The following is a 57,062-nucleotide window of genomic DNA, read 5'->3' as shown; positions in this document are numbered from 1 at the left end:
GGAAACTGCGCGTATTGCTGGCCCAGGCGCTGTTCTCTGATCCTGAAGTGCTGTTGCTCGACGAACCGACCAACCACTTGGACATCAACACCATCCGCTGGCTGGAGAACATCCTGACCCAGCGCTCCAGCCTGATGATCATCATCTCTCACGACCGTCACTTCCTGAACAGCGTGTGCACCCACATGGCTGACCTGGACTACGGCGAGCTGCGCCTGTTCCCGGGCAACTACGACGAGTACATGACCGTGGCGACCCAGTCCCGCGAGCAACTGCTGTCGGACAACGCCAAGAAGAAGGCGCAGATCTCCGAGCTGCAATCCTTCGTCAGCCGCTTCTCGGCCAACGCCTCGAAAGCCAAGCAGGCCACTTCCCGTGCCAAGGCGATCGACAAGATCCAACTGGCCGAAGTCAAGCCGTCGAGCCGCGTAAGCCCGTTCATCCGTTTCGAGCAGAACAAAAAGCTGCACCGTCAGGCCGTCATGGTCGAAAAAATGGCCAAAGGCTTCGACGGCAAGCCGCTGTTCAAAGACTTCAGTTTCCAGGTTGAAGCTGGCGAGCGCGTAGCGATCATCGGCCCGAACGGTATCGGCAAGACCACCCTGCTGCGCACCCTGGTCAACGAACTGACCCCGGACGCCGGCAGCATCAAGTGGACCGACGCCGCAGAGCTGGGCTACTACGCCCAGGACCACGCCCACGACTTCGAAGACGACGTGACCCTGTTCGACTGGATGGGCCAGTGGACCCAAGGCGAGCAAATGATCCGTGGCACCCTGGGTCGCATGCTGTTCTCCAACGACGAGATCCAGAAGTCGGTGAAGGTGATTTCCGGTGGTGAGCAAGGCCGTATGCTGTTCGGCAAGCTGATCCTGCAAAAGCCGAACGTGCTGCTCATGGACGAACCGACCAACCACTTGGACATGGAATCCATCGAAGCGCTGAACCTGGCGCTGGAGAACTACCCGGGCACGCTGATCTTCGTCAGCCACGACCGTGAGTTCGTATCGTCCCTGGCCACCCGCATCATCGAGTTGAGCGCCACCGGCGTGATCGACTTCAGCGGCACCTATGATGATTACCTGCGTAGCCAAGGTGTGGTGTTCTAAAACACTCCGCCAGTAACTGTGGTGAGCGGGCTTGCCCCGCGCTGGGGCGCGAAGCGGCCCTAAAAAAGAACACCGCGTTCTGTCCGACAGAACGCGGTGTTTTCTATTGGGGCCGCTTCGCAGCCCAGCGCGGGGCAAGCCCGCTCACCACAACAAGCCCGCTCACCACAACAGCACCATTTACCCCATTAAAAGCCAGTTCAATCAGACAAAGTAGTTAGCCTGCTTTCTTTTCCCCCAAGCCCTTGCCATGATGCCCTCACCGCCCGCCCGCGAACGAGTGCCCATGTCTGCCGCCGCCCCCAGCTCCCTGTCGATCACCCTGCAGATCGTCTCCATCGTCTTCTACACCTTCATCGCGTTCATCTGCATCGGCCTGCCGATTGCGGTGATTCCTGGCTATGTGCATGAGCAACTGGGCTTCAGCGCCGTGGTCGCCGGAGTCACGATCGGTTCGCAATACCTGGCGACCCTGCTCAGTCGGCCCATGGCCGGGCGCATGTCGGACAACGTCGGCACCAAGCGCGCCATTGTGTTGGGGTTGGCGGGGATTCTGGTCAGCGGCGTGCTGACGTTCTTTGCGACATTGCTACAGAGCATGCCCGCCTTGAGCCTGGGCATTTTGATTGTCGGGCGACTGTTGCTGGGCGTGGCCCAAGGGCTGATCGGCGTGGGCACCATCAGTTGGTGCATGGGCGCCGTCGGTGCCGAACACACGGCGCGCTCGATTTCCTGGAACGGCATCGCGTCCTACGGCGCCATCGCCATTGGTGCGCCGCTGGGCGTGGTGATGGTGGCTGAATACGGCTACAACAGCCTCGGTATTGCACTGGCCGTATTGTCCGCGCTGGGCCTGGTGCTGATCCGCAATAAACCCTCGGTGCCAGTGGTGCGCGGTGAACGTTTGCCGTTCTGGGCAGTGTTCGGGCGTATCGCGCCCTTTGGCGCCAGCCTGTGCCTGGCCTCCATCGGCTACGGCACCCTCACCACCTTTATCACCCTGTACTACCTCAATCGTGGCTGGGCCGGTGCGGCGTACTGCCTGACGGTGTTTGGCGTGTGTTTTATCTTGTCGCGGCTGGTGTTTATCTCTGCGATCAGTCGGTTTGGCGGCTTTCGTGCCGCCATCGCCTGCATGACCATCGAGACCCTGGGCCTAACGCTGTTATGGCTGGCGCCGTCGACGGGCGTGGCATTGATTGGCGCAGGGCTGACCGGCTTTGGCTTGTCGCTGGTGTACCCGGCACTCGGCGTGGAAGCCATCAAGCAGGTGCCCAACAGCAGCCGTGGCGCGGGCCTGAGTGCTTATGCGGTGTTCTTTGACTTGGCCCTGGCGATTGCCGGGCCGTTGATGGGCGCCGTGGCACTGAACCTCGGCTATGGCTGGATCTTCTTCTGCGCCGCGCTGTTGTCGGTGACGGCCTTGGGCGTGACCGTTCTGCTCAAGCGTCGCGCTTACTGATCAGCCGTCTGCATCCCGGCGCGGGTGGCTTGGCCGAGGGTGTGGCTGAAAAAGCGCCCCGCCTCGGAAATCAGATCACGGTGAATGCCCTCGCGGTCGACGCCGTCGGCATCGGTGCAGATCGCCGGCATCGCCGCCAACTGATCACTGTCGCACGGCGCCATGAACACAAAGTGCCCTGCCCCGGCCAACAGCTTGAAGTCCGGCGGTTCCGGCAACTTGCGCGCCAGCGCCGCAGCGTTCTTGTCCACCGCCACCAGCTTGTCGCCGTCGCCGCTGTAGAGCAGCACTGGCACATGCACGTCGGCCAGGGTGTGACGGCCAAACATCAGGCTCAACGGCGCCATCAGCATCAAGGCATGAATACGCGGATCGGATTGCGGTTGCAGGTCGTCGCGGTCCACCACCAGTTCGCCTTTGGTGGTGCAGGCGTCACGGTCTTCCGGGCGTTCCTGGCAGTAGCGACGCAGGCGGTCGAAATCCGGCTTGGCACCGGCCAGGATCAACGCAGTTTCACCGCCCGCTGAATAACCGATCACGCCGACCTGATCGACGTTGACGAAGGGGGACAGCATCGGGTCGCCCAAGGTGGCGGTGATTGCTTCGGAAATCTGGATCGGCCGGCCATACAGGTTACTCACCGTGCCCAGGCGGCTGTGGTCCTTGTAGTTGTCGCCAGGGTGCAACACCGCCACCACCACGAAGCCTTTACGCGCCAACGAAGTGGCCAGGTCATGCAAGGCCAGCGGCGTGCCGGTGTTGCCGTGGGACAGCATCAGCATCGGGAAACGGCCAATGGCAATCTTGGAATCTTCCGTCGCAGCGACGCGATAGGCCCCCAGCGGCGTGCTGTGCTCAAGCCCGGTGGAGGGATAAAAAGCGATGGCCTTCATCGGCTGCAAATCCAGCGGATCCAGGAAGGTCATGCGATGGAAGCCCACACTCCAATGCGGGTGCGGCGCAGGCGCGGCGTGCACTGAAACCAGGCCACCGAGCAGGGAAAGAACCATAACAGCACAAAGACGCATCATGAGGATGTCCACCTTTGCTGCATAAAGACCGGCATGTCGGGTTGAAAAGTCCATGGTTCAAGGCGCTCGACCGGGTGATAAACCCATGCGTGCATAACCTGGGCCAAAGTAATGACAGCGGGTAAACGAAAAAACTCCGTAGTCCGGTCGTTTTGAGGCGATCAGAATACAGAGTTTAGACGCCCCGTTTCAGAATGAAACGGGGAAAGGCACGGTTTTACCTAAGCTTTACGCAGCCGCGAACAATTGTTCGTTGATGAGTACGTTGGCGTCGCTCAAGGACTTGCTGCGGAACTCATCACCGTACGCCAGGCCATGGGCGCGGACGAATTCGATGTCGGTGATGCCGAGGAAGCCCAGCAGCACTTTCAGATAATCTTCATGGGCCACACCGGTCGCCTGGCCGACATGCAGGCCGCCCGAGGTCGACACAACGATGACTTTCTTGTTGCCGCACAGGCCTTCCGGACCGGCTTCGGTGTAGCGAAACGTCTGACCGGCGACGGCAATGCGGTCGATCCAGGCTTTGAGTTGAGTCGGGATGGTGAAGTTGTACATCGGCGCAGCGATCACCACCGCGTCAGCGGCGAGGAATTCAGCAAGGGTCTTGGCGCTGAGTTCTGCTTCGTGCTGTTGCGCGGCATTGCGCTGATCCGCCGGAGTGCCCAGGGCGCCCAGGGTCGCGCCGGAGAAGTGGTTGAAGCCTTCGGCGGCCACGTCACGGTAGGTCACTTCCACGCCCGGCTCAGCCGCTTGCCAAGCCTTGACCACACCAGCGCTGAGCTGACGGGACGCCGAGTTGTCGCCGAGGATGCTGGAATCGATATGCAACAGTTTCATGCGGGATCTCCAAGTGAGGATCGCGACGGGGCGATCAAGTGGGGTTGATCCTACAGATGATCCGAATAAACGATTAGACGGTTGAAATGCGACTGTTTGTCCTGCTCACAGGACAATGCTCAGTGCGACGACACGTAGATCGACGCTGACGTCGGTGCGGGCAACGCATAGGTGCGCTTCATCCACTGGATTTCTGCCTGGGGCGTGCGCCCAAAGAAGCGTTTGAACTCCCTGCTGAACTGCGAGGCGCTTTCATAACCGACCTGAGCACTGGCCGTCGCGGCGGTGATATCGCTACGCAGCATCAACAAGCGCGCCTGATGCAAACGCGTTGACTTGAGATACTGCATCGGCGAGGTGTCGGTGACAGTGCGAAAATGCGCGTGAAAGCTTGGCACACTCATCATCGCTTCCCGCGCCAGCGCTTCCACGTCCAGATGCTGGTGATAACAGCCATGGATCTTGCGAATCGCCCTCGCCACCTTGCCGAACTGCCCCTGGCGATTCAGGGCTGCGCGCATCGAGCCACCCTGCTCGCCCGTCAGGATTCGATAGTAGATCTCGCGCATCAGCGCCGGCCCCAGAATCTGTGCATCCATCGGCACGCTCATCACTTGCAGGAAGCGCAGCAATGATTCACTGAGCCGGTCATCCATGGGTGACGAATACATGCCCCGTGGCTTGGCCTCGATCAATTCGGGGAAGTCTTCCAACGCCACCATCAGCTGCGCCGCGAGGGTGAAATCCAGGCGCAGGTACACCGCCAGCATCGGCTCGGCTTCACTGGCGTCGGTCTCCATGGTGAAGGGCACCGGCACCGACACCACCAGGTAGTGCTGGGCGTCATACAAATAAACCTCATCCCCCAGGTAACCACGTTTCTGCCCCTGACAGACGATCACGATGCCGGGGTCGTACAGCACCGGGACCCGATGCAATGGGCGATTGGAGCGCAGGAAACGCACGTCATCCAGTGCGCTCAGGTTATAGCCTTCCACAGGCGCCAAGGTGCCCATCAACTCGATGATTCTGCCTGTTCGGTCCATGTTTGCTGGCCTTTGCGTAAAACGCCACGTTAACGCGCAATCCACGACGAGGCTACGGACTTATAGGAATAGGCAATCAGCACATTGGAATGGATATTCGCTCAAATCCCGCATTTGCGTAGCCTGAAACAGCACTTTCAGCCCTCGGAGACTCCCCCATGCTTATCGTCTACAACCCTGCCACCGGTGAAGAAATCGGCCGTGTCGCCAAGCACACCGCAAACGAGGTCAAGGCTGCCGTCGACCGCACCTGCGCCGCCTTCCCTGACTGGTCTTCCAAGCTTGCCAAGGAACGCGGTGACATCCTGCGCCGCTGGCACGACGCGGTAAAAGCCGACAAGGAAGCCTTCGCCGAACTGCTCTGCCGCGAAAACGGCAAATGCCTGAGCGAGGCCCGCGGTGAAATCGACTACGGCCTGGGCTTTATCGAGTGGTACGCCGAAGAGGCCAAGCGCGTGTACGGCGACACCATTCCCACTCACGACCGCAATGCCAACGTGATGGTCACCAAGGAAGCCATCGGCCCGGTCGCCGCCATCACCCCGTGGAACTTCCCGTTCATGATGATCACCCGCAAGGTTGCCACAGCGCTGGCGGCCGGCTGCACCATGGTGATCAAGCCCGCAGAAGACACCCCGCTCACCGCCCTCAAGTTGCTGGAATACGCGCGCAAGGCCGGGATCGAGGCAGGCGCTCTGGAAGTGGTCGTGGGCGACCCGAAAGAAATTGGCCAGATCCTGACCGGCGACCCACGCATCCGCAAAATCTCGTTCACCGGCTCCACCGGCGTCGGTAAATTGCTTGCCGCACAGTGCGCAGCGAGCATCAAGAAAATGACCCTGGAACTGGGCGGCAACGCGCCGTTTATCGTGTTCCAGGACGCCAACCTCGACGAAGCGGTGAAAGGACTGGTCAGTGCAAAACTGCGCAACTCGGGACAGGTGTGCATCTCGCCAAACCGCATCTTCGTGCAACACAGCATCCTCGAAGACTTCATCAAACGTTTGAAGCACGCCGTGGCCGAGATCGAAGTGGACCAGGGCTTGCGCGAAGGCTTTGTGGTCGGCCCCATGGTCAATCAACTGGGCTTCGACAAGGTGGCGCGCCTGGTGGAAGACGCCAAGGCCGCCGGGGCCAAGGTGTTGATGGGCGGTCAGCCCCACGCCAAAGGTGGCCTGTTCTACGAGCCGACGGTGTTGACCGGTTTGCAGGATGATTCTCCCCTGGCGACCGAAGAAATCTTCGGCCCGGTGTTCGCGATCTATTCGTTCAAGGATGAAGCCGAAGTGATTGCCCGCGCCAACCAGACCGAATTCGGCCTGGTGGCCTACGCCTACACCAGCGCACTGGGACGGTCGTTGCGCCTGTCGCGCCAGTTGGAGGCCGGCATGGTGATCCTCAACTCCGGATCGGTGGGCACTGCTTCCGTGCCGTTTGGCGGCATCAAGCAGTCCGGTTATGGCCGTGAAGGCAGCTATTACGGGATCGAGGAGTATGTGCACGTGAAATACGTGTTGATGGCTGGCGCACATTTGTAGTGGATTTGCCCTCGTCAGACGCGGATAGTTCGTCCCACTGACAGGACAATAGGTTGCCCATGCAAGACCTCAACGACCTCTACTATTTCGCCAAAGTCGTGGAAGCCGGTGGCTTCGCCGCCGCCGGCCGGCTGCTGGGGATTCCCAAGTCGCGGCTGTCGCGGCGTATCGCCGAGCTGGAAGAACGCCTCGGCGCGCGATTGCTGCAACGCACTACCCGCCAACTCACCCTCACTGCCGTCGGCGAGCGCTACCTGCGGCACTGCCAGGCGATGCTGCTGGAGGCGGAAATGGCCGATGAGGCGGTGGCCAGCATGTCCAGCGAGCCCCGTGGACGGCTGCGCGTCAGTTGCCCGGTGGGCATGGCCCAGCACATCCTGCCGGAACTGGTGGCTGGATTTCTGGCGGCGCATCCCCAGGTGCAACTGGAGATGACCCTGGTCAACCGCCGTGTCGACCTGGTCGCCGAGGGTATCGATGTCGCCCTGCGCGTACGCGAGCTGGGCGATGAGGACCCGCTGTTGGTGACCAAGCGCCTGCGTCAGGCCCAGACCGTGCTGGTGGCCAGCCCCGCGCTGATGCACGGCCGTCAGGTCGCGACCCTTGAGGATCTCAAGCAGCTACCGATCCTTGGTGCACTGGAGGCTGATCGCCTGGTGCATCAACGCATCCTCGACCCCCAGGGCAACACCCACGACCTGGCGATGGAAGCCCGGTTGGGGATCGACGACTTCATCGTGCGCAAGGCCAGCGCCATCATGGGGCTGGGTTTTACCGTGCTGCCGATGATGTATTGCGAAGAGGAATTGGCCAACGGCCGGTTGGTGCAACTGCTGCCGGAGTGGTCCTTGCCAGGCGGCTGGTTGCAGGCGGTGTACCCGCATCGTCGCGGCGTGTTGCCGGCCATTCGTGCCTGGATCGACTACCTGGAAGAAGGTTTCAAAGGTTGCGGAGACCGCTTGCTATGAAGATGACCGAAGAACAAGTCGCCGCCTTCTGCCTGAGCCTGCCGGGCGCGCGGGAGGATTACAAATGGGGCGGCGTGCGTGTGTTTTCGATTGCGGGCAACAAGATGTTCGCGCTGCAGAACCTCAGGGGTGAGTCGTTGGCGTTCAAGGTCGACAAGGAGTTGTTCCTCGGCCATGTGGACCGCCCAGGCATTCACCCGGCGCCGTATCTGGCGCGGGCGCAGTGGGTGATCATGAATAAGCCCTATCCGTTGGGTGATGAAGAGTTGCGTGGGTTGTTGCGGCGTTCGCACCAGCTTGTCGTCAGCAAGTTGCCCAAGCGCACGCAGGTCGGGTTGCGCCTGGACGCATAGATGTTTGGATGCGGCGCTGGGCGTTTGGGTGGGGCCTGACAGGCGATCGCTTTCCAACTGTTACCCTGAGATCGAAATGTGGGAGCGGGCTTGCCCGCGAAGGCGGCCTTACAGCTGGCCTGGATGATGGATCGGACTGCATACATATCCATTGCTGCGGTAACGGCCGCCTATGGTTCCGCTCTTACAGCGGGTCACTTTTGGAAGAGTCCGAATGCGGCCCAGCCAAAAGTAACCAAAAACGCTTCGCCCCAACACTCGGTACCTCGCCTAGGCTCGGTATGCCCGTAATCCGACAGTGATTTGGGGGGCCGCAGCCACGCGCCATCCATGGCGCGGGGCGGCTAAACCGGCATCCCTGCCGGTTTACCCCCCAAATCCCTGCCGAATTCCGGCCAGCGTGTTTAACGGGGCGCCCAAGATCAAAAGCAAGATCAAGAGCGGCTCGCTTCGCATCGTGGTTAGCGATGGTTGCTACGGAGTAGTTCGGATACCTGCGCCTACTAGAGCAATGACCATAGAGTGCCCCCCAGGAACAGCTGATCCAGCCAGAACACCTCATGCAACAACACAATCACCCAAAACAACACCTGATAAGACACCTTGCGCGTCTTGTGCCGGAACACCTGCTGGGCAATCAACGCCCCCGGCCAGCCGCCCGCCAGTTCCACGGCGTGCAGGATGTTTTCCGGGGTGCGCCAGCTGTCCGTGCGCGCCTTGCGCTTGTCACTCCAGTACAGGAAGAACGCGATCACGCTGACCACGCCATAGCCCGCCAGCGGAATCACAGTCTCGCCGCGCTGCCATACCAGCACCGAACCCAGCAGCGGCGCTGCGCATAACAGCACGAAGATCGCCGCTTTCAGACGGGGATGCTGGATCATCATGCCTTGGCGGCCGCCCAGTCGATCCAGCCGAACTGCCAGGTCGCCAGGATCAGCAAGCCGAATGCAATGCGATACCAGGCAAACACGGCATAGCTGTGGCTGGCGATGAACCTGAGCAGGCCCTTCACGGCGATCATCGCGAAGATGAACGAGGTCACAAAGCCGATGGCGAACACCGGCAAGTCCGCCGGCTGGAACAGGTCACGGTACTTGTAGCCCGAATACACCGCCGCACCGACCATGGTCGGCATCGCCAGGAAGAACGAGAACTCGGTGGCGGTCTTGCGCGACAGCCCGAACAGCAAGCCACCAATAATGGTCGAGCCGGAACGCGAAGTCCCTGGGATCATCGCCAGGCACTGGGCCAGGCCGACCTTGAGCGCGTCTTTCCAGGTGATGTCATCCACGGTTTCAGCGTGCACTTCATGCTCGCGGCGCTCGGCCCACAACATGATGATGCCGCCGATCACCAGCGCCGTGGCCACGGTGATCGGGTTGAACAGGTAGTGGTGAATCAGGTCGGCAAAAATCACCCCCAGCACCACCGCCGGCAGGAAGGCGATCAGCAGGTTGACGGTAAATCGCTGGGCCTTGCGCTGGGTCGGCAGGCCGCTGACCACTTCGAAAATCTTGCCGCGAAACTCCCACACCACCGCCAGGATCGCGCCCAGCTGGATGATGATATTGAACGCGTTGAAGCGGTCGCCGGTAAAGTCGAGCAAATCGGCGACGATGATCTGGTGGCCGGTGCTGGAAATCGGCAGGAACTCGGTCAGCCCCTCCACAACGCCAAGAATCAATGCCTGTATGGCGGTCCAAAAATCCATGCTTCCCCCAAAGGTCTTGCTCTATGGCAAGCCTCGTTAATCTTTTTAATGGTTCACTGACGACAAGACGCGGTGTTGAGTTTCAACCCCGACCTGCAAAAATCTTGTGAAAAATCAGACAGTACTCAGGTTTTCCGAATACAGGCCGAAAGCCTATCAGACAAGTCGGAAAAGTCGATGCAGCACCGACAATTATAAAAAGCACGGAGTGACAGGACGATGAACAGTTTGCGCAATATGTCGATCAGCCGGCGCCTGTGGCTGATCCTGATAGTCGCCGTGCTGATGCTGCTGGCCCTGGGTTTGCTGATGCTCAAGCAGATCCACGACGACCTGTACCAGGCCAAGCGCCAGCAAACCCAACACGTGGTCCAGACCGCCAGCGGGATCCTGACGTTTTATCACGGCCTCGAAACCAGCGGCGTGATGACCCGCGAAGCCGCCCAGAAGCAAGCCTTGAGCGCGGTGCGTGGCTTGCGCTACGACCATGACGACTACTTCTGGATCAATGACCTCACGCCCGTGATGATCATGCACCCGGCCAACCCCAAGCTCGACGGCCAGAACCTTTCGGCCATCCGCGACCCCGACGGTTTTGCCGTGTTCAACGAATTCGTGATCCTGGCCAAGGCCAAGGGCGCCGGCATCGTCAACTATCGCTGGCCGAAACCGGGCGCCGAAGCGCCGGTGGCCAAGACGTCGTATATCCAACTGTTCCAACCCTGGGGCTGGATCATCGGTTCCGGCGTGTACGTGGACGATGTGCAGGCTGAGTTCAGCGGCCAGGTCTGGAAAGCCTCGTTCATCGGCCTGGGTATCGCCGTGGTGATGGCGCTGCTGGTCTCGCTGATCGCCCGCAGCATCGTGCGGCCGTTGCAGGACGCGGTGAACGCCATGGGCAACATCGCCAGCGGCGAAAGCGACCTGACCCGTAGCCTCGACACCCACGGCCAGGACGAAGTCACCCAACTGTCCAGGCATTTCAACAGCTTCACCGCCAAGCTGCGCCAAGTAGTGGGCCAATTGCAGGTGTGCGCCAATGCCCTGGGCCAGTCCTCACAGGAATTGGGCAGCAACGCGACCCAGGCCCATGACCGCAGCCAGCAACAATCCCAGCAGATGGAATTGGTGGCCACCGCCATCAACGAAGTCACCTACGGCGTGCAGGACGTGGCCAAGAACGCCGAACACGCCGCCAGCGAAATGCGCGACGCCCAAGCCCAGGCCCAACAAGGCCAGGTGAATATCGACGGCAGCCTGCAGCAGATTGACCAGCTCTCCGGCACCATCAGCCAGGCGGTGGAAGTGATTCGCACCCTGTCTGCAGAAAGTACCCAGATCGGCAGCGTGCTTGAAGTGATCCGCTCGATTGCCGACCAGACCAACCTGCTGGCGCTTAACGCGGCGATTGAAGCAGCCCGCGCCGGCGAACAAGGGCGTGGCTTCGCCGTGGTGGCCGATGAAGTGCGGCTGCTGGCCCAGCGCACGCAAAAATCCACCGCCGAAATCCAGGGCATGATCGAACGCCTGCAAGGCCACTCGGAAGCGGCGGTCAAGGTGATCAGCGACAGCCACAGCGCCTCGCAACTGACTATTGAACAAGCCGGTCAGGCCGGTGCCAGCCTGACTGCCATCGGCCAGGCGCTGCGCAACCTCAATGGCCTCAACGCCTCGATTGCCAGCGCCACCCTGCAACAGGCCCACGTGGTGGAAGACATCAACCAGAACGTCACCCAGGCCGCCGGCTTGTCCCACAGCACCGCGCTAGCGGCGCAACAGTCGAGTGTGGCGAGTGCGCATTTGCGCGGCCTGAGCGAACAGCTCGACGGCCTGCTGCGCCAATTCAAGGTCTGAGCCTGTGGCGAGCGGGCTTGCCCCGCGTTGGGCTGCGTAGCAGCCCTAAAACCAGGAGCCGCAGTCTGTCAGGCAAAATGCGGCGTCTCTATTGGGGCCGCTTCGCAGCCCAGCGCGGGCGGTGCGACGATTCGACAAGCCCGCTCACCACAACCACAGCAGTTAATTCCTACGCCAATCTTCTTTGGTTACAATCATCGCCCTCTCCCACTCTCCCAAGGAACCTCCATGTCCGGGCTTGAACTGTTCGCCGCCGCCCTCGGGGTGATTGCCGTGTGGCTGACCGTCAAGCAAAACCCCTGGTGCTGGCCCATCGGCCTGGTGATGGTGTTGCTCTATACCTGGGTGTTTTTCGACGTGAAACTCTATTCCGACATGCTGCTGCAGGTGGTCTACGCCGCCTTGCAAGTCTACGGCTGGTGGCAGTGGACCCGTGCCGGCGAGGTCAAACAAGGGCGCCATGTCAGCAGCCTCGGCGTGCCGGCGATCATGGCCAGCCTGGCGGTGGGCGCCGTCGGCAGCCTGTTGCTCGGTGCCGCCATGGCGCACTGGACGGATGCTGCGCAGCCTTGGCTCGATGCCGCCCTCACCGGCTTCAGCCTGGTAGCGCAGATGTGGATGGCGCAGAAACGCGTGCAGTGCTGGCCGTTGTGGATTGCCGTGGATGTGATCTTCGTCGGGCTGTTCCTCTACAAAGGCCTCTACCTCACCGCCGCGCTCTACGCGTTGTTCACCGTGATTGCCGTGCAAGGCTGGCGCGAATGGCGCGCCGACCCGGCGTTGCACGCATGAAGGTGGTGGTACTGGCCGGCCCGGAGTCCAGCGGTAAAAGCTGGCTGGCGGCGCAATTGCAGGCGCATTTCGGCGGGTTGATGGTGGGTGAATACGTGCGTTATTTCATCGATCACCATCAACGCGACACCACCCTCGCCGACATCCCGGCCATTGCCCGTGGCCAACTGGCCTGGGAAGACGCCGCGCGCGCCCAACAGCCTGATCTGTTGATCCTCGATACCCACCTGCTGACCAACAAGCTCTGGAGCCAGACCCTGTTCGGCGACTACCCGGCCTGGCTCGACAGCGAGTTGCTGGCCCGCCATTACGACCTGCACCTGTTGTTGTCGCCGGAGGATGTGGAATGGACCGCCGACGGCCAACGCTGCCAGCCGCAACTGGCGGATCGCCGGGCATTTTTCCAGGGCAGTCTGGAGTGGATCGAGCACCATCAGCAGCCCGCCCTGGTGATTCGTGGCGACTGGGCACAGCGCCGCGCCACCGCATTTGCGGCGGTCGAACAGCTACTCGCCGGCACGCTCCAGGTTGGCGTTCACCCTTAGCAGCAACGCCAGCAAGGTCGCTTCCTCCTCTTCACTGAACCCTTCCAGCGCCTGCGCCGTCCCCTGCTGCATGACCGCGCGGGCGGCGGGCATGCGTTTGCGCGCCGCGTCGGTCAGGGTAATGAGGCGGCTGCGTCTATCCGCCGGGTCGGCCACCCGTTCGATCATGCCGTCGCGCTCCATGCGTCCCAGCAACTGCGCCATGCTCGACTGCTCGACACGGACGATGCGCACCAGCTCGGCCTGGGGCAAGCCTTCGCTGTGCTTGAGCGCCACCAGCACCGGAATCTGCGCGACAGCAAAGCCCAGCTCCTTTAGACGACCTTCGTAGAGACGGACGAAACCCCGGCCGGCCAGGCCGATCTGTTGCATGGGGTTGGGGGCAGGCATTTGAATCTTCATGAGGGCGTTGACTTTCCATAGGATCCTATGAACAGAATGTATAGGATCCTATAAACATCGCCAAGGACAATCTCCATGACGCCCCCATTACGTATCGCCATTATCGGCGCCGGCCCCGGCGGATTGACCTTGGCGCGAATCCTTTATCGCCATGGCATCGCCGCCAGCGTGTTTGAGCGCGAACGCGATCCGCTCGAACGCCCGCAAGGTGGCACGCTGGACCTGCATGTCGAATCTGGCCAGCTCGCCCTGCAGCGTGCCGGCCTGGAAGATGCGTTCACCCGTATCGCCCGCTACGAAGACCAGGGCTCACGCCTGATGGATCATCACGGTGAGTTGCTGTTTGAAGACCCCAATCCGGACGCGGGTGACCGTCCCGAAGTCGACCGCACCGCCCTGCGCCAGGCGCTGCTGGATTCGCTGCCGCTTGGCTGTGTGAACTGGGGCGCAGGTATCCACGAAGTCCGGCCGATCGGTGATGGGCGCTGGACGTTGCATCAAGGCCCTGTCACCTACGGCCCCTTCGATCTGGTGGTCGGTGCCGACGGGGCCTGGTCGAAAGTACGCCCGCTGCTGTCGACCTATCAGCCGCAATACAGCGGGTTGACCTTCATCGAGTTTGGCATCGACGATGTCGACCGCCAGCACCCGCACCTGGCCAAGCTGGTTGGCCGAGGCAAGCTGGAAGTCGCCGGGGAAGCCAAATCGATCATGGTGCAACGCAACGCCAATGCGCATTTGCGTGGCTATGCAATCTTTCGCGTACCGCCCGACTGGGCAGCCGATCACCTCAGCCTGCACGCGCTAAAAGTCCAATTCAAAGGCTGGCACCCGCAGGTGCTGGCGCTGTTTGATGCGGCAAACGAGACGGTACTGGCGAGGCCTATCTACGCCCTGCCCGTGGGCCATCGCTGGTCCCATCGCCAGGGGTTGACGTTGATCGGTGATGCCGCCCACCTGATGTCGCCGTTTGGCGGCGAAGGGGTAAATGCGGCGATGCTGGATGCGGCCGAACTGGCGCAGCACCTGCTGGAGACACCCGACGGCTCATCAGCAGTGCAGGCTTATGAAAACCACCTGTTCGAACGGGTGATACCGGCAGCCCAGAGCAGCGCCGAGGGCGCCGCCATCCAGTTATCCCATGACAGCCTGGCGCTGTCTCTGGCCCACCTGCATCACCACCTCACGCCTCAGTAACCCAAGGACAGGCCCGTGTTGCGCCGCGGGTCATTCGCGCCGTAGAAGCGGTTGTTGCCCACCGGCTTGCCACCCAGCGACGGCGCCCCGACCAGGATCGCCGCCAAGTGGTTGGCATCCTGCGGCCCGGCAAACTTGTGGCCCCAGCTTTCAAGGATCTTCTGGGTATCCGGGCTGACCGCGAAGGTTTCCAGGTTGGTGGTTTCCGGCATCCATTGCTGGTGGAAACGCGGCGCGTCCACCGCTTCCTGGATGTTCATCTTGTAGTCGATGACATTCAGGATCGTCAGCAAGGTCGCGGTAATGATGCGACTGCCACCCGGCGTACCGACCACCATAACGGCCTTGCCATCCTTGGTCACGATGGTCGGGCTCATCGACGACAGCGGCGCCTTGCCCGGCGCGATGGCGTTGGCTTCACCCTGGACCAGGCCGTACATGTTCGGCACGCCGACCTTGACGGTGAAGTCGTCCATTTCATCGTTGAGGATCACCCCAGTCTTGCTCGCCATCACGCCAGCACCGAACCAGTCGTTGAGGGTGTAGGTGACCGACACCGCGTTGCCCCACTTGTCGACGATAGAATAGTGGGTGGTGTTATTGCCTTCATGGGGCGATACGCCCGGCTTGATCGCCTGGGAGTCACCGGCTTTTTGCGGCTCGATGGCGTCGCGCAGTTTCGCCGCGTAGTTTTTGTCCAGCAGGTGCTCAATCGGATTCTTCACGAAGTCCGGGTCGCCCAGATAGCTGTTGCGGTCCACGTAGGCGTGGCGCATGGCTTCGATCTGGTAGTGCAGACCCTGGGCCGAGTGATAGCCGAGGTCGGCCATCGGGTAGCCTTCGAGGATGTTCATGATCTGGCAGATCACCACGCCGCCCGAGCTGGGAGGCGGTGCCGAGACCACGTGGTAGCCACGGTAGTCGCACTCGATGGGCGCCAGTTCGCGGGTCTTGTACTTGTCGAGGTCAGCCTGGGTGATGATGCCCTTGCCGGCCTGACTGGAGTCCACCAGGGCCTTGGCGACCCAGCCTTTATAGAAACCGTCGTTGCCCTTGGCCGAGATTTCCTTGAGGGTCTTGGCCAGGTCTTTCTGCACCAGCTTCTGGCCGACCTGCATCGGCTGGCCGTTGTGCAGGAAGATCCCGCGCATGTCCTTGTCTTTTTCAAACTCGCCGGTGGCGGTGTGCAGCAGGTCGATATCGCCCTGCTCCAGCTCGAAGCCGTTCTCCGCCAGTTTGATCGCCGGGGCGATGACTTGGGCGCGCTTGAGGGTGCCGTATTTGCTCAGGGCCAGCTCCATACCCGAGACGGTGCCAGGCACGCCGACCGCCAGGTGGCCCTTGGCGCTAAGGCCTTCGATGACGTTGCCGTCTTTGTCCAGGTACATGTTGGCGGTGGCCGCCAGCGGGGCTTTTTCGCGGAAGTCGAGGAAGGTCTTGCGCCCGTCCGCCAGTTGCACGGTCATGAAACCGCCGCCGCCCAGGTTACCCGCCGCCGGGTACACCACCGCCAGTGCGTAGCCCACGGCCACGGCCGCGTCGACCGCATTGCCGCCGGCCTTGAGCACATCCACGCCCACGTGAGTTGCCAAATGCTGGGCCGTCACCACCATGCCATTTTCACCGGCCACCGGGGCCTGAGACGCGGCGTGCACACCACTGACCGTTAACACCAGGGCGGTGGCTATCAAGGTACGGCTGAAGGGTTGGTATTTCATCCATGGCTACTCTAGTTATTGAGACGCACCAAAATAGCCCGCCGCGAATTTAATCCCCAGCGCAATGGCGTTTTTATTACAGAACTTGTCGGTCATAGAACGGACGCGAAAAACCCCATGCTATATTTCGCGCCCAGACTGTCTGACCAGGCACTTTCACATGGCGATCAAGAAGACCGGCATCCGCGCCCAACAGGCCGACCAGACCCGTGCGCGCATCCTGCAGGCGGCGGTCAAGGTGTTCACCCGCGACGGTTACTCCGGCGGGCGTGTCGACAGTATCTCCAAGGAGGCGGACTCCAACGACCGCATGCTCTATTACTACTTCGGCAGCAAGGAACACCTGTTCGTCTGCGTGCTGGAACACACCTACGAGCAGTTCAATAAAGCCGAAAGCAAGCTCAAGCTGAACCTCGATGCACCGGAGCAGGCGCTGCGCGACCTGGTGGCGTTCATCTGGCATTACTACGTCAAGCACCCGGAGTTCGTGGCGATCCTGAGCATCGAAAACCTGCACCAGGGCAAGCATGCGCAGCAATCCGGCGAGATGCGCAGGTTGTCCGGGGAAGCGGTCGGCGTGCTGCGCCCGATCATCGAGGCGGGCCAGGCCCAAAGCGTGTTTCGCCGGGATGTGGACCTCAAGCACGTGTACTTGATGATCGCCTCGCTGTGCTACTTCTATAACTCCAACCGCCATACCCTCAGCTCGTTCCTCGGTGAAGACCTGGCAAACAAAGGCCAGCAGCAGGATTGGCTGGGGTTCATCAGTGACCTGGTGCTGCGCGGCGTGACGCCTTAGTGGGTGCCTGGATTGGCGCGCAAATGCGCCACCTTCTGTTCCAGGCCCTTCCACTGCGGCGCGTTTGGCGCGAATTTGCCGCGTAGGTAGGCCGCCAGATCCGCCACCTGGCTATTGGACAAACTGTCCTTGAACCCCGGCATATACCCCAGATCCTTGGTCGCCGGGTTGCTGATGCCCTGCAAAATCACCTTGATCAAATTATCCGGCTGATCGCTGTGTACATTGGTATTGGTCGCCAACGACGGGCTCACTCCAAACAGTTTGGGTCCCAGGCCATCCGCATGGCAGGCCTTGCAGGAACCTTCGAACACCCGTCGACCGTTGGGATTCGGCACGCTGGCCGCCGCAGCCACCTGGGCCTCGGCAGCCGCATCACCGTTGAGCGAGGCCAGGTACACCGCCATCGCGCGGATATCCGCCTTGGGCAGTTTCGACAATTCACTGACCACCGGCGCCATCGGGCCAGCCGCCACGCCGTGCGCATCGGAATAGCCGGTGCTCAGGTAGGTAAACAGTTGGTCCTCGGTCCACGGCGTCGGGGCCTTGGACAAACCATTGAGGGTCGGCGCCTCCCAACCATCGACCCTGCCACCGGCCAGAAAGGACTTGCCGCCCTTCTCCGCGCCCATCAGGTTGCGCGGCGAATGGCAGGCGGCGCAGTGGCCCAGGCCGTTGACCAGGTAATTGCCGCGATTCCATTGCTCGCTGCGCTCAGGCTGCACCGAAATTTCACCGCGCCGCAGGTTCAGGGCATTCCAGCCCGCCATCAACGGCCGCAGATTGAACGGAAAGCTCATCGCATTCGGCGTCGGCGCCTGGCTCACCGGGGCCTGAGACATCAAATAGGCGTACAACGCCTGCATGTCCGCATCGTTGATATTGCGAAACGCCGTATAAGGAAACGCCGGATACAGATTGCGCCCGTCACGACCAATACCGTCGCGCATCGCCCGCTCGAAGGCCGGGTAGGACCAGGCGCCAATGCCGGTCTGCACATCCGGGGTGATATTGCTGCTGTACAGCGTGCCGAACGGCGTCTGCATCGCCAGCCCACCGGCATTGGTCGCGCCGCCAGGCGCCGTGTGGCACACCGCGCAATCGCCCACCGCCGCCAGCAACCGCCCGCGCTCCAAAGTGGCCTTGGACCAGGTGCCGGCGCTGGGCGGTGCAATCGGCGCGATTTCACTGTGGAACGGCCAGGCCGTCGCCAGCACCGCCCCCAACGTGGCGAACAGCGCACCAAACCACCACTTGCGGCGTTTTTCCGGCGACTTGGCCGGCTCGCCCAAGGTGCCCGCATTCAACGCTGCCAACACCCGCTCCGGGGTGATCGGCAGTTCGCGAAAACGAATGCCGGTGGCGTCATAGATCGCATTGGCAATCGCCGCCGCACTGGGCACCGACGCCGACTCTCCGGCGCCCATGGGTGGCTGGTCCTGGCGCGGCATCATCATCACGTCGATCTTTGGCACTTCGGGGAAGGTCAGGATCGGATAACCGCCCCACTCCTTGCTCGCCACCGTCGACTCTTCAAAGGTCACCCGTTCCTTCAACACACGGCTGGTGGACTGGATCACGTTGCCGTGGATCTGATGCTGCACGCCGGCCGGGTTGATCATCATCCCCGAGTCATGCCCGATCACCACGCGGGTCACCGACACATCGCCCGTCTGTTTATCGATGGCCACATCCGCCACCCACGCCGCCCAGGCCGCGCCGAATCCGGGGAATTTGCTGTGGATGTAGCGCGCGTAGGCAAAGCCACGGCCACGCAGCAGATGGTCCTCGTTGGCGGTTTGCATCGGCGCGGTGCGCGGCACCCAGTTGGCGCGTTCGGCGGTGGACTTCACCAGGTCGATGGCGCGCTCGTCCTTGAGGTAACGCAGGCGGTATTCCACCGGGTCGACGCCGGCGGCGAACGCCAGTTCGTCGATGTAGGACTCGTGGGCAAAGGTGTTGGGCAAGGCCGACACGCCGCGCATCCACGACGCACGCACGATGGGCGCCATGTCGTTGATGGTCACGCGCATATTCTCGATGTCGTAAGGCGGGATCGAGGTGCGGTCGCCCATCTCGAACATCGCCGCCACCGGGTCCACACGGCCGGTCAGCAGCAACGCCAGGGTCGGTGCGCCGTTGGACGGATAGCTGGTTTCAAAATCGTAGGCCGCGATGCTACCGTCGGCGTTGAGGCCACCATCGACATCCATCAGTTGCGCGGTGCCCTTGGGCTCCCACAGGTGTTCCTGCTCGCGGGTCAGTTGCACGCGCACCGGCTTGCCGACCGCACGGGACAACAGCAAGGCATCGGCGCACACGTCATCCGCGCAATTGCGCCCGTAGCAGCCGGCGGCTTCCATGCGGATCACATCGATCAGCGCTTCATCGCACTCCAGCAGCCATGCGAGGTCGGCCCTCAGCAGGTGCGGGTTCTGGCTGCCCGACCACACCCGGCTGCCGGCTGGCGAATAATCCGCCACGCCGCAGGACGGGCCGATCGAACCGTGCATCTGGTACGGCCAGAGATAACTGCGCGGCATACGTTGGCTGGCGCCGGCCAGGGCTTCATCGACATGGCCCTGGTCAAGCACGGTGCGGCGTACGCGGGGGTTGTCGCGGATCGCCTGTTCAACATCACTCATGTCCGGTAACGCGTGGTTCCAGGGTTTCCAGTGCACCTGCAATTCGCTGGCGGCCTTGACCGCCTGCTCTTCACGCAGCGCCACCACGCCGACAAAATCGCGAATCACCACCACCGCGACGATGCCAGGGATATGCGCGATGGACGCTTCATCCACGCTCAACAGGCTGTTGCCGACAAAGTCGCCGCAATCGAGCCCGGCATACGGCGGGCGAATCACCCTGCCATGCAGCATGCCCGGCACGCGCATGTCGTGTACGTAGGTCAACTCGCCCGTGGCTTTGCCGGGGATATCAACTCGCGCAGCGCCCTTGCCCACCAGGCGGTAGTCCTCGATGGGCTTGAGCGGCGCGTCACCGCTGATGCGCAGTTGGTCATGCTGGCCGCTGACCAGTTCGGCATACGTGGTGGTGCGCCCGTCGGCTGCGTGGATGACGCCAGCATCGACCGTCAGGCTGGCTGTGCTCACACCCAGGCGCCCCGCCGCCCGCGCCAACAGGAAACGCCGTGCTTCGGCTGCGGCATTGCGCAGGGGCACGGCGGATATCTGCAAGGTCGCACTGGCGATGGTTGCCCCTTGGTTGGGCACGCGCTCGGTGTCGCCGAGCACCATCTTCACCTGCTCCATTGTCAGGTCGAGCTCTTCGGCGACGATCTGCGCCAACGATGTGCGAATGCCGGTGCCCAGGTCCACATGGCCATTGAACGCGTACACCAGGCCGTCACCGTTTACCGCAATGAACAGCCCCAGTTCTTTGGGTTTCACGGTGGGCGTGCCGCCCTTGGCCACCGGCCCCGAAGGCGGCAGCACGTCATCGACGATCAACAAAACGCCGGCCTTGGCCAGCCACTGGTCACGGGAAAGGGGGGTGTCGGTCATGGTCATCAATCCACGGTCATCAGGCGGGCCGCACGCAGCACGGCGCGCAGGATTTCGATATGGGTGCCGCAACGGCAGAGGTTGCCCGACAGCTCGTTGCGCACCTCGGCTTCGCTGGGGTTGGGGTTACGGTCGAGCAAGGCCTTGGTGGTCATGATCATGCCGTTGAGGCAGTAGCCACATTGCGCGGCCTGCTCGTCGATAAAGGCTTGTTGCACCGGGTGCGGATCCTGGCGTGAGCCCAGGCCTTCCAGGGTGACAATCTCGCGGCCCACAGCCCCCGACAACGGAAACACACAGGAACGGGCCGCCACTCCATCAATGATCACGGTGCAGGCACCGCACTCCCCCAGGCCACAGCCGTATTTGGGGCCATTGAGTTCCAGGTCATTGCGCAGCACCAGCAACAGCGGCGTGTCCGCCATGGCGCTGACGTCGCTTTTCTGCCCGTTGACCTCAAGCGTTACCGTGATGTGCTGGCTGATCATTCGCTTCGCCCGTAACAGTTGGTGAAGTATTCACTACATCAAACAGTCAAAAAAAAGCGTCGTGGACCTGGGGTCTCACGACACACTTGACAGATGAAGTGGCTACTACATGAACTCAGAGCAAGATCGATGCCAGCTGCGATTATTCCTGCGGGTCGTCGATCATCTTGCGCAACAGGAACAACACCGCCACCCGTTCGGCCGGGTTGAGATTGCTCAAGGTCAATTCGCTGATCTGCGCAGCGCGCGGCGCGGTCTGGGCGACCAGTTCGGCGCCTGCCGGGGACAGGTCCACCACCACTTTGCGCTTGTCCTGCGGGTCCGGTTCCAGGCTGATCAGCGCCTTGGCCTTGAGCCGCTCGACGATGCCGCGAATAGTCGCCTGGTCCACGGCCGTGGCCTTGACCAGTTCGGTCAGGGAGCTTGCACCGTGATCGCGCAGGGCACACAGGGTGACGAACTGCACGGCGGTGAGCTGGGAATCGCCAACATTCTGCTGAAAGATCGCCAGATGGCGCTGGTAGGCCTTGCGCAACAGGTGGCCGACTTGTTCAGAAAAGACGTAGGAATCTGGCACGGCGGGGCTCGGTGGGTGGCTAACGTGGGGAGGCATGATACTCCATCCCCACACCTCTGATCAGCGGGCGCGGGAGGCTTGCGGCGCAACCACATCCCCGGCAATCACAACCGCCTCATCATCCAGGTACACATCGCAATTGCGCAGCGGAATATCCATATGGCATGGCGTTTTGCGTGTCCCGCCCACTTCGGTATTCGGCCCGGTGGAGAATAGGAAGTTGCCATAGAACGCCCGCGCGTCCATGCACATGCCGTCGTTCTTGTCGTGCAAGCCCATGGCCGTCCACTGCGCCCGTGGCTGCAGGCCCCAGCCGATATGGGAGATGCCGTACACCTCGGGGTCGTTGAAGTACTTCATGTAGTCGCGCAGGTATTCAGCCTCGAAACCACCGTGGATGTTGGTGATGAAGCCCTTCTCGATCTCCAGGGTGATTTTCTCGCGGGTATAGGTCTTGAACGGCAGCAGGATGTCGCCGATGTCCAGCACCAGCACGCCTTCGGCGGTCTCTTCGTTGGGCCAGGAGAACAGGAAACCGCTCGGCCAATGGTCCCAGCGTCCCGGTTCATCGGCAAAACCGTATTCCGTCACCGAGGGGTACTGTCCCAAAGCGGCGCGGAAGTCACTGCCGGCGCGGGATTTCACGTGGATCGACCGCGCTTTTTTGAGTAGCTGCTCGGCCGCCAGCACGCGCACCTTGTCTTCTTCGGTCGGCAACATGCGCGCCAGTACTTCCGGCGGCTCCACCGCCAGCAGGATGCGGGTGCCGGTCTTGAGGATCTGCTCCTGCTCTGGCGAGTGCAGCAGCATCATGGTGTCGACGATCAAGTCGGCGGCTTCCAGTGCACGCTGGGCGGCGATATTGCCGGTGAGTGCAGTGTCGCCGCAGTAGGCGGTCATGTCGTTGCCCATCGCCCTGGGATGGTTGAACGACGGCAACTCCACCGCATACACCTTGGCCCCCAGGCGCTGCGCGGCGTCCATCGCGGCACGCACGGTGCGCGGGTCGGAGTAATGGCTCTTGAGCACGGCAACGCTCTGGGTCGGGTCGACCTTGGACAGCGTCAACACGTGTTCAAACATCTGGGTCAGTTCGCAATCGCTTACCGGCATTTTCCTGTCTCCTGTGGGCCTGCACCAAGTTCAGGCACTGCGCTTCACTCTAGTGCGTTTTTATAGCGTATACGCCATTTAATAACGATAAGACCCGAATTGCAGTCAGACTGCAAGCGGTACGCAAAAACGTTACCTATCGAAACAAACCCAGCAATTGTTAACCACAACCCGTTACGCAGGACAAATACGGCCAAAAAAATAAATTTGCAAAGACAGGCTTCCCATTTCAAAAAATGAGCGTATACACTTTAAAAACCTTGCGGACAGACGCCGCCGAAAATCAAAAAGAGAGAGGAACACGCCCCATGGGAAGCACTCAGAAAATCGCCATCGTCGGCGCAGGCCTGGGCGGTGCCGCCGCGGCCACCCTGTTGCAGCAAGCCGGCTTCGACGTGGATGTCTACGAGCAGGCACCGGAGTTTTCCCGGTTGGGCGCGGGGATCCACATGGGCCCCAACATCATGAAAATCTTCCGCCGCATGGGCATCGAAAAGCAGCTGGACCTGATGGGCTCGCACCCTGAGCACTGGTTCAGCCGTTGCGGCGAAAGCGGCGACTACCTGTCGCGCATCCCGCTCACCGGCTACGGCGCGTCCTACATCACCGTGCACCGTGGCGACCTGCATGCGCTGCAGATGTCCACCCTCAAGCCCGGCACCCTGCACTTCAACAAGCGCCTGGAAACCCTTGAAGAAACCGATACCCAGGTACGCCTGACCTTCGCCGACGGCCAGGTGACCTACGCCGACATCGTGATCGGCGCCGACGGCATCAACTCCAAGATCCGCGAAGAACTGCTCGGCGTGGAAAAACCGCTGTACAGCGGCTGGGTCGCGCACCGTGCGCTGATCCGGGGTGACCAGCTCGCCAAGTACGACCTGAAGTTCGAAGACTGCATCAAGTGGTGGACCGAAGACCGCCACATGATGGTCTACTACACCACCGGCAAGCGCGACGAGTACTACTACGTGACCGGCGTGCCCCATGCCGAATGGGACTTCCAGGGTGCGTTCGTCGACAGCAGCCGCGAAGAGATGTTCGACGCCTTCAAGGGCTACCACCCCACCGTCCAGGCCCTGATCGAATCCACCGAAAGCGTGACCAAATGGCCGCTGCGCAACCGCAACCCGTTGCCGCTGTGGAGCCGTGGGCGCCTGGTGTTGCTCGGCGATGCGTGCCACCCGATGAAACCGCACATGGCCCAGGGCGCCGGCATGGCCATCGAAGACGCGGCGATGCTCACCCGCTGCCTGCAGGAAACCGGCATCAGCGACTACCGCACCGCCTTTGAACTCTACGAGGCCAACCGCAAGGAACGCGCATCCCGCGTGCAGGCCGTGTCCAATGCCAACACCTGGCTGCGCAGCCAGGAAGATCCGGCCTGGGTTTATGGCTATGACCTGTACGCCCAGGAACTGAAATCGGGGGTGGCCGCGTGAGCACTTTTCTCTACGGCGGCAACGTGCAGGCCAACGGCATTCGCCAACACTACCTGCGTTACGGCGGCAAGGGCCCGGTGCTGATCCTGATCCCCGGCATCACCAGCCCGGCCATCACCTGGGGCTTTGTTGCCGAGCGCCTCGGCGCGCAGTTCGACACCTATGTGCTGGATGTGCGCGGTCGCGGCCTGTCTTCGACCGGTCCCGAGCTGGATTACAGCGCGGACACCTGCGCCGAGGACATCGGTGCCTTTGCCGACGCATTGAACCTGGACAGCTACCACCTCATGGGCCATTCCATGGGGGCCCGCTTTGCCGTGCGCAGTGCCGTCAAACACCCGCAAGGCGTGAAGCGCGTGGTGTTGATCGACCCACCGGTCTCAGGCCCGGGCCGACGCGAATACCCGAGCAAGCTGCCGTGGTACGTCGACTCCATCCGCCAATCCCTGGTTGGCATGGACGCGCAGGCGATGCGCGCCTTCTGCGCCACCTGGACCCAGGAACAACTGCAACTGCGCGCCGAATGGCTGCACACCTGCTACGAGCCTGCCATCGTGCGTGCCTTCAATGACTTCCACGAAGTGGATTTCCACCAGGACCTGCCCCACCTCAAGGCCCCTGCCCTGTTGATGGTGGCCGGGCGTGGCGGCGTGATCCTTGATGAGGACATTGCCGAAATCCAGGACCTGCAACCGAGTATCCACGTCGCCCGCGTGCCAGACGCCGGCCACATGATTCCGTGGGACGACCTCGACGGTTTCTTCGTCGCCCTCGGCGACTTCCTCACACAATAAGAATGGAGCCCCCCATGCAGAAGCCTTACCGCATCGGCCAGATCGTGCCGAGCTCCAACACCACCATGGAAACCGAGATTCCGGCGATGCTCACCGCGCGCCAGGCGATCCGACCCGAGCGCTTCACCTTTCACTCCAGCCGCATGCGCATGAAGCAAGTGCGCAAGGAAGAACTGGCGGCCATGGACGGCGAATCCGACCGTTGCGCTGTCGAGTTGTCCGACGCCAAGGTCGATGTGCTGGGCTACGCCTGCCTGGTGGCGATCATGGCCATGGGCTTGGGTTATCACCGCAACTCCGAACAGCGCCTGCGCAAAGCCACCGCTGACAACGACGCCAACGCGCCCGTGATCACCAGCGCCGGCGCCTTGATCGAAGGCCTGAAAGTGATGGGCGCCAAGCGCATCGCCATCGTCGCGCCGTACATGAAACCGCTCACTGAGCTGGTGGTGAACTACATCCGCGAAGAAGGCTTTGAAGTGGTGGATTGGCGCGCCCTGGAAATCCCCGACAACCTCGAAGTGGCCCGCCACGACCCGGCCAACCTGCCAGCGATCGTTGCCGGCATGAACCTGGAAGGCGTCGATGTGATCGTGCTGTCTGCCTGCGTGCAGATGCAGTCGCTGCCGGTGGTGGCCAAGGTCGAGGCACAAACCGGCAAACCGGTACTCACCGCCGCCATTGCCACCACCTACGCGATGCTCAAGGCGTTGGACCTGGAGCCCATCGTGCCGGGTGCCGGTGCCCTGCTTTCCGGTGCCTACTGAGGGGGTTTACAGATGAGTGAACAATCCGCCGACGCCAACTACCAAGGCGTATGGGGCAACCGCATCGGCTTTGGCAAAAAGGCCGCGCTGCTGATGATCGACTTCATGCAGGGCTACACCACCGAAGGCGCGCCGCTGTTCGCGCCCGGCGTGGTCACGGCCGTGGCGGAAAGCGTCGAGCTGCTGGCCACCGCACGCCAACACGGGATTGCGGTGGTGCACACCAATATCCGCTACCATCCCGGCCATTTCGTTGATGGCGGGATCTGGGTGAAAAAAGCCCCGGTGATGAAGGACATGGTCGAAGGCAACCCACTCGCGGCGTTCTGCGCCGAAGTGCTGCCACTGGCCGAGGAAGTCGTCATTAACAAACAGTACGCCAGTGCGTTTTTCGGCAGCAGCCTGGCGCCAATGCTGCATGCCCAGGGCATCGACACCGTCGTGCTGGCCGGCTGTTCCACCAGCGGCTGCATCCGTGCCACGGCGGTGGATGCGGTGCAACACGGGTTTCGCACCATCGTCGTGCGCGAATGCGTCGGCGATCGGCACCCGGCGCCCCATGAGGCCAACCTGTTCGATATCGACAGCAAGTATGGCGACGTGGTGAGCAAGCAGGAGGCAATGCGCAAGTTCAGGGAGCAATAAGACGTTATCAAGAACCGCGCCATAGAGCGCGGTCTTGCATCAAACTGGGGCCCGCGCCCCAGTCTTCTGACACTGCCTTTGGAAGTCGCTTCTACAGCACTCCGAAGTGCTGGAACAAAAGCGGCTGTATAAAAACCATAAGTCACCGCCAGGAGACACCCAATGCCCATTGCGAATGCAGCGCCCGCGACCACGGTCGCAGACCCCGTCAACACGCTCTACCACAAGATCACCTGGAAGCTGATCCCCTTCCTGTGCTTCTGCTACCTGGCCGCCTACCTGGACCGCATCAACATCGGCTTCGCCAAGTTGCAGATGCTCGACCAGTTGCAGTTCAGCGAAACCGCGTTCGGCCTCGGCGCCGGGCTGTTCTTTGTCGGCTATATCCTCTTTGAGGTCCCCAGCAACCTGGTGCTGGAGCGGGTCGGCGCGAAGATCTGGATCGCGCGCATCATGATCACCTGGGGCCTGCTCTCGGCCTGCACCATGCTGGTCACCTCCACCACCCAGTTCTACATCCTGCGTTTCCTGCTTGGTGCCGCCGAGGCGGGTTTCCTGCCGGGTGTGTTGTACTACCTGACCACCTGGTTCCCCACCCATCGGCGCGGGCGCATCATCGCGTTGTTCATGATCGGCCTGCCGCTCTCCAGCGTGATCGGCGGCCCGCTGTCCGGTTGGATCATGGGCCACTTCGACCACATGGGCGGCCTGCGCGGCTGGCAGTGGCTGTTCCTGATCGAAGCGGTGCCCAGCGTGTTGCTGGGCGTGCTGACCTTCTGGGCCCTGCCCAACACCTACCAGCAAGCCAAATGGCTGTCGGACGAGGAAAAAGCCCTGCTGGAAAGCGAGCTGCGCAAAGACGACGCCGATGGTGCCGCCAGCAAGCACAGCTTCCGCGACGGTTTCTTCAACCTCAAGGTGTGGATGCTCGGTGGTATCGACTTCTCGATCCTGCTCAGCGCCTACGCCATGGGCTTCTGGATGCCGACGTTCATCCGCAACGCCGGGGTCACCGACACCTTCCATATCGGCGTGCTCACTGCACTGCCGAGCGTCGCCGCCCTGCTCGGCATGCTGCTGATTGGCGCCAGCTCCGACAAACACCGCGAACGCCGCTGGCACATCATCGTGCCGTTCTTCATCGGCGCGGCGGCCATGGCCACCAGCACGTTCTTCACCCATAACGTGGCGGCCACGGTAGCGCTGTTTGCGATTGCCTCGGCGGCGATCATCGGCGCGGTGCCGGTGTTCTTCAGCCTGCCGGCGACCTTTCTCAAAGGCACTGCGGCGGCCACCGGTTTTGCCCTGGCCTGTTCGGTGGCGAATATCGCAGGCTTGGTGAGCAACTCGTTGATGGGCGTTGCGATCGACGTCACAGGCAGCAGCGCCGGTGCCTTGTGGTTTTTCGCCGGCTGCCTGATCCTCAGCAGCTTCCTGGTCATCGCCTTGCCGGCGAAACTGGTGAACCGTTAACAACAACAATTTTTCGGATGAATCACCATGCAAGGTTTCCTGAAAAGCTGCGCGCTGCTGGTTGCCGTCGGCCTGTGTGCCGGCACCGCCCAGGCTGCGGAGAAAGTCATTTTCGACACCGATTTCAACGTGCTCAACGATGACGGCCAGGCCTTCATCATGCTCGCCCAGCTCCATGCGCAAGAACGTATCGAGCTGCTGGGCATGACCCTGGTCAGCGGCAACGCCTGGGTCGACCAGGAGCAGGTTGATGCGCTCAAGGCCGTGGAGCGCATGGGCGTGGAGAAAGAGGTGGGCGTCTACTCCGGCGCCGCCTACCCGTTGCTGCATGACTACGCCACCTACGAGGCGGAAAAGGCGCTGTTCGGCTCCGGCTGGCCGGGGGCATTCAAGAATCCCCGCCCGACTTCGGCCAAGCAGTTGATCACACCTCCGGATGGTCTGGCGACGCACACCCCATTGCGCAAGGAAACCGCCGCGCAATTCATCGTCGACAGCGTACGCGCCAACCCGCATCAGGTGACGATCCTGGCGGTCGGCCCGCTGACCAACGTCGCCCTGGCGATTCGTTCGGCGCCGGATATCGTGCCGCTGATCAAGCGCATCGTGTACATGGGCGGCGCCCTGGAGATTCCGGGCAACACCACGCCGGCGGCGGAATTCAACTGGTGGTTCGACCCGGAGGCCGCGAAGATCGTGTTGCGCTCGCCGATCGAACACGTGATTTTCCCGAACGATGTGTGCGAGAAAGTCACCTTCGACAAAACGGTGTACCAGCGTGTGATTGCCCAGAAAGGCGCGATTGCCGACCTGTACAAGCACGAGTTCGGCCCGCTGTTCGACAAGGATCCGAGCTACCACAGCTTTACCTGGGACAGCTTGCCGGCGCTGTACCTGGTCAACCCGGACATCGTCACCGAGTCCCGGGAACTGTGGGTCGATGTGGACGCCACCTTCGGTGCCGACTACGGCCGTGCACTCGGCTACCAGAAAGGCGCACCCGTGGGCACGCAGAAAGCCAAGGTGGTGTTCGGCGTGGACCAGAAGAAATTCTGGGATGGCTACGTCAACCTGGTGACCCTGCCAACGCCGGTCAAGCACTGACCGACCCAGCGCTCCCACCCACGGTGGGAGCGTTTTTTTGCCTCAACCCGCCAGCGCAAACCCGCGTTGCAGGTCCTCGATCAGCGCCGCCACATCTTCCAGTCCGATATGCAGACGTACCACCGGGTTCAGCCTTCGGTCCGCCGCGCTGTCGCGGTCCTGGGTATCGGCCACGGTGACCAGGCTTTCATAGCCGCCCCACGAAGCGCCCAATCCGAACAGTTGCAGACCGTCGATGAAGCGCTCGAGATAGGCTGGGTCAGCGCTGTTCAATTCAAATGACAGCAAGCCATTGCTGCCAGTGAAATCCCGCCGCCACAGCGCATGCCCCGGATGTTCGGGCAACGCCGGATGGAACACGCGCTTGACCTGCGGCTGCGCCTGCAACCACAGGGCGATGTCCAATGCCTGTCGCTCATGCACATCCAGGCGCGAGGCCAGGGTGCGTGCACCGCGCAGGATCAGGTAGGCATCGTCCGCGCTGACAGCATTGCCGAAGGTATCGCTCATCCGGCCCAGCGCCGGCCACGCGGCCTGGGTGGTGGACACGCTGCCCATCATCACGTCGCTATGGCCGCCGAGGTATTTGGTGAGGGCCATGAGGGAGATGTCTGCGCCCAACGCCAGCGGGCGATACAGGTAGCCCGAGCCCCAGGTGTTGTCCACGGCCAGCAGGATATTGCGCGGTTTGCACAACGCGGCAATGGCGGGCAGGTCGCACAGTTCGTAGAGCAACGAACCCGGGACTTCGGCGTAGACCAGTTTGGTATTGGCTTGCAACTGGGCTTCCAGGCCTTTGCCGTCCGGCGAAAAATAGCTGACTTCAATGCCGAACGGCTGCAGGAACTCGCGAGCCAACTTGCGCACCGGCGAATACACCGCATCGGTGATCAGCACGTGATCGCCGGGGCGCAGATACGCCAGGAACACCTGGCCTGCTGCGGCCAGGCCGGTGCCGTAGAGACGCGTGCGATAGCCACCCTCCAGCTCAGTGACCAGGTCTTCCAGGGCGTGGGAAGTCGGGTTGCCGCGTGCGCCGTAGGTCAACACCCGCTCGCTATCACGGCGGGCACGGGCGTCGCGCATCTGCGCCAGGTTGTCGAACAGCACGGTGCTGATGCGCGTAATCGGCACGTTGACCGCACGGCCACCCTGGCCTTTTTCGGTACGGGCCGCATGTATCAGCCGGGTGCGCACCCGCGACGGTGCCGGCAGCGGTTTAAGGCTGGCGATCTCTGCCGTGCTCATCTGCGCCAGCAGGCCGATTTCCCAGGCCAGGTACTGGCGCGCGGCGTCCTTGTTGCCGCTGTGGCGGTCGTGGGTGAAGAACAGAAAGTCGATGCACTGCGCGTCGGGCGGGTTTTGCGGGTCCTCACTCACCGGCAGACCGGCCGCGGCCCAGGCGGCGAAACCGCCGTCGAGCAGCTGCGCCTGTAACCCTTGGGCGGCGAAGGCGGCCAACGCAGGATCATCCGCCACCAGTACCAGCGGACGCTGATCGGTTTCCAGCAACGAACGGATCGACCACCGGGAACCGGGAATATGCCCCTTGCGATAGACCATGCTCGGGCGCAGGTCGATCAGGTTGACGTCCCCCAACTCAAAGGCGCGAGGGCTGATCAACGGCAGCGGCTCATACGCCACCGGCTGCAACACCGGCAAGGCCAGCCCGCTGTCGATGCCACCGTTCAATACATAAGCCTCATGCCCCAACTGGCGCAGCCAACTGGCAACAATCGGTGCGCGCACACCATCGCTGTCCACCAGCACAATGCGCGCCTGACGCACGCCGATGTACAGGTCGGTGGACTGGATCAGTTGCCCGCCCGGCGTATGCTGCGCACCCGGCAAAGTGCCGAGGGCGAACTCTTCAGCCGTGCGCACGTCGCACAGGAACAGGCTGCGCTGAGCGTCATCGGCCCACTGACGCACCTGATCCGCCGACACGGTCGCCACCCCTGCCCGCTCGGCCAATCGCTGTGCGGCCCGACGCTGTTGAGTAAGGTCGCTGCTGACCTGATCCGCATAACGGCGGGTGCTGCCGTGTTCCAGCTGGAAATCTTCCAGGTACCAGCCCTGGGTGCCGTTTTCCAAGGCATAGATCGGGTTCTTCAGGCCCAGGTTGATCAAGGTCTGCGCGCCGATGATGCTGCGGGTGCGCCCGGCGCAGTTGACCACGATGGGCGTGCTGTCATCCGGCACCAGGTCATGCACGCGGTAGCCCAGCTCACCATTGGGACAGCAGACGGAGCCGGGAATGGTCATCTTGCGGTATTCATCGAACGGCCGACCGTCCAGCACCACCAACGGTTCGCCGCGCGCTTGCCAGTCCGCCAATTGCCGAGCAGTCACATGCGGTGTGTGACTGGCCTCTTCGACCAACTCGCCGAACGCCTTGGATGGCACGTGCACCCCGGCAAACAGCTGCAAGCCGGCGGCCTGCCAACCTTCGGCGCCCCCTTCCAACACGTGCACGCGGCTATAACCCAACCCCCGTAAACGTTGCGCCGTGCGCGCCGCCACATCACCGCCATCCTGGTCGTAAATCACCAGGCGCACCTGAGGGTTAGGCGCCAGTCGGCGTACCTCCAGTTCCAGACGGCTATAGGGCAAGTTCACCCCGTGAAACAGGTGGGCTTCACCGTATTGGCCGTGTTCGCGCACGTCGAACAGGGCGATTTCCTGCCCGTCGAACAGCCATTGCTGCAGTTGACTGGGGGTGATGGTCTGGCTCATGGAAGTCCCAACAATTGAAGAAAAGAGTTACTGCAACGCCAACGAACGTTCGCCCGCGGCCACTTCGCGACCCTTGGCATAGGCACGCTGCACCGCCGGCCGCGCCTTGATGCGCTCACGCCAGGCTTGGATACGGGGGTAATCGGCCAAGTCCTGGCCCTGCCGCTGCGGTTGAATCCACGGGAAGATCGCCATGTCCGCCACCGAGTATTCGCCCGCCACATAGGGCACCTCGGCCAGGCGTTGTTCCAGCACCCGATACAAGCGCGTGGCTTCGGCGTTGAGCAGGTCAAGGGCAAACGCAATCGGCTCCGGAGCCTTCTCCTTGAACAACTGCAACTGGCTCAGATACGGGGTGATATGCCCCACCTGCCAGAACAACCATTCCTGGACCTTTTGCCGCTCGGCAGTGCCCGCGGGTGGCAAGAACTGACCGGCGCTGTCGGCCAGGTAATTGAGGATCGCGCCGGATTCGAACAGGCTCAGCGGCACCTCCGGGCGATAGTCGACGATCGCCGGGATGCGCCCGTTGGCACTGATGCGCTGGAAGTCCGCCTGTTTCTGCTGGCCTTCGCGGATGTTCACCGGCACCAGGCGGTATTCCACCCCCAGCTCTTCGAGCAGGATGCCGACCTTCAAGCCGTTGCCGGTTGGCCAGTAATACAGATCAATCATAAAAACCCCTGGATAAACGCAGATCAAAATGTGGGAGCTGGCTTGCCTGCGATGGCATCAACGCGATGCATCAGATACACCGCGGCGCCTGCATCGCGGGCAAGCCCGGCTCCCACATAAAGCGGTCCCGGCATTGCTCAGGCATAGGCCTTGATCGACGGCGCCATCTGCGAGGCGTTGTAGTTGAGGATGCGACCGTCCGCTTCCACGCCATATCGGCCGTTCAGCGATTCCAGCGGCAAGCCATACAGGTGGAAATGCAACGTCGCCTGCTCACCCTCGACCTTGATGCCATGCAGGTCCTCACCGAGGAACGAGATCGAGGTGCCCGGCTGCACGATCACTTCTTTCTCCAGCGTCAGGGTGGTGAACCCCGGCTCGCGACCTTCATCACTGCGGGCATAGACGTAGTTGATCTCCTGGCCTTCGATGGCACTGATGATCGCCCAGGTCTCGTGGTTATGCGGGATCGTGCTTTTGCCCGGCAACAGCGAATTCAGGTAGAGCGTCGGCGTATCACCGTCGTCATTCAGGCGATAGCGGAACGCCGTGCTGCCCTGTCCCGGCACGGGCGCGGGGAATTCATCAAAGTTGAACAGGTCGCGGCGCTGGGCGAGGTTTTCCAGCAGCCCAACGATTTCATCCAAGGCCGCGCGGTCTACGCCACGCTGGTTGATGACGCGGATCTGCTGCAAAAACGCTTCGATCACGTCGGCACGGTTATCGATACTCATCACGAATTTCCTCTTATCAGACAGACAGGCTGTAACGGCTCAAATTGGTCAACAGGTACGGGTCGTGGGCGATGGGGCCACGGCGCCCCGTGTCGCCCAGGGCATGGCGCAGGAACGTCTGGGTGCGTTCGCTGGCCGGGTTCTGGAAGATCTGCTGCGCGCTGCCATGCTCGACAATCACGCCGTTTTCGGTGAAATACACCACGTCGCTGATCTCTTCGGCGAAGCGCATTTCGTGGGTGACCAACACACAGGTCATGCCCTCTTCGGTCAACTCGCGGATCACCGTCAGCACTTCGCCGACGGTCTCCGGGTCCAGTGCCGACGTCACTTCGTCAAACAGGATCAGCTCCGGACGCATCGCCAGGGCACGGGCAATCGCCACGCGTTGCTGCTGGCCACCGGACAGTTGGCCGGGATAGGCATCGGCCTTGTGCTCCATGCGCACCTTGGCCAGCAAGGCGCGGGCGTCTTTCTCGGCGTCGGCACGGTTGCGGCCGAGCACCTTGCGCGGGGCGATCACCAGGTTTTCCAGCACCGACAAGTGCGGGAACAGGTTGTACTGTTGGAACACAAACCCGACGCGCTTACGCAACTCGATGCGCTGGGCTTCCTGGGCCAAGGTATCGACCTGGGTCTGGCCCACGCGGATGCTGCCGCGCTGAGGCTGCAACAAACCGGTGATGCAGCGCAGGATCGTCGACTTGCCCGACCCCGACGGGCCGATGATCGACACCGCCTGGCCGCGCAGCACGTCGAGGTCGATGCCCTTGAGCACCGGGTTGGCGCCGAACGACAGGTGCACATCCCGCAGGCTCACCAAGGGTTCAATAGAAGGCATAACGGCGCTCCAGGTGTTGGGTGAGACGGGAAATCGGGTAGCAATAGGCAAAGAACAGCACCAGCAGGCTCAAGTAGATCAGCACGGTAAAGCCGGTCATGTTCACGGTGTTGCTGGCGATCTGTGCGGTGTCGATCACGTCGTGCACGCCCACCAGCGAGGCCAGCGCGGTGCCCATGGTGACCACCGCGTACAGGTTCATCCACGGCGGCAACATGCGCTTGAAGCACTGCGGCAAGATGATCGATCGGAACAACTGGCCACGGGTGAACGCCAGGGAACGCGCGGCTTCCCACTGGGTGCTGGGGATCGAACCGATGGCGCCCCGGAAGATCTCCGCCACGTTGGCGCTGGCCGGCAACGCCAAGCCGATGGTGACCTTGACCCAATCGGGGAACGACACGTAGCTGCTGCCGATGTGGATCTCGAACGGGAACACGTAGGTGGTGAAATAGATCAGCACCAACCACGGCGCATTGCGAAACACCTGCACCCACAGCCGCGCGACAAAGCCCAACGGCGACAAGGCCAACGCACCGATCAACAACCCCAGCACCGAGCCCAGGGCAATCGCCACCACGCTGATCAGGATGTTCTGGCCGAAACCGGCCACCAGCGCCGGCGACCATTGCAGCAACGCCGACAGCACCGGGAATGAATCAATGGCCATAGCCGGGCATCCTCAGGCGCGCTTCCAGCCAGCGCCCCACACAATTGACGATAAAACTCAGCAGGCCGAAAAAGCTCAGGATCAGGATCATCAGTTCCAGCACGTTATCGCTCTGGGTCCAGATCATGATGGCCGCGTAGGTGATGTCGCCCACCGCAATCGCGGAAGCCACGGCGGTCATCTTCACCAGGTCGATCAGGTTGTTGATCAGCGATGGCAAAGCAAAGCGCAGCGCCAGCGGCAACTGCACATTCCACAACAATTGGCGGCTGCTGAAAGCCAGGGAACTGGCGGCTTCCAGGGTCACCGCCGGCACTGCTTCGATGCCGGCGCGCAAGGCCTCGGCATGGAACGCGCCTTTGTGCAGGGAAATCACAATGACCACCCAGGCAAACGGCGTCAGCGGGTTGGCCGCACCGACTGCCTGGGTCAGCAGCATGTTCAGCACCAGGAACGCGCAGTACAGCTGCACCAGGGTCGGCGTGTTGCGCGTGACTTCGACGAACACCCGCGCCGGTTTGGCCAGCCACGGGTTACCCGAGGTGAGCATCGCCGCGAGCGTGATGCCCGCCAACAGGCTGCCAATAATGGTGAACAGGCACAGCAGGCCGGTGGTCAGCGCGCCCTGGACCAGCGTGCCACGCTGGTAGGCATCCAACAGAAAGTTGTAGTTCAGGCCGATACCCGCAGCCCAGTGGACAAAAACCTCCATCATTGCAACTTTCCGCAGGCGCTTGCGATACGCCGTCCGGCTTCTGCAACGCTGTCAGTCGCGGTGGCGATGGACAGGCGGAACCACGGCGACAGGCCGTAGGCACTGCCCGCCACTCCGGCGACGCCCTCCTCCAACAGCCAGGCCACCAGGTCACCGTCGTTGTTGATGCGCTGACCGTCCGGGCGAACGCGGCCCAGCAGCCCGGCGCAACGCACGAAGACGAAGAAACCGCCCTGGGGCTCCAGGACTTCCAGGCCGTCAACGGCTGCAAGCGCTTGCACCAGAATATCCCGGCGCAATTGATAAGCCGCGACGTGCTCCGCAAGAAAATCCAGCCCGCCGTTGTAAGCTGCCAAAGCGGCGGCCTGACCCACAGAGGACGCGCCAGAGGTGGATTGGGATTGCACCACTGCGATGGCATCGGTCAAGGTTTTCGGCCCCGCCCCAAAGCCGATGCGCCAGCCCGTCATGGCGTAGGTCTTGGACACACCGCCCACCAACAGGCAGCGGTCGAGCAAATCCGGAGCAACGTTCAGCAGACTCTGCGCCGGGCGACCGTCGAAGCGGATGTGTTCGTAGAGTTCATCCAGCAGGACCAGCACCTGGGGATGACGACGCAGCACTTCGGCCAACTCGCGCAGTTCGGTTTCGCTGTACACCGCGCCGCTCGGGTTGCCGGGGCCATTGAGGATCAACCAGCGCGTACGCGCGGTGATGTGCTGTTCCAGCGGGGCCGGCAGCAGTTTGCAGCCCTGCTCCAGCCCACATTCGATGAACACCGGCTCGCCGCCATTGAAGCGCACGCTGTCGGGGAACGATGGCCAGTAGGGTGTCGGCACCAGCACCTCATCACCGTCATCCAGGGTCGCGGCAAACGCGTTGAAGATGATCTGCTTGGCGCCGTTGGCGATCACAATGGACGACAGTGGATAGTCCAGGCGGTTTTCATCCGCGAGCTTGCGTTGCACGGCCAAGCGCAAGGCTTTTACACCGGGCGTCGGCGTGTATTTGGTGGCGCCGCCGGCGATCGCGGCATAGGCCGCCTGCTTGATGTGTTCGGGGGTATCGAAATCCGGCTCGCCGGTGGTGAGATCGAGGATATCGCGCCCCGCCTCGCGCAACTCAGTGGCGCGGGATTTGGCGGCGGCGTTGGCGGACAGCGAGACCCGCTGCACGCGTTGGGACAGGCGTAGGGTCATGGCTGTACCTCAAGGACTTTGCCGGGGTTGAGCAGGTTGTGCGGATCCAGCGCCTGCTTGATGCGGCGCATCAGGTCCAGCTCCACCGGGCTTTTATAGCGGCTGAGCAGGCCGACCTTGCGCTGGCCGATACCGTGTTCGGCACTGATCGAGCCACCGTGGGCATGGGCACTGTCGTGCACCAGGGCGCTGAGTTCGGCGTAGTGCGCCATGTGCGCGTCCACTGTCGAATCCAGTGGATGCGCCACGTTGTAATGCAGGTTGCCGTCGCCCAAGTGGCCGAAGGTGAAGTGACGCACGCCGGGAAAATGCTGCTGCAACAACGCGTCGGTGTGCGCAACAAAGGCGACCACTTGCGAGATCGGCACCGAGATATCGTGCTTCATATTGCGCCCGGCACGCTTTTGCGCCTCGCTCATGTTTTCGCGCAGCAACCACAGGGCTTCGCTTTGCGCCAGGCTTTCAGCGATCAGGGCGTCGCTGATCAACTGCTTTTCGAAGGCCTCGCCAAGCACGGCCTCGAAGGCTTCGCGAGCATGGCTTTCGCTGTGGTTGTCAGAGAGCTCAATCAGGGCGAACCAGGGCTGATTGGCCGTCTTGAACGGCTGCGGGCCCTCCGGAAACTGATCGCGCAACAGCGCCAGGCAATCAGCAGTGAGTAATTCAAACGCCGTCAGGCTCGCACCAAAACCGGCACGGGCATGGGACAGAAAAGCGACGGCGTGCGCCAGCTCATCAAACGCCAGCAATGCGGTCGCCTGGGCCTTGGGCAGCGGAAACAGCTTCAAGGTGGCGGCCGTGATAATGCCCAGGGTGCCTTCGCTGCCGATGTACAAATCGCGCAGGTCATAGCCGGTGTTGTCCTTGCGCAACCCGCGCAGGCCATGCCAGATCTCACCTTCGGCGGTCACCACTTCCAGGCCCAGGGTCAGCTCACGGGCATTGCCATAACGCAGCACGCCAGTGCCGCCGGCATTGGTGCCGAGGTTGCCGCCAAGGGTGCAACTGCCCTCGGCGCCGAGGCTCAGGGGAAACAGGCGATCGGCTGCACGGGCCGCGTCCTGGACATTTTGCAGGATGCACCCGGCTTCGACGGTCAGGGTGTCGTTGTCGGTATCCACCGAACGCACGCGGTTCATGCGATCCAGCAACAGCAGCACCGAACGCCCACTGGCATCTGGCGTAGCACCGGCCATCAACCCAGTATTGCCACCCTGCACCACGATGGGCGCCTTCAGCGCCACGCAGGCACGCACCACCGCCGCCACTTCCTCGGTGTTGGCCGGATGCACCGCCGCGATCACGTGGCCGGTGTAGCGGCCCTGTTTGTCAGTGAGGTAGTGCGCCGCTTGCTCGCTGGTTTGCACATGGGCCGCGCCGAGCAACTGTTGCAAGGTGGCGAACAACGCATCACTCATGGCTGTATTGCTCATGTAAATCGCGCAGGGCCTGGGACGGCGCCATGCCGGTACGCTCGCCGAGGGCGATCAGGAAACCGCTTTTATGCCAACCCTTCACGATGGCATCGAGCTTGGCCTGGGTGTCGTGTTCGCCCTTGCGGATCCAGATCACCGAGTTGGACGGAATCAGGTCGCCCGGCAACGGGATTTCATAGCCGTCCCATTCGGCATCACTGAGCAAGGCATGCATGGTCGGGCTGACGTGCACCGCCGCCACGCAACCATTGCCGCGCAGCGACAACAGCGACTCGGACTGGCTGCGGAACGCCTTGATCTGCGCGCCGTAGGTCTCTTGTAGCGGTTTGATGAAGTTGCTGCCCTGGGACACGCACACCGGTTTGTCCTTGAGGTCGGCCCACTGCTGGATGCCAGCGCCTTTGCGGATCAACGCCGCGCCGCCGACTTCTTCGTAGGGCGTAGGCACGTAATCGAGGATCTCGGCGCGCTCTTCGGTGAACTGCATATTGGCGATCAGGATGTCGACCTTGCCCTGCTGCAGGAACTGCACGCGGTTGGGCGCCAGTACCGACACCGTCTTGGTCTCGACACCCAGCGCCTCGCCGATGCCCTTGGCCAGTTCGACGTTGTAGCCCAGGTGCTCACCGGTCTTGGGGTCCAGGGTGCCGAACGGCGGCCCGCTGAGAATCACCCCGACGCTGATGGCGTGGCGTTGCTGGATCTTGTCGAGGGTGGCATCAGCCTGGGCGAAGCCGGCGCACAGCGCCAGGCCGAGGGCGGTGAAGGTCTTGAAGTGCATATCAGGCGCCCTTGAACTGTTGCTGCAACTCCACCAACGCAGGCGAAGCAGGGCTGATGCGGTTGCGGGTCTGGGCGTCGATCAGCCAGCCGCTGCGGTGCAGCTCCTTGACGATCGGATCGAGCTTGGCCTGGGTATCGCTTTCGCCGCGACGGGTCCAGATCACCGAAGGCGCCGGGTTGAGTTCCGGGGTAATGACGCGGTAGTCCTTCCATTCGGGGCTGTCATTGATCAGCGGATTGATCAGGGTGGAGTCGTGCACCGCCGCCACGCAATTGTTGCCACGCAGGGCCAACAAGGATTCGGAAGAACTCTTGAATGCCTTGAGCTGCGCGCCGAACTCAGTCAGCGGCTTCACGTAGCTGCTGCCCTGCGAAGTGCATACGGGCTGATCCTTGAGGTCTTCCCAGCGGGCAATCTTGCTGTCCTTGAGCACCGCCGCCGCGCCGCCAATACGGTAGAACGGGGTCGGCACAAAACCGAGGATCTCACCGCGCTCGGCGGTCCACTCCATATTGGCGATCAGCAAGTCGACCTTGCCCTGTTGCAGGAACTGCACACGGTTGGCCGGCAACACCGGCACCAATTGCACCTCTGCCTTGAGTTGACGCCCCAGTTCGTTGGCCAGGTCGACGTTCAAGCCCTTGGGCTTTTGCGTGGTCGGGTCAATGCTGCCGAATGGCCCGCCAGACAACAGCACGCCGACCACCAGCACATGACGCTGCTCGATCTTGTCCAGGGTCGCATCGGCCTGCGCCGCCACACTGCTGCCCAACGCGATGATCGACCCGAGGGCCACCGGCAACCATTTTTTCAACTTCATTGGACTTCCCCCTGGCAAATGATCGGCGTACCCCGACCTGATGGAGGGGCATGCTAGGGAGAGTGTGGGGGCAACGGAAATGCAAATATCTCATATCGTTATAACTTGCCGTGTCTGCACAGCCTACGATTACGACATATGCCACTATTTACGGGGCGCGCTAAAAATACGCTTCACCCATACATAAATATCTGTAATGTTTAACTTCACACCCTTGATATAAAAACCGCCTCTGGAGCCGGCCATGTCGACCCTTGACCTTGAACTGCTGCGCACCTTTATTGCCGTGGTCGACCACCACAGCTTCGCCGGCGCCGGCATGCACCTGTCGCGCACCCAATCGTCCGTGACCCAGCACATGCAACGCCTGGAGCAGCAAGTGGGGGTCAGTCTGTTCGAGAAGCGTGGCCGGCAAAAGCAACTGACCGAGCCGGGCTTGCAGTTGCTGCGCCATGCACGGCAGATGCTGTCGTTGAATGACGATGCGTTGAATTCGCTGCGTGAGAGCAGCCTGAGTGGTGTGCTGCGTATTGGCTCGCCCCACGATATTGCTGACACGATACTGCCGCCGATCCTCAGTCACATTGCCCGTTCGGCACCGCGTTTGCGGTTGGAGATCGATGTGGGGCGCAGTCCGTTTTTGATGGATGACTTGCATCGGGGCAAGGTGGATATGGTGATTTCCACGCGGTCCGATCCGAATCTTGAGGGGTTTGCGTTGCGCACGTCCCCGGTGTGGTGGATTTGTTCGGCCCAGTATATTCACCAGTCGAGTGAGCCGTTGCCGTTGATTCTGGTGGATGAGCCGAGCATTTATCGGCGTTATGCGCTGGAGGCGTTGGAGCGGGCGAATATTCCTTGGCGCCAGGCGTATCTGGCTTCGAATTTGATCGGGATCAAGGCGGCGACTCGGGCGGGGTTGGGGGTGACGCCGCGGAGTATGGAGATGCTGGGGCCGGATATGCGGGTGTTGGGGGAGACGGATGGATTGCCGCGGTTGCCGGAGGTGACGTATTACCTTTGGATTCGGCCGAATACGGCGAATCCGATTGCCAGGAAGGCTTATGATTTGATTCGGGGGAGTCAGGGGTTGTGAGGCTAGTTTTGAGTACATATCCGTTATTTGGGTGATGGCGACTTATGGTTCCGCCCTTACGGCGGGTCACTTTCGAAAAGCGCGAAAGTAACCAAAGCGCTCTTGCCCCAACACTCGGCACCTCGCCTAGGCTCGGTGTGCCCGTAATCCGACAGTGATTTGGGGGGCCGCCGCCACGCGCCATCCATGGCGCGGGGCGGCTAAACCGGCATCCCTGCCGGTTTACCCCCCAAATCCCTGCCGAATTCCGGCCAGCGTGTTTGACGGGGCGCCTAAGATCAAAATCAAAAGCAAGAGCACAGCGGCCTGACAGCCGGCTTGAGTGGAGTAGATCAAAAGCAGTTTTTTGTGCGCCGCAGATTGCTTTTCTGTGGGAGCTGGCTTGCCTGCGATGGCATCAACTCGGTGTACCTGATGTACTGAGGTGTCTGCATCGCAGGCAAGCCAGCTCCCACATTTGAACCGAGATCGGCTTGCAATACCGGTCGGCTCGAAGGCCGCCGCGCTTTTGCTTTTGATCTGAGGCGCCCCGTCAGTGGACGACTACGCGGTGTTCGATGTGGCCGGCCGCTACACCACCAGAGTCGGCGATTACGATACTGTGCTGCACCTGACCGTCGACAACCTGTTCCTGGGGGCACCGCGTACGGCGCGGTTATCCGCCACCGTCAATTTCTGAGGCTGAGTGTTTATGCGTAATCTGTTTTTCTCCAGTGTGTGCCTGCTCTCCACCACACTGGTGGGCTGCCAGCAACAACCGCCCGCCAACGATCAATTGGACGCGGTGCTGTGGACCCAGACCTCCATCGAGCACGAGCTGATTTATCGCCAGGTATTCGCCAGCGCCACCCGCCAGTTGGACACGGCCCTGGCCGACCCGACGTGGGACGCCTTGCCCTTGCCGCCACGCAACCTCGCCGGCCTGCCGCCAGCAGTGGTGGTGGATATCGACGAAACCGTGCTCGACAACGTGCCGCTCAACGCGCGGGACATCCGCACCAACCAGGTCTACTCCTACGACCGCTGGAACACCTGGGTCGATCAGGCCAAGGCGCAGGCGCTACCCGGCGCCGTCGAGTTTTTACAGGCGGCTGACCAGAAGGGGATCACCGTCTACTACATCACCAACCGTGAACACAGCCAGGTCCAGGCCACCGTCAACAACCTGCGCCTGCGTGGCTTCCCGGTGGAACGCAACGAACAGGTACTGGCCGCCAGCACGCCGACCGGTCACTGCGAGCAGGCCGGCTATGGCAAGAACTGCCGCCGCCAATGGGTCGCCAGCCACGCCCGTGTGCTGATGCTGGCCGGTGATTCTTTCGGGGATTTCGTGCAAGCAGAACACAACACCCTGGCGGACCAGCGCAAAGCCGCCGCGCCGTACCTGGCGTGGCTGGGCCAGCGCTGGTTCCTGCTGCCCAACCCAACCTACGGCAACTGGTACAGCGCCCCCTATGGCGACCAGGAAAAACTGCCTTTCGAACGCAAGCGCCAACTCAAGCAACAGGCGCTGCACCTGGAAAACTAATGCTTGAGAGAACCCTATGTGGCCACTGGAAATCGTCGCCGTTTTCTCAACATCGCCGGCGTCTGGCTCACCGCACCACGGGCGCGCTGGTGCTGGCCTGGCAACGTGACTTGCGCAAGCAGGAGCATATAACCAAAGCGTCGGTTTACAGCGTTTAATATCATTAAACATGAGTGCATCTATCGCGTTTAAATATAAAAAAACCCGCTTGGATGCTTTTATGAACTTACGCACTGCCGCCGCCCTGAGCGTCACCCTCCTTTTGGCCAGCCCGGCCGTTTTTGCCGGGCAGACGCTGGACCGCATCACCCAATCCAGGCAATTGGTCGGCGTGTTGATGGAAAATTACCCACCGTTTTCTTTCCTCAACGAACAAAACCAGTTGGACGGCTTTGACGTCGATGTGACCAAGGCCGTGGCCGAAAAGCTCGGGGTGAAGCTCAAGCTGGAAACGCCCTCCTGGGAAGTCATTGCCGCCGGCCGCTGGAATGGCCGGTATGACGTGTGCATCTGCTCCATGACCCCCAGCGCGGCGCGCGGTCAAGTGTTCAACTTCCCGTTCGAGTATTACGCCTCGCCTGCCGTGGTGGTGGTCAATGCCGGTGACAACGCCATCCAGTCGGCGGTCGACCTCACCGGTAAAAAAGTCGGCGTGGGCAGTGCGTCCACCTACGAGGCCTACCTGGCCAAGGACCTGGTGATCGAAGGCGCCAGCAAGCCGATCGACTATCCGTTCAAGGCGGTACAAGCCGTGCCCTATGACAACGAAACCATCGCCTTCCAGGACCTCGCGCTGGGCACCGGCAAGCGCCTGGATGCAATGGTCACCAACCTGGTGACCGCCAAGGAACGCATCGAGCAGGACCCACGCTTCAAAATCACCGGCGATGTGCTATACGCCGAACCCAATGTGGTGGCCACCGAGAAAGGTGATCCGCAATGGGATGCCAAGCTGACCCAGATCCTGGCTGAGCTGAAAAGCGACGGCACGCTGGCGAAGATTTCCCAGAAGTGGATCGGCTCAGACATTACCCAATGAGTGTTTTCCCCACCCCACCCTCCACGCTGAAACCGCCGCCGGTCAAACGCGCATGGCTGTCGTTCCGGGTTCGCCTCTGGCTGACCTGGGGCGTGATGCTGTGCCTGTTCACTGGGATGTTCCTGAGCTTCGATCTGCAGTTCGCTATCGTGGCGGCCAAATGGCAGAACCTGGTCGGGCTGCACCTGTCGCCCCAGGGCTTTTTGCAGGGTGCGGCGCTGACCCTGTTCCTGTGTTTCTGCTCGATCTGGCTGTCGGTGGCCCTGGGGTTCGCCACGGCCCTGGCGCGATTGTCGAGCAGTGCGGTGGCGTTCGGTATCGCCAGTTTTTACGCCTCGTTCTTTCGTGGCACGCCGCTGCTGATCCAGATTTTGCTGATTTACCTCGGCCTGCCCCAATTGGGCGTCGTGCCGGGTGCGATCAGCGCCGGGATTATTGCGTTGTCGCTGAACTACGGCGCTTACCTGAGCGAAATCTTCCGTGCCGGTATCCTCGGCGTGTCCCAGGGCCAGCGCAATGCAGCCGCGGCACTGGGCATGAGCCGCGCGGTGACGTTCTGGCAGATCGTACTGCCCCAGGCCATGCGCACCATTATTCCGCCGACCACCAGCCAGTTCATCTCGATGCTCAAGGACTCATCCCTGGTCTCGGTGATGGGCGTGTGGGAGGTGATGTTCCTCGCACAATCCTATGGTCGATCGTCCTACCGCTATATCGAAATGCTCACCACTGCCGCCGTTATCTATTGGCTACTGTCCATCGGTCTGGAGCTGATCCAGGCGCGACTGGAGCGGCATTACGGCAAGGCTTATCTCCACGGGCGCTAGCCCTCTCTTTGTCTGCAGGAAGCACCATGTCCGATCCTACCCCACTGTTATTCGGCCTTTATGAACAAGCCAGTGTCGGCTGCGGCGGCGCGCCCAGCCTGTGGACCCACCCCGCCGATGAAAGGCTGGGGATCAACACGCTCAAGTACTGGTCGAACCTGGCCCGCACAGCGGATGAAGCCAACCTCGACCTGATGTTTTTCGGTGACGTGCTGGGCTTTTACGACGTGTTTGGCGGCTCCGAAGCCATGGCGCTGAAATGGGCGGTGGAAGCCCCGGCCAACGATCCGCTGACGATCATTCCAGCCCTTGTGGCCCTCACTGAAAAGCTCGCTTTTGGCGTGACCGTCACCACCACCTACGAGCATCCGTTCACCCATGCCCGGCGCTTCAGCACCCTGGATCATTTGTCGGATGGGCGGATCGGCTGGAACATCGTCACCTCCTACCTGTCCAGCGCAGCACGTAATTTCGGCCTGGAGCAGATGATCAAGCACGATGACCGCTATGAACGCGCCGAAGAGTTTCTCGACGTGGTGTACAAGCTCTGGGAAGGCAGTTGGGCGGATGACGCGGTGATTGCCGACAAGCTGGCGCAAACCTACGCCGATGGCGCACGGGTACGGCCGATCCAGCATGCCGGCGAACATTACCGCGTTGCCGGGCCACACCTGACGTCGCCGTCGCCGCAACGCACGCCATTGCTGATCCAGGCCGGCTGGTCGGCACGCGGCCGGCAGTTTGCGGCCAAGCACGCGGAGTTGGTGTTTATCGCCAAGTCCAACCCGCTGGAAATCCGCCAAGGCCTGGAAGACATCTGGCGCCAGGCCCAGGCCCGTGGCCGACGGGCCGCCGATGTGAAGTCACTGACCGTGCTGCGTATCGTCACCGCGCCCACCGCCATCGAAGCTCAGCAAAAATACGACGCCCTGCAAAGCAACTATCACCTGCAGGCACAGCTGGTGAGTTACGCCGGCGACACCGGCATCGACATCAGCCGCTACGCCGACAACGAAGCGCTGTCGACCCACACCGAAGGCATGACCTCCTACGTGATGAGGCCCGATGGCAGCGGCAAACCCCTGACGGCCGGTGAAGTGCGCCAGCGCTTTGCCAATGTCACCCGTGGCAGCGACCTGATCCTGGTCGGCACCCCGGAGCAGATCGCGCAAAAGATCGAGGAGCATGCGCGTATCTCAGGTACCAGCGGCTATATGCTCAACCCGCTGATCAGCCCCGGCTCGCTGAATGACTTTGTCGAGCACGTGATCCCGGCCCTGCAAAAACGTGGCCTGTACCGCACCACCGCGCAAACCGGCACGCTGCGCTCGCGTCTGAGCGTCGATGGCAGCGATCGCTTGCCACCCTCGGCCCATGGCGCGTCGTTCCGCTTTGCTTAAAGCCTGCGTGGGATCAGGTGACCTGCGCCAACCGTCCCGGAATGTCCGCCAACAAACTGCGTGTGTAGTCAGTACCCGGTGCGCTGAAAATCTGCTCGCAATCGCCTTGCTCCACCACCCTGCCCGCGCGCATCACCACCACATGATCGGAAATCTGCCGCACCACTGCCAAATCGTGAGAGATAAACAAGTAGCTCAACCCCAAGCGTTCCTGCAACTGCGCCAGCAATTTCAAGATCTGCCCCTGGATCGACGCATCCAGCGCCGACAACGCTTCATCCAGCACCAGTAACTGCGGTTCCAACGCCAGCGCCCGGGCAATCGCCACTCGCTGCCGTTGCCCACCGGACAACTCCACCGGTCGACTGCCCAGCATCCGCGCCGGCAACTCAACCTGTTCCAGCAAGGTCGCCGCGCGCTGCCGACGCCAGGCGCGGTCGCCAAGGTCAAAGGCCTGCAGCGGCTCGTTGATGATCTGCTCCAGGCTCAACCGTGGGTTCAACGACGCATAGGGGTTCTGATAAACCACCTGGATCCGTCGTCGCAAGGCCAGCCAATCGCGACGTGAAACACGGCTGATGTCCTGCCCCTCAAACACCACACTGCCGCTGTCCAGCTGCTCCAACCCAAGAATCAACCGAGCGGTGGTGGACTTGCCCGACCCCGACTCACCCACCAGGCTGGTGGTGCCATGGCGTGGCAGGTGGAAGGACACATCCTCCACCGCCAACGGCGCCGGATGGCGCCAGGTGGAGAAGTCCTTGCGCAATCCCTGCACCGTCAACAACGGCGTTTGATCCGCTGGCACCCCACTCACTTGCCTGCGACGCTGCACCAACAGGCTCGGCGCCGCCTGCAACAGTTGCCGGGTGTAAGCGTGCTGGGGTGCCTGGAAGACCTGCCGGGCCTCACCGGTTTCGACGATACGCCCCTGGTGCATCACCAGCAGTCGGTCCGCGCGGTCCAAGGCCACGCCCAAATCGTGGGTGATCAGCAACACGGCGGTGCCGCGCTCGCGGGCCAGGCTTTGCAGGCGGTCGAGGATCTGCCGCTGCACCCCCACATCCAGCGCGCTGGTGGGTTCGTCGGCGATCACCAGCGGGGGGTCATTGGCCAAGGCGATGGCGATCAGCACGCGCTGGCGCATGCCGCCGGACAATTGATAGGGATACCCGCGCGCCACCCGCTCAGCGTCTACCAGGCCAACTTCACGCAACAGGTCCAGGCTGCGTCGGCGCGCCAGCGGTTTGGGCACGCCATGCAGGGTCAGGGCTTCCACCAGTTGCTGGCCGATGCGTTTCACCGGGTCAAGGGACAGCGCCGGATCCTGCGGCACAAACCCCACGCTACGCCCGCGAATGCTTTGCCACTGGCGTTCAGTGGCGTGTGTCAACGCCTGGCCCGCGAGAAGGATGCTGCCCGATTCGATCTGCGCATTACTCGCCAGCAAGCCCACCAGCGCCGCAGCGGTGGTGGATTTGCCGGAGCCGGACTCTCCGACAATCGCCAGGATCTCACCGGTCTTGAGTTGAAAATCGATACCCGCCACACCTTCCGTTCGCCCGTCTTGACCGTGGTAGGCGATGCGCAGGTTGCGTACGTCCAACAACATTTGCTCGCTCATCGTGTCGCTCCTTGATCCTGTTGCAACGCCCGCGCCAGTTGGTTGGCCGACACCACCACCGCCGCCACTACCAGGCCCGGCAGGCTGGTGTACCACCAGGCGGCAATCATGTAGTTGCGCCCTTCGGCCACCAACAGGCCCCATTCGGGTTGCGGCGGCGGTGCGCCAAAACCAAGAAAGCTCAAGGCCGAGACCGACAACACCGCACTGCCAAACTCTAATGCGGCCAGTGCCAACACCGGCGCGCTGGCGTGCGGCAGGATATGCCGGGCGATGAGGGTCCACGGCCCCACACCACAGGCAGAAGCGGCCTCGACAAAGGTACTGGCGCGCCAACGCAGCACCTCGCCGCGCACCAGGCGCGCAAACGTCGCCACCGACGATAAGCCCACCGCCAGGGCAATGTTCACCGTTCCAAACCCCAGTACCGTGATCACCGCCATGGCCAGCAACAGCGCAGGGATCGCCATCAGCACTTCCACGCAGCGCATCAGCACGGCATCGACCCAGCCGCCGAAAAAGCCGGCCAGCACGCCCAGCACAATGCCGCTGAACAAGGCGATCAACACCGCCAACAACGTCGCGCGCAATGACAGGCCAGCGCCATACACCGTGCGGCTATAGAGGTCGCGCCCAAGATGGTCAGTGCCAAACCAATGGGCCGTGGACGGGCTTTGCAAGGCATTGGCCGGCACACCGAGCAGCGGATCGAACTGCGTGAACAGCTGCGGCCATAAGGCCCAGCCCAACACCAGCAGCAATACGATCACGCCCAGCGGCAGCAGCGGACGCCTGCGCAATACGGTGAAATAACGCGGCCGTGGCAACACGGCAGTCAAGGCAAGGCTCATCGTGCAGCTCCGCGAATACGTGGGTCGAGCAGTGGGTACAGCAGATCCACCAGCAAGTTGACGGTGATAAAGATCAGCGCCGCCAACACCACCACACCCTGCACCACCGGGATGTCCTGGCTGCTGACCGCGCCTTGGGCCAGGCGCCCGATACCTTCGCGGGAGAACACGGTTTCGGTGACCACGGAACCGGCCAGCAGCGAGCCTACAATCACCCCGCTCAGGCTGAGGATCGGAATCACGGCGTTGTGCAGCACATGGGTCAACAGCACACGCAATGGACTCATACCCTTCGCGCGCAAGGCGTCCACAAAGGGCAAGCGCGAAGTGGCGGCCAGCGAGCGCGCCAGCACCTGGGCGATCACGGCACTGGTGGGAATGGCCAGTGTCAGCGTGGGCAGAACCAACGAAGCGAGGCCCTGATTACCCATCGCCGGAAACCAGTGCCAGCCAAAGGAAAACCACTGCAACAGCAACAAGCCCACCCAGAACGTCGGCAGCGACACCGCTACCGCTGGCAACCCGAGTAACAAGTCCCGCAACCAGCGCTGGCGCGTCAGGCTGGCGACCAGCGCCAGCCCCACGCCCAACACCAACGACACCAGCAATGACACCAGCGCTAACGCCGCCGTCTTCGGCAGCGCCTCGGCCAACGACGCCGACACCGGCTGGCCACTCTGAATCGAGTCACCAAAATCCAGTTGTACCGCGTGCCACAGCGCGATGCCGTACTGCACCACCAGCGGCTCGTCGAGGTGATACTGCGCGCGCAGTGCTGCCACTTGCTGCTGATTGACCGTGGTCTGCTCGCCGTTCTGATTGAGCATGATGCTCACGGGGTCACTGGGCAGCGCGTACAAAATCACGAACGACAGGCTGAACGCAGCCCACAGCACCAGCAGCGCCTGCCCGCCCCGGGCCAACAGGTAGAACCCCGCGCCCTTCATGGCTGCAACCAGGTGTCGAAGAATTGCAGCCGCGATGACGCTTCGTAATGCAGGCCGTGCACGTGCTTGCCATGGGCCAGGACGGTGGCCAGTTCCACCAGCGCGATCGCATGACCGTCACGCAGCAACCGCTCACTGGCCTGGTCGATCAACACCTGGCGCTTCGCGCTGTCGAGGGTTTCGGAGGACTCGCGCAACAGGCGGTCGACTTCGCTGGGTTCACGCTTGTTGATGTTGTAGCCCTGGGCGTAATACACCGTACGCAGCACGTCCGGATCGGCGCGCGTGAGGTTGAGGAAACGCACGCTGAAATTTCCACTGGCCTGGATTGCGGTGACCTGGCTGATGGTGGATTTATTCAGCTGGAAGTCGATGCCCACGCCCTTCAACTGCTGCTGCACGAGTTCCAGGATCGGCGTCTGCTGCCAGTAATCCAGGCGGAACGACAAGCGCTTGCCGTCCTTGACCCGCACCCCATCGGCGCCCACCTGCCAGCCCGCTTCATCCAACAGTTTGCGTGCACCTTCGGGGTCGTAGGCCAGCAGGCTGGAGAGATCGCGGTACAGCGGCGTGCTGCTGGCCAGTAACGCGGTGGCGGGTTTCTGGTAGCGCGAAATGATGCGCTGCAACTCGGCTCGATCAATTGCCTTGCTCAGCGCCTGGCGCACCTTGATATCGGCGAACAACGGTGTCGACTCATTCAGCGCCAAGTTGAAGACCACCCCCGGATTGGCACGGGTCAGCAGCACCAGGCCCTGGCCTTCGATGCTCGGTTCATCCTGCGGCGCCACGCTGGTGTTCACCTCGATTTGCCCGGACGCCAGGCTGCCCAGGCGCACGCCGGATTCGGGAATGATCAGGAATTCGATGCCGTCCAGCCACGCCTTGCCCTTATGGGCCGCCAGGGACGAACCCCAGGCGTAGTCTTCACGACGGGTCAGCGAGACCTTCTGGTTATGCACAAACGACTTGAGCACAAATGGCCCCGAGCCGACCAATTGGCCCTGGCAGCGCTCGCCGGAAGGCAGCGCCAGGTTCGCCGGCGACAACAGCCCCAAGGTCATGGTCGAAGTGGCTTGCAGGAATTGCGCATTGGGTTGTTCGAACTCGACGACCACGGTGTGGCTGTCCGGCGTGTCGATGCGCTTGAGCCCGGCCAGGTAGGTCGAGCCCAGGATCGACCGCGCGCCCAACGCCACAATGGCGTGCAGGTTGGCCTTGACCGCCGCCGCATCCACCGCCGCACCGTCACTGAACGTCGCGCCCTGACGCAACACAAAAGTGAAGCGCCGCGACTCTGCATCCACGTCCCAGCGTTCGGCCAGCCACGGTACGATTTCACCCGTGACCGGGTCCTGGTCGGTCAAGGAGTCCACCAACTGACGCCCCACATTCAGCGCCGTGTTGTTACCCGCCTGCTGCGGGTCGACACATTGCGGGTCGCCGTCCAACGCCACGCGCAGTGTGCCTCCGCGCTGAGGCTTGCCGGCTTCGGCCTGGGTGACCTTGTCGGATGGCCCGCCGCACGCCGCCAGCAACAGCGCCAGCATCGCGACTGAAAGCGGCTTCATGAACGCGCCCCTTGATGACGGTTGGTGATGTACGGCAAGCCGAGATTCTCGCGCAGCGTCTGGCCCTGGTATTCACGGCGGTACAAGCCCCGGCGCTGCAACTCCGGCACCACGCCGTCGGCAAAGTCGGTGATGCCTTGATGCAAACCGGAGAACATCACGTTAAAGCCATCGGCGGCACCGCGTTCGAACCACTCCTGGAAGTCATCCGCCACGCTTTGCGGCGTGCCGATGAGGATGCGATGCCCACCGGCCGTGAGCTTGTTGAACAGCTCACGCACGGTCGGGCGTTCGCGGCGGATCAGGTCGAACACCAGTTTCTGCCGGCTTTTATGGGTGTTGGTGTCGAACTGTTCGGGTGGCAACGGCACCAATGAATCGAATGGCAACTCCGACAGATCGAAACCCAGGCTGGTAAAGCGCGAAATGGAACTGAGGAAGGCTTTCGGGTCTTGCAGCTCCTGCAATTGGTCGTACTTGGCCTGGGCTTCGGCCTGGGTGCGACCAATCACGGTGGACACCCCCGGCAGCACTTTCAGGTGCTCGGGGTTACGCCCCAAAGCGGCGGCGGTTCGCTTGATCTCCTGGTAGAACGCCTGGCCCTGCTCCACCGTGTGTTGAGCGGTGAAGATCAACTCCCCGGCCCGCGCTGCCAGACGCCTGCCGGCATCGGACGAGCCGGCCTGGGCAATCACCGGATAACCCTGCACCGGGCGCGCAGCATTGAGCGGGCCTTGCACCTGGAAGTATTTGCCGTGGTGGTTGAGCACCTGCAACTTGTCGGTATCCAGCCACTGCCCGGAGGCTTTGTCCTGGATAAACGCGTCGTCGGCCCAGCTGTCCCACAGGCCGGTAACCACGTCGTAGAACTCTTCGGCACGCTCATAACGGTCGGCATGCCTGATGTGGTCGTCGCGGTTGAAATTCTCGCCGCCGCCCAGGGAAGTCACCAGGTTCCAGCCCACCCGGCCACCGCTGAGGTGGTCGATATTGGCGAACTTGCGCGCAATGTTGTACGGCTCGTTGTAAGTGGTGCTCGCGGTGGCGATCAAGCCGATACGGCGCGTCGCCAACGCCAGCGCCGGCAGCAGCACCAAGGGGTCCCAGCGCACACTGTTGGGGCCGCGCGCCAGGGCCAGCGGGTCGAGGTCGACGTTCACCGTGTCATTGAAGAACAGCGCATGAAAACGCGCGGCCTCCAGTTTCTCGGCGATCCAGCGGTAGTGCTCGAAGTCGCGGAACGAGTCGCTGGCGGCACTCGGGTGGCGCCACGCGGAACCCATGATGCCTGCACTGGGGATGAAGGCGCCGAGCAGGATTTGTCGGTCTGGTTGGCTCATGTCGCAGTCCTCATCAAAAAGTGTAGGTGGCGCGGGTGTACCAGAACGCACCGTAGGGATCGAACGGCGAGATGCTGCCAAATTTCGGAAAGCCGTTGATATCGCCTTGGGGGAAGGCGTTGTTGTCGGCCTTGACGTTGAGGATGTTGTTGGCGCCCACCGCCAGGTTCAGTGCTTTGGTGAAGTTGTAGGCCACTTCCAGGTCGGTCAGCCATTTGGCGCCGTAGGTCACGTCATACGCGGGGTTGGTGTCGCGGGCGATGACCTTGTCGTAGCGGTTGACGGAGGCGTTGATGTCGAAATCGTCGACCTTCCAGTTGGCACTGAGGATCAGCTTGGTCTTGGGGTTGGCCACGGTCAGGTAACCCTGGGCCACGCGGTCGAACAGCACCAGGCTGCTGCCCACGGCAGTGAGGGCGGCCGGCGTCGATTTGATGCTGTCGATCGTGGTTTTGTTGTAGTTGGCTGCCACACCATATTTGACGGTACCCAGGGCGCCGTAGTCGACGCGGTAGTCGGTGACCAGGTCGATGCCGCGGGTGGTGGTGTCGGCGGCGTTGGTGAAGTACTTCACCCGGTAGCCGGGACGGTAACCGTTGGCCTGCAAGATCTGGTCGACGCCGCTGCCGAACAGAAAGCCGGTCTGGGCGATGCGGTCGCTGATCTCGATCTGGTAGGCGTCCAGGGTGATGTTGGCTTCCGGCACAGGCTTGTACGCAAAGCCGATACTGATGTTGCGCGACTTCTCTGGCTTCAGGTCTTCTGCGCCAAGGGCCTGGGCAAGCGGCGAATCGACGCGCACCGACTTGGCTTCGACGAATTGCGCGACACCATTGACGGTGGTGTATTGGTTGGCGGTCTGCGCATACACCGACTGCGACAGCGACGGTGCCCGGAAGCCGTTGCTGAGCGTGCCGCGCAGGGCGAATTCCGGGGTGAAGTCATAACGCAACGAGAGCTTGCCGCTGCTGGTGTTGCCCGAGCTGTCATCGTAATGCTCGAACCGTCCCGCCACGCCCACGTAGAATTTTTCGGTCGGGTTGAGGCCTACGTCCACATAGCTGGCGTAGCTGTTGCGGCTGGCCTGGCCTTCGTCTTCCGGGGTCAGGGTGATCGCGCCCTGGGCACCTACCGCGCCAGGTTGCCCCGCCAGTGGGCCGCTCGGGTAGACGTAACCGCCATTGATGTAGGACAGAGGGTTGCCGGACTCGGTCTTGTAGCGCTCATGCCGGTGTTCAAGGCCTGCCGACACCTGCAATGGCTTGCTCAAGCCGACTTCAAAGGCGCGGGTCAGGTCGAGGTTGTTGGTCCACTGGTCGAAGTAGTTGGTGTAGGTGGTGAAGTGCGTGGGGCTTGACGGGCCGAGGGAAGCGTTGAGGGTCTCATCCGCGCCGGCCACCCCCTTGTCACGGCCGAACGTCGAACTGAGGTCCCAGTTCCACTCGGCGATTTTGCCTTTGCCCCCGGCGGCGACTTGGTAGTCGGTCTCGCGCAGGGTGTAGAACGGCGCGGTGCCGTCGGGGTAGATCGACGCAATGATGTTGGTCGAGTTGGGCCGCCGGTAGTTCTGCCCGCCCCGCGCATCACGGTTGCTGAGGGTGGAGAACGAATACAGGGTCACATCGTCCAGCGGCAATTCGGCGTTGTAGGCGACGTTGATCGCCTTGATTTTCGGCAGGCCGTTTTTCTGCACATCCTTGTCGTTGGCCTCGCGCGGATCGGCGGAGCCGTCGGGCTGGCGATAGTAGAACGCGCCGGTCGCATTCCGCGCGCGCACGGCGGTCTGCTGGGACTTGGCGTCCAGGGACAGGTTGAAAAAGCCGTCGTTGGGCAGCGCAAAACCATTGTTGAGGGTCTGGCGAATAGTGCCGCCATCACCCTTGGTGTACTCGCCGTAGGAGGTGCTGACCGAACCGCCATTGTCGTTCTGCTTGAGGATGATATTGATCACCCCGGCAATCGCATCCGAGCCGTATTGCGCCGAGGCGCCATCGCGCAGCACTTCAATATGGTCGATGGCGCTGACCGGGATCATGTCCAGGTCCACCGGGTTGGTGCCGTAGGCCGCCGTCGAGTCGAGGTTGATCACCGCGCTGTTGTGACGGCGCTTGCCATTCACCAGTACCAGCACATTGGAACCGTTGAGCCCGCGCAGGCTGTAGGGCCGCGCGATGCTGTCGTTGGACGTGCCAGAGGGACGCTGGGAAAACGATGGCAGGGTTTTCTGCAAGGCGGTGCGCAGGCTGCTGGAGCCGGTTTTTTCCAATTGCTGGGCGCTGATCACATCAATCGGCGACGGGCTGCTGGTGACGGTGCGCGCCTCACTGCCCCGGGAGCCCGTGACGATCACCGTGTCGAGCGTGTCATCAGTGGCGGCGGCATAGGCAGGCAACAGGGTGAAGCTGGCCAGCATCAGTGGGGCGAGTTGCAACGTAGAACGGTAGGCAATGGATTTCATGGCAGGTCAACTGTTCAGAATAGGGTTGAAGTCGTCACGCCATAGCGGTCGTGCATCGACGCGTTGGCGGATCAAATGGTTTTGGTAGAACAGGTCAGCCACCTGTTGCTGGGAGTGAAGGGTGTCGGCATCGGTACCCACCAGGCGGGCGGGTCGGCTGCGCTGCTGGAACTGGCGCAGGTACAGGGCGCGATCGATACCGGTCAGCGCTTCACTGCGCTCGGCCCAGCGTTCGGGATGGGCGTTGACCCAGGCCCAGGTGGCTTGCTCACGCCGCAAGAAATCGCCTACCTGGCTGCGGCGTCGAGGGTTGGCCAACACCTGTTGCGTGGTCGCAATCACGTAGTTGCCGGAGTAGTAGCGGCTGACGTCCGCCAGCAGCTCGCCATCCATTTGGCTGGTGGCCTGCAACGCGCTGATGCCGCCCGTGGCGATGGCATCCACATGACCATTGCGAAACGCGGTGAGCGCGTCCTGCATGGGCAGCGGCACCGCCGTCACGTCGGCCAGGGACAGGCCGTTCTGATGCAGCAGGTTCAACACGAAATAGTGCGTGTTGGTAGCCCGCACGTAGCTGATGGTCTTGCCTTTGAGGTCCTGGACTGTACGAATGCCACTGTCCTTTTTCACCACCAGGCGGGTGTCGTTCTGGTCGCCCTGGTAGACCGCCACCAGCGCAATCGGCACCTGGGCAATCGAGGCGAAAATCGGTGGGATCTCGCTCATGAATGCATAGTCCAAGTGACCACTGCGCAACGCTTCCAGCACCAGGTTGCCGCCGCTGACATCCACCCATTCCACCGGGTATGGCGTGTCCGCCTGACCGGCGTCGGCGAGAAACGAGGCCGCCGTGCCTTTGTAGCGCCACACACGCAGCGGTTCGACAGCCTCGGCCTGACGCCCCAGCAGGGCACCGGCCGCAAGAACGCCACTGGCCCGCAGCAATTGCCGACGAGAGAGGGAATGCATGGGCGCGCCTCAGTTGAACAGGTCGGGTTCTTCGGTGCGGATCTGATCCCACAACGGCAAGAAGTTGAGCCAGGCGAAAAACTCGTGCCGCGCCTTGTCGAGCCCCTCCTCCAAGGCATCCGGCGCAGGAATCAGCGGCGTCCCGGCCGAATGCGCCAGCAGGTGCACACGGGCGGTATCTTCGGCGAGGATAAAACGCCACGCGGCGCTTTCCACGGTCTCACCGGTGACCCACAGGCCGTGGTTCTGCCACACCAGCAGGTTGTGTTGGCCGAAGGTCTCGACAAAGGCCTGGCTGACGATGTCGCGATCCTGCTCCAGCGCCCCGCTGGCGGTGCGCAAGGCGTGGCGCGGGAAGATCACCTGGTCCCCCAGAAACGCGCCAGACTCGGCGGTGATCGGGTCGAACAGGCGGCCCAACGACGACCAGACCCGGCCATGAAAACCGTGGAAATGAGCGATGCCCACCACCTCCGGGCGCGCCTGCTGCAGGTCGTGGTGCAACTCCAGGGCGCTGGTGTTCAGCAGTCCTTGGCCCTCCACCACTTGGCCTTGGCTATCGACCCGCAGCAAGTGGGAGACCGTGATTTGCGAGAACGGCACGCCCAAAGGGTTGATCCAGTAATGCTCCGGGTGCACCGGGTCACGGGCGGTGAAGTGGCCCGCTACACCCACTTCGAAACCCAGGCGCCCGAACAGACGATAGGCCGCGGCGAGGCGTTGTTTGCGGTGCAGGCGCTCCTGCAGGGGATCGTCGTGCCTGGGCACGGCGCGCAGGGCCAGGCGGTTGTTGTCGTAGGGCAAGGTGTAGATGGTTTGCGGGAATAGCTCGGCGTGGCTCATGACGGGTGCATCCTGATCTTTTTTTAGGCGAACGAGACCGTGGCTCGGCGGGACCGGCAACGAAAACGCAAGGACGGTGTGGCGGTGGGGAAAGCGGTCAGGTCGTCATGATCAGGGGGGCCCTCGCAGGTGGGTGTGGTCAGTGCTCTCCTCCACCATGCGAGGGGTCGGGTCGAGTGTGGTGTCTCTGTACTGAAAGGTATTCGTCTAAGAAACGCCTGTAAAAGTCTTTGTAGTCATATGCTAATAATCAGGTTTTTTTAATATGATTGGCTTGTATGATGAGTGAATTGCATTTTTTAGATGAGGGGGGGGGGGGGGGGTGGATCCGTTTTTTGGGTAACGGCGGCTTATGGTTCCGCCCTTACGGCGGGTCACTTTGGAAAAGAGCCGGAATGCCGGCCCAGCCCAAAGTAACCAAAGGGTTCTTGCCCCAACACTCGGTACCTCGCCTAGGCTCGGTATGCCCGTAATCCGACAGTGATTTGGGGGGCCGCCTAAGATCAAAATCAAAAACAAAGCCAGAGCCAGAGCCAGAGCCGATTGATATCTACCTGATGTAGGAGATCAAAATTGTGGGAGCGGGGGGGGGGGGCCGACAGGGGGGGGGGTGTTGGAGGGACACGGCGGGACCCCCCCCGCGGGCGCCACGCCCCCCCCCCCC

At 62.1% G+C, this 57,062-nt stretch carries 51 protein-coding genes (1 of these 51 running past the window's edge); 22 read left to right on the top strand and 29 right to left on the bottom strand.

The annotated features are described in order from the left end of the window. Both ACP7BX_RS16615 and ACP7BX_RS16610 read left to right on the top strand, forming a co-directional pair. Nucleotides 1–1,109, top strand: the 3' portion of a protein-coding gene (locus ACP7BX_RS16615) for an ABC-F family ATPase (protein WP_026000030.1). 478 nt of this gene lie to the left of the window's left edge; the window shows 1,109 of its 1,587 coding nt (coding positions 479–1,587); its start codon lies off the left edge, out of view; its stop codon occupies nt 1,107–1,109. A gap of 286 nt (nt 1,110–1,395) precedes the next feature. Then, entirely contained in the window at nt 1,396–2,571 is a 1,176-nt protein-coding gene (locus ACP7BX_RS16610) for an MFS transporter (RefSeq protein ID WP_038850433.1), read from the top strand. Here the strand turns inward: ACP7BX_RS16610 and ACP7BX_RS16605 are convergent. The 3 genes from ACP7BX_RS16605 to ACP7BX_RS16595 form a co-directional block, all read right to left on the bottom strand. Beyond that, a complete protein-coding gene (locus ACP7BX_RS16605; RefSeq protein WP_033901196.1) occupies nt 2,565–3,602 on the bottom strand; it encodes an alpha/beta hydrolase family protein in 1,038 nt (345 codons plus the stop codon). The two genes, ACP7BX_RS16610 and ACP7BX_RS16605, sit on opposite strands and share 7 nt — an antisense overlap. Nucleotides 3,603–3,830: 228 nt before the next feature. Beyond that, the gene (locus ACP7BX_RS16600) at nt 3,831–4,442 is read right to left on the bottom strand and encodes an FMN-dependent NADH-azoreductase (protein ID WP_033901176.1); all 612 of its coding nucleotides are present in this window, start codon (nt 4,440–4,442) and stop codon (nt 3,831–3,833) included. A 119-nt stretch (nt 4,443–4,561) separates the two neighbouring features. Beyond that, the gene (locus ACP7BX_RS16595) at nt 4,562–5,488 is read right to left on the bottom strand and encodes an AraC family transcriptional regulator N-terminal domain-containing protein (RefSeq protein WP_426131211.1); all 927 of its coding nucleotides are present in this window, start codon (nt 5,486–5,488) and stop codon (nt 4,562–4,564) included. Between the two features lie 158 nt (nt 5,489–5,646). Between ACP7BX_RS16595 and ACP7BX_RS16590 the strand changes: the two genes are divergently transcribed. Genes ACP7BX_RS16590 through ACP7BX_RS16580 form a run of 3 tightly spaced genes read left to right on the top strand, consistent with a single transcriptional unit; the run spans nt 5,647 to nt 8,347 of the window. Beyond that, the gene (locus ACP7BX_RS16590; protein WP_426131213.1) at nt 5,647–7,026 is read left to right on the top strand and encodes an NAD-dependent succinate-semialdehyde dehydrogenase; all 1,380 of its coding nucleotides are present in this window, start codon (nt 5,647–5,649) and stop codon (nt 7,024–7,026) included. 59 nt (nt 7,027–7,085) lie between these two features. Beyond that, nucleotides 7,086–7,994, top strand: a complete 909-nt coding sequence (locus ACP7BX_RS16585) for a LysR substrate-binding domain-containing protein (RefSeq protein ID WP_177113051.1) — start codon at nt 7,086–7,088, stop codon at nt 7,992–7,994. After that, nucleotides 7,991–8,347 carry an MmcQ/YjbR family DNA-binding protein gene (locus ACP7BX_RS16580; RefSeq protein WP_426131215.1) on the top strand — a complete coding sequence of 119 codons (357 nt, stop codon included), beginning with the start codon at nt 7,991–7,993 and terminating at the stop codon, nt 8,345–8,347. The genes ACP7BX_RS16585 and ACP7BX_RS16580 overlap by 4 nt, the downstream gene beginning before the upstream one ends. 503 nt (nt 8,348–8,850) lie before the next feature. On the opposite strand, the gene ACP7BX_RS16575 is transcribed toward ACP7BX_RS16580, so the two are convergent. After that, complete coding sequence (locus ACP7BX_RS16575; protein WP_426131217.1) at nt 8,851–9,234, bottom strand: DUF1294 domain-containing protein; 384 nt, start codon at nt 9,232–9,234, stop codon at nt 8,851–8,853. Then, nucleotides 9,231–10,061: an undecaprenyl-diphosphate phosphatase gene (locus ACP7BX_RS16570; RefSeq protein ID WP_269134046.1), complete on the bottom strand. Its 831-nt coding sequence runs from the start codon at nt 10,059–10,061 to the stop codon at nt 9,231–9,233. Before ACP7BX_RS16570 ends, ACP7BX_RS16575 begins: the two co-directional genes overlap by 4 nt. 219 nt (nt 10,062–10,280) lie before the next feature. Here ACP7BX_RS16570 and ACP7BX_RS16565 point away from each other — a divergent pair, with 219 nt between their 5' ends. From ACP7BX_RS16565 to ACP7BX_RS16555, 3 genes are all read left to right on the top strand, one after another. Continuing rightward, nucleotides 10,281–11,915 carry a methyl-accepting chemotaxis protein gene (locus ACP7BX_RS16565; RefSeq protein WP_426131219.1) on the top strand — a complete coding sequence of 545 codons (1,635 nt, stop codon included), beginning with the start codon at nt 10,281–10,283 and terminating at the stop codon, nt 11,913–11,915. A 228-nt stretch (nt 11,916–12,143) separates the two neighbouring features. Then, nucleotides 12,144–12,707, top strand: coding sequence for a nicotinamide riboside transporter PnuC (pnuC, locus tag ACP7BX_RS16560; protein WP_426131221.1), 564 nt, complete (start codon nt 12,144–12,146; stop codon nt 12,705–12,707). Beyond that, entirely contained in the window at nt 12,704–13,252 is a 549-nt protein-coding gene (locus tag ACP7BX_RS16555; RefSeq protein ID WP_426131252.1) for an AAA family ATPase, read from the top strand. Before pnuC ends, ACP7BX_RS16555 begins: the two co-directional genes overlap by 4 nt. Here the strand turns inward: ACP7BX_RS16555 and ACP7BX_RS16550 are convergent. Beyond that, nucleotides 13,214–13,642, bottom strand: a complete 429-nt coding sequence (locus tag ACP7BX_RS16550; protein ID WP_256348914.1) for a MarR family winged helix-turn-helix transcriptional regulator — start codon at nt 13,640–13,642, stop codon at nt 13,214–13,216. The two genes, ACP7BX_RS16555 and ACP7BX_RS16550, sit on opposite strands and share 39 nt — an antisense overlap. 87 nt (nt 13,643–13,729) lie before the next feature. Between ACP7BX_RS16550 and ACP7BX_RS16545 the strand changes: the two genes are divergently transcribed. Further along, a complete protein-coding gene (locus ACP7BX_RS16545; RefSeq protein WP_426131223.1) occupies nt 13,730–14,851 on the top strand; it encodes an FAD-dependent oxidoreductase in 1,122 nt (373 codons plus the stop codon). Here ACP7BX_RS16545 and ggt read toward each other — a convergent pair. Beyond that, nucleotides 14,845–16,569: a gamma-glutamyltransferase gene (gene ggt, locus ACP7BX_RS16540; protein WP_177004033.1), complete on the bottom strand. Its 1,725-nt coding sequence runs from the start codon at nt 16,567–16,569 to the stop codon at nt 14,845–14,847. The two genes, ACP7BX_RS16545 and ggt, sit on opposite strands and share 7 nt — an antisense overlap. Before the next feature lie 160 nt (nt 16,570–16,729). On the opposite strand from ggt, the gene ACP7BX_RS16535 reads away from it, so the two are divergent. Further along, complete coding sequence (locus ACP7BX_RS16535) at nt 16,730–17,368, top strand: TetR family transcriptional regulator (RefSeq protein WP_426131225.1); 639 nt, start codon at nt 16,730–16,732, stop codon at nt 17,366–17,368. Here ACP7BX_RS16535 and ACP7BX_RS16530 read toward each other — a convergent pair. The 4 genes from ACP7BX_RS16530 to ACP7BX_RS16515 all read right to left on the bottom strand — a co-directional run bounded on the left by ACP7BX_RS16530 (nt 17,365) and on the right by ACP7BX_RS16515 (nt 23,070). Beyond that, a complete protein-coding gene (locus ACP7BX_RS16530; protein ID WP_426131227.1) occupies nt 17,365–20,892 on the bottom strand; it encodes a molybdopterin cofactor-binding domain-containing protein in 3,528 nt (1,175 codons plus the stop codon). The genes ACP7BX_RS16535 and ACP7BX_RS16530 overlap by 4 nt on opposite strands. A 5-nt stretch (nt 20,893–20,897) precedes the next feature. Next, nucleotides 20,898–21,380 (bottom strand): (2Fe-2S)-binding protein, encoded by a 483-nt coding sequence (locus ACP7BX_RS16525; RefSeq protein WP_033901618.1) that lies wholly within the window; start codon nt 21,378–21,380, stop codon nt 20,898–20,900. Between the two features lie 142 nt (nt 21,381–21,522). Next, entirely contained in the window at nt 21,523–21,957 is a 435-nt protein-coding gene (locus ACP7BX_RS16520) for a MarR family winged helix-turn-helix transcriptional regulator (protein ID WP_038850544.1), read from the bottom strand. Between the two features lie 60 nt (nt 21,958–22,017). After that, a complete protein-coding gene (locus ACP7BX_RS16515) occupies nt 22,018–23,070 on the bottom strand; it encodes a 2,5-dihydroxypyridine 5,6-dioxygenase (protein WP_038850416.1) in 1,053 nt (350 codons plus the stop codon). A gap of 308 nt (nt 23,071–23,378) precedes the next feature. Between ACP7BX_RS16515 and ACP7BX_RS16510 the strand changes: the two genes are divergently transcribed. From ACP7BX_RS16510 to ACP7BX_RS16485, 6 genes are all read left to right on the top strand, one after another. Beyond that, nucleotides 23,379–24,512, top strand: a complete 1,134-nt coding sequence (locus ACP7BX_RS16510; RefSeq protein ID WP_426131230.1) for an FAD-dependent monooxygenase — start codon at nt 23,379–23,381, stop codon at nt 24,510–24,512. Next, a complete protein-coding gene (locus ACP7BX_RS16505; protein WP_177113029.1) occupies nt 24,509–25,306 on the top strand; it encodes an alpha/beta fold hydrolase in 798 nt (265 codons plus the stop codon). Before ACP7BX_RS16510 ends, ACP7BX_RS16505 begins: the two co-directional genes overlap by 4 nt. Before the next feature lie 14 nt (nt 25,307–25,320). Further along, complete coding sequence (locus ACP7BX_RS16500; RefSeq protein ID WP_010210656.1) at nt 25,321–26,073, top strand: maleate cis-trans isomerase family protein; 753 nt, start codon at nt 25,321–25,323, stop codon at nt 26,071–26,073. A gap of 12 nt (nt 26,074–26,085) precedes the next feature. Continuing rightward, on the top strand, nt 26,086–26,718 hold the full coding sequence (locus ACP7BX_RS16495) for an N-carbamoylsarcosine amidohydrolase (RefSeq protein WP_426131232.1): 633 nt from the start codon (nt 26,086–26,088) through the stop codon (nt 26,716–26,718). A 162-nt stretch (nt 26,719–26,880) separates the two neighbouring features. After that, the gene (locus ACP7BX_RS16490) at nt 26,881–28,191 is read left to right on the top strand and encodes an MFS transporter (RefSeq protein ID WP_426131234.1); all 1,311 of its coding nucleotides are present in this window, start codon (nt 26,881–26,883) and stop codon (nt 28,189–28,191) included. A gap of 27 nt (nt 28,192–28,218) precedes the next feature. Beyond that, the gene (locus ACP7BX_RS16485) at nt 28,219–29,295 is read left to right on the top strand and encodes a nucleoside hydrolase (protein WP_426131236.1); all 1,077 of its coding nucleotides are present in this window, start codon (nt 28,219–28,221) and stop codon (nt 29,293–29,295) included. A 42-nt stretch (nt 29,296–29,337) separates the two neighbouring features. Here ACP7BX_RS16485 and metC read toward each other — a convergent pair whose 3' ends face one another. The 10 genes from metC to ACP7BX_RS16435 all read right to left on the bottom strand — a co-directional run bounded on the left by metC (nt 29,338) and on the right by ACP7BX_RS16435 (nt 39,905). Further along, the gene (metC, locus tag ACP7BX_RS16480; RefSeq protein WP_426131238.1) at nt 29,338–32,031 is read right to left on the bottom strand and encodes a cystathionine beta-lyase; all 2,694 of its coding nucleotides are present in this window, start codon (nt 32,029–32,031) and stop codon (nt 29,338–29,340) included. Between the two features lie 27 nt (nt 32,032–32,058). Next, on the bottom strand, nt 32,059–32,706 hold the full coding sequence (locus tag ACP7BX_RS16475) for a glutathione S-transferase family protein (protein WP_177076161.1): 648 nt from the start codon (nt 32,704–32,706) through the stop codon (nt 32,059–32,061). A 137-nt stretch (nt 32,707–32,843) separates the two neighbouring features. Beyond that, on the bottom strand, nt 32,844–33,440 hold the full coding sequence (locus ACP7BX_RS16470) for a cysteine dioxygenase (RefSeq protein WP_178955565.1): 597 nt from the start codon (nt 33,438–33,440) through the stop codon (nt 32,844–32,846). A 16-nt stretch (nt 33,441–33,456) separates the two neighbouring features. Beyond that, complete coding sequence (locus tag ACP7BX_RS16465) at nt 33,457–34,281, bottom strand: amino acid ABC transporter ATP-binding protein (RefSeq protein WP_016977970.1); 825 nt, start codon at nt 34,279–34,281, stop codon at nt 33,457–33,459. After that, complete coding sequence (locus ACP7BX_RS16460; protein ID WP_038851189.1) at nt 34,268–34,951, bottom strand: amino acid ABC transporter permease; 684 nt, start codon at nt 34,949–34,951, stop codon at nt 34,268–34,270. The genes ACP7BX_RS16465 and ACP7BX_RS16460 overlap by 14 nt, the downstream gene beginning before the upstream one ends. Further along, complete coding sequence (locus tag ACP7BX_RS16455) at nt 34,941–35,666, bottom strand: amino acid ABC transporter permease (RefSeq protein ID WP_016977968.1); 726 nt, start codon at nt 35,664–35,666, stop codon at nt 34,941–34,943. The genes ACP7BX_RS16460 and ACP7BX_RS16455 overlap by 11 nt, the downstream gene beginning before the upstream one ends. Next, nucleotides 35,663–36,865 (bottom strand): aminotransferase class I/II-fold pyridoxal phosphate-dependent enzyme, encoded by a 1,203-nt coding sequence (locus tag ACP7BX_RS16450; protein ID WP_426131242.1) that lies wholly within the window; start codon nt 36,863–36,865, stop codon nt 35,663–35,665. The genes ACP7BX_RS16455 and ACP7BX_RS16450 overlap by 4 nt, the downstream gene beginning before the upstream one ends. Next, nucleotides 36,862–38,283, bottom strand: coding sequence for an FAD-binding oxidoreductase (locus ACP7BX_RS16445; RefSeq protein ID WP_426131244.1), 1,422 nt, complete (start codon nt 38,281–38,283; stop codon nt 36,862–36,864). The genes ACP7BX_RS16450 and ACP7BX_RS16445 overlap by 4 nt, the downstream gene beginning before the upstream one ends. After that, the gene (locus tag ACP7BX_RS16440) at nt 38,276–39,082 is read right to left on the bottom strand and encodes a transporter substrate-binding domain-containing protein (RefSeq protein WP_016977965.1); all 807 of its coding nucleotides are present in this window, start codon (nt 39,080–39,082) and stop codon (nt 38,276–38,278) included. The genes ACP7BX_RS16445 and ACP7BX_RS16440 overlap by 8 nt, the downstream gene beginning before the upstream one ends. A 1-nt stretch (nt 39,083) precedes the next feature. Beyond that, nucleotides 39,084–39,905, bottom strand: a complete 822-nt coding sequence (locus ACP7BX_RS16435) for a transporter substrate-binding domain-containing protein (RefSeq protein ID WP_269134026.1) — start codon at nt 39,903–39,905, stop codon at nt 39,084–39,086. 244 nt (nt 39,906–40,149) lie between these two features. Here ACP7BX_RS16435 and ACP7BX_RS16430 point away from each other — a divergent pair, with 244 nt between their 5' ends. From ACP7BX_RS16430 to ACP7BX_RS16405, 6 genes are all read left to right on the top strand, one after another. Beyond that, complete coding sequence (locus ACP7BX_RS16430; RefSeq protein ID WP_426131246.1) at nt 40,150–41,001, top strand: LysR substrate-binding domain-containing protein; 852 nt, start codon at nt 40,150–40,152, stop codon at nt 40,999–41,001. Between the two features lie 535 nt (nt 41,002–41,536). Then, nucleotides 41,537–41,680: a hypothetical protein gene (locus ACP7BX_RS16425; RefSeq protein ID WP_370590839.1), complete on the top strand. Its 144-nt coding sequence runs from the start codon at nt 41,537–41,539 to the stop codon at nt 41,678–41,680. Nucleotides 41,681–41,692: 12 nt separating this feature from the next. Beyond that, nucleotides 41,693–42,529 (top strand): 5'-nucleotidase, lipoprotein e(P4) family, encoded by an 837-nt coding sequence (locus ACP7BX_RS16420; protein WP_038849550.1) that lies wholly within the window; start codon nt 41,693–41,695, stop codon nt 42,527–42,529. Between the two features lie 220 nt (nt 42,530–42,749). Continuing rightward, nucleotides 42,750–43,568 carry a transporter substrate-binding domain-containing protein gene (locus ACP7BX_RS16415; protein WP_426161325.1) on the top strand — a complete coding sequence of 273 codons (819 nt, stop codon included), beginning with the start codon at nt 42,750–42,752 and terminating at the stop codon, nt 43,566–43,568. Further along, nucleotides 43,565–44,395 carry an amino acid ABC transporter permease gene (locus ACP7BX_RS16410; protein ID WP_038849543.1) on the top strand — a complete coding sequence of 277 codons (831 nt, stop codon included), beginning with the start codon at nt 43,565–43,567 and terminating at the stop codon, nt 44,393–44,395. The genes ACP7BX_RS16415 and ACP7BX_RS16410 overlap by 4 nt, the downstream gene beginning before the upstream one ends. A gap of 26 nt (nt 44,396–44,421) precedes the next feature. Continuing rightward, nucleotides 44,422–45,795, top strand: coding sequence for an LLM class flavin-dependent oxidoreductase (locus tag ACP7BX_RS16405; protein ID WP_038849541.1), 1,374 nt, complete (start codon nt 44,422–44,424; stop codon nt 45,793–45,795). A 13-nt stretch (nt 45,796–45,808) separates the two neighbouring features. Here ACP7BX_RS16405 and ACP7BX_RS16400 read toward each other — a convergent pair whose 3' ends face one another. The 8 genes from ACP7BX_RS16400 to ACP7BX_RS16365 are packed head-to-tail and all read right to left on the bottom strand — an operon-like array spanning nt 45,809 to nt 56,398. Next, nucleotides 45,809–47,419, bottom strand: coding sequence for a dipeptide ABC transporter ATP-binding protein (locus ACP7BX_RS16400; protein WP_426161326.1), 1,611 nt, complete (start codon nt 47,417–47,419; stop codon nt 45,809–45,811). Beyond that, nucleotides 47,416–48,270 carry an ABC transporter permease gene (locus tag ACP7BX_RS16395; RefSeq protein ID WP_152514748.1) on the bottom strand — a complete coding sequence of 285 codons (855 nt, stop codon included), beginning with the start codon at nt 48,268–48,270 and terminating at the stop codon, nt 47,416–47,418. The genes ACP7BX_RS16400 and ACP7BX_RS16395 overlap by 4 nt, the downstream gene beginning before the upstream one ends. Continuing rightward, complete coding sequence (locus tag ACP7BX_RS16390; RefSeq protein WP_177112723.1) at nt 48,267–49,217, bottom strand: ABC transporter permease; 951 nt, start codon at nt 49,215–49,217, stop codon at nt 48,267–48,269. The genes ACP7BX_RS16395 and ACP7BX_RS16390 overlap by 4 nt, the downstream gene beginning before the upstream one ends. Further along, entirely contained in the window at nt 49,214–50,788 is a 1,575-nt protein-coding gene (locus tag ACP7BX_RS16385) for an ABC transporter substrate-binding protein (protein WP_426160980.1), read from the bottom strand. Before ACP7BX_RS16385 ends, ACP7BX_RS16390 begins: the two co-directional genes overlap by 4 nt. Then, nucleotides 50,785–52,128, bottom strand: coding sequence for an LLM class flavin-dependent oxidoreductase (locus ACP7BX_RS16380; RefSeq protein WP_426160979.1), 1,344 nt, complete (start codon nt 52,126–52,128; stop codon nt 50,785–50,787). Before ACP7BX_RS16380 ends, ACP7BX_RS16385 begins: the two co-directional genes overlap by 4 nt. Before the next feature lie 13 nt (nt 52,129–52,141). Continuing rightward, a complete protein-coding gene (locus ACP7BX_RS16375) occupies nt 52,142–54,586 on the bottom strand; it encodes a TonB-dependent receptor plug domain-containing protein (protein WP_426160978.1) in 2,445 nt (814 codons plus the stop codon). Between the two features lie 6 nt (nt 54,587–54,592). Continuing rightward, nucleotides 54,593–55,555: an ABC transporter substrate-binding protein gene (locus ACP7BX_RS16370; RefSeq protein WP_426160977.1), complete on the bottom strand. Its 963-nt coding sequence runs from the start codon at nt 55,553–55,555 to the stop codon at nt 54,593–54,595. A 9-nt stretch (nt 55,556–55,564) separates the two neighbouring features. Then, on the bottom strand, nt 55,565–56,398 hold the full coding sequence (locus tag ACP7BX_RS16365) for a class II aldolase/adducin family protein (RefSeq protein WP_038849525.1): 834 nt from the start codon (nt 56,396–56,398) through the stop codon (nt 55,565–55,567). Between the last annotated feature and the right edge of the window lie 664 nt (nt 56,399–57,062).

Source organism: Pseudomonas sp. DWP3-1-3b3 (assembly GCF_049896305.1).
GTDB classification, from domain to species: domain Bacteria; phylum Pseudomonadota; class Gammaproteobacteria; order Pseudomonadales; family Pseudomonadaceae; genus Aquipseudomonas; species Aquipseudomonas azotoformans_A.
This window is presented reverse-complemented; position numbering and strand designations above follow the sequence as displayed.

Coding starts and splice junctions, on each gene's coding strand:
- ACP7BX_RS16485 (WP_426131236.1), top strand. CDS start 28,219: ATGCAAGGTTTCCTGAAAAGCTGCGCGCTGCTGGTTGCCGTCGGCCTG.
- ACP7BX_RS16550 (WP_256348914.1), bottom strand. CDS start 13,642: ATGCCTGCCCCCAACCCCATGCAACAGATCGGCCTGGCCGGCCGGGGT.
- ACP7BX_RS16490 (WP_426131234.1), top strand. CDS start 26,881: ATGCCCATTGCGAATGCAGCGCCCGCGACCACGGTCGCAGACCCCGTC.
- ACP7BX_RS16600 (WP_033901176.1), bottom strand. CDS start 4,442: ATGAAACTGTTGCATATCGATTCCAGCATCCTCGGCGACAACTCGGCG.
- ACP7BX_RS16565 (WP_426131219.1), top strand. CDS start 10,281: ATGAACAGTTTGCGCAATATGTCGATCAGCCGGCGCCTGTGGCTGATC.
- ACP7BX_RS16475 (WP_177076161.1), bottom strand. CDS start 32,706: ATGATTGATCTGTATTACTGGCCAACCGGCAACGGCTTGAAGGTCGGC.
- ACP7BX_RS16435 (WP_269134026.1), bottom strand. CDS start 39,905: ATGAAGTTGAAAAAATGGTTGCCGGTGGCCCTCGGGTCGATCATCGCG.
- ACP7BX_RS16465 (WP_016977970.1), bottom strand. CDS start 34,281: ATGCCTTCTATTGAACCCTTGGTGAGCCTGCGGGATGTGCACCTGTCG.
- ACP7BX_RS16585 (WP_177113051.1), top strand. CDS start 7,086: ATGCAAGACCTCAACGACCTCTACTATTTCGCCAAAGTCGTGGAAGCC.
- ACP7BX_RS16595 (WP_426131211.1), bottom strand. CDS start 5,488: ATGGACCGAACAGGCAGAATCATCGAGTTGATGGGCACCTTGGCGCCT.
- ACP7BX_RS16400 (WP_426161326.1), bottom strand. CDS start 47,419: ATGAGCGAGCAAATGTTGTTGGACGTACGCAACCTGCGCATCGCCTAC.
- ACP7BX_RS16545 (WP_426131223.1), top strand. CDS start 13,730: ATGACGCCCCCATTACGTATCGCCATTATCGGCGCCGGCCCCGGCGGA.
- ACP7BX_RS16370 (WP_426160977.1), bottom strand. CDS start 55,555: ATGCATTCCCTCTCTCGTCGGCAATTGCTGCGGGCCAGTGGCGTTCTT.
- ACP7BX_RS16570 (WP_269134046.1), bottom strand. CDS start 10,061: ATGGATTTTTGGACCGCCATACAGGCATTGATTCTTGGCGTTGTGGAG.
- ACP7BX_RS16460 (WP_038851189.1), bottom strand. CDS start 34,951: ATGGCCATTGATTCATTCCCGGTGCTGTCGGCGTTGCTGCAATGGTCG.
- ACP7BX_RS16470 (WP_178955565.1), bottom strand. CDS start 33,440: ATGAGTATCGATAACCGTGCCGACGTGATCGAAGCGTTTTTGCAGCAG.
- pnuC (WP_426131221.1), top strand. CDS start 12,144: ATGTCCGGGCTTGAACTGTTCGCCGCCGCCCTCGGGGTGATTGCCGTG.
- ACP7BX_RS16525 (WP_033901618.1), bottom strand. CDS start 21,380: ATGATCAGCCAGCACATCACGGTAACGCTTGAGGTCAACGGGCAGAAA.
- ACP7BX_RS16440 (WP_016977965.1), bottom strand. CDS start 39,082: ATGCACTTCAAGACCTTCACCGCCCTCGGCCTGGCGCTGTGCGCCGGC.
- ACP7BX_RS16395 (WP_152514748.1), bottom strand. CDS start 48,270: ATGAGCCTTGCCTTGACTGCCGTGTTGCCACGGCCGCGTTATTTCACC.
- ACP7BX_RS16515 (WP_038850416.1), bottom strand. CDS start 23,070: ATGCCGGTAAGCGATTGCGAACTGACCCAGATGTTTGAACACGTGTTG.
- metC (WP_426131238.1), bottom strand. CDS start 32,031: ATGAGCCAGACCATCACCCCCAGTCAACTGCAGCAATGGCTGTTCGAC.
- ACP7BX_RS16530 (WP_426131227.1), bottom strand. CDS start 20,892: ATGACCGACACCCCCCTTTCCCGTGACCAGTGGCTGGCCAAGGCCGGC.
- ACP7BX_RS16390 (WP_177112723.1), bottom strand. CDS start 49,217: ATGAAGGGCGCGGGGTTCTACCTGTTGGCCCGGGGCGGGCAGGCGCTG.
- ACP7BX_RS16510 (WP_426131230.1), top strand. CDS start 23,379: ATGGGAAGCACTCAGAAAATCGCCATCGTCGGCGCAGGCCTGGGCGGT.
- ACP7BX_RS16365 (WP_038849525.1), bottom strand. CDS start 56,398: ATGAGCCACGCCGAGCTATTCCCGCAAACCATCTACACCTTGCCCTAC.
- ACP7BX_RS16415 (WP_426161325.1), top strand. CDS start 42,750: ATGAACTTACGCACTGCCGCCGCCCTGAGCGTCACCCTCCTTTTGGCC.
- ACP7BX_RS16610 (WP_038850433.1), top strand. CDS start 1,396: ATGTCTGCCGCCGCCCCCAGCTCCCTGTCGATCACCCTGCAGATCGTC.
- ACP7BX_RS16500 (WP_010210656.1), top strand. CDS start 25,321: ATGCAGAAGCCTTACCGCATCGGCCAGATCGTGCCGAGCTCCAACACC.
- ACP7BX_RS16375 (WP_426160978.1), bottom strand. CDS start 54,586: ATGAAATCCATTGCCTACCGTTCTACGTTGCAACTCGCCCCACTGATG.
- ACP7BX_RS16450 (WP_426131242.1), bottom strand. CDS start 36,865: ATGACCCTACGCCTGTCCCAACGCGTGCAGCGGGTCTCGCTGTCCGCC.
- ACP7BX_RS16580 (WP_426131215.1), top strand. CDS start 7,991: ATGAAGATGACCGAAGAACAAGTCGCCGCCTTCTGCCTGAGCCTGCCG.
- ACP7BX_RS16495 (WP_426131232.1), top strand. CDS start 26,086: ATGAGTGAACAATCCGCCGACGCCAACTACCAAGGCGTATGGGGCAAC.
- ACP7BX_RS16445 (WP_426131244.1), bottom strand. CDS start 38,283: ATGAGTGATGCGTTGTTCGCCACCTTGCAACAGTTGCTCGGCGCGGCC.
- ACP7BX_RS16605 (WP_033901196.1), bottom strand. CDS start 3,602: ATGATGCGTCTTTGTGCTGTTATGGTTCTTTCCCTGCTCGGTGGCCTG.
- ACP7BX_RS16420 (WP_038849550.1), top strand. CDS start 41,693: ATGCGTAATCTGTTTTTCTCCAGTGTGTGCCTGCTCTCCACCACACTG.
- ACP7BX_RS16385 (WP_426160980.1), bottom strand. CDS start 50,788: ATGAAGCCGCTTTCAGTCGCGATGCTGGCGCTGTTGCTGGCGGCGTGC.
- ACP7BX_RS16430 (WP_426131246.1), top strand. CDS start 40,150: ATGTCGACCCTTGACCTTGAACTGCTGCGCACCTTTATTGCCGTGGTC.
- ACP7BX_RS16590 (WP_426131213.1), top strand. CDS start 5,647: ATGCTTATCGTCTACAACCCTGCCACCGGTGAAGAAATCGGCCGTGTC.
- ACP7BX_RS16405 (WP_038849541.1), top strand. CDS start 44,422: ATGTCCGATCCTACCCCACTGTTATTCGGCCTTTATGAACAAGCCAGT.
- ACP7BX_RS16555 (WP_426131252.1), top strand. CDS start 12,704: ATGAAGGTGGTGGTACTGGCCGGCCCGGAGTCCAGCGGTAAAAGCTGG.
- ggt (WP_177004033.1), bottom strand. CDS start 16,569: ATGAAATACCAACCCTTCAGCCGTACCTTGATAGCCACCGCCCTGGTG.
- ACP7BX_RS16410 (WP_038849543.1), top strand. CDS start 43,565: ATGAGTGTTTTCCCCACCCCACCCTCCACGCTGAAACCGCCGCCGGTC.
- ACP7BX_RS16380 (WP_426160979.1), bottom strand. CDS start 52,128: ATGAGCCAACCAGACCGACAAATCCTGCTCGGCGCCTTCATCCCCAGT.
- ACP7BX_RS16575 (WP_426131217.1), bottom strand. CDS start 9,234: ATGATGATCCAGCATCCCCGTCTGAAAGCGGCGATCTTCGTGCTGTTA.
- ACP7BX_RS16535 (WP_426131225.1), top strand. CDS start 16,730: ATGGCGATCAAGAAGACCGGCATCCGCGCCCAACAGGCCGACCAGACC.
- ACP7BX_RS16455 (WP_016977968.1), bottom strand. CDS start 35,666: ATGATGGAGGTTTTTGTCCACTGGGCTGCGGGTATCGGCCTGAACTAC.